The 54316-nt window shown below is 66.0% G+C and carries 56 protein-coding genes and 1 riboswitch (1 of these 57 only partly in view); of the genes, 29 read left to right on the top strand and 27 right to left on the bottom strand.

The genetic code is table 11. The annotated features are described in order from the left end of the window. From IB255_RS05120 to IB255_RS05100, 5 genes are all read left to right on the top strand, one after another. Positions 1-801: the 3' portion of a mandelate racemase/muconate lactonizing enzyme family protein gene (locus IB255_RS05120; RefSeq protein ID WP_081516332.1), read on the top strand. Its footprint begins 417 nt before the window's first position; 801 of the gene's 1218 nt are visible here — the last part of the coding sequence; its start codon lies off the left edge, out of view; it ends in the stop codon at positions 799-801. 76 nt (positions 802-877) lie between these two features. Next, a complete protein-coding gene (locus IB255_RS05115; protein WP_192209840.1) occupies positions 878-2542 on the top strand; it encodes a GMC family oxidoreductase in 1665 nt (554 codons plus the stop codon). Between the two features lie 91 nt (positions 2543-2633). After that, entirely contained in the window at positions 2634-3215 is a 582-nt protein-coding gene (locus tag IB255_RS05110) for a DJ-1/PfpI family protein (RefSeq protein WP_081516330.1), read from the top strand. A 33-nt stretch (positions 3216-3248) separates the two neighbouring features. After that, a complete protein-coding gene (locus IB255_RS05105) occupies positions 3249-3554 on the top strand; it encodes a ribbon-helix-helix domain-containing protein (protein WP_081516329.1) in 306 nt (101 codons plus the stop codon). Positions 3555-3650: 96 nt separating this feature from the next. Next, positions 3651-4151, top strand: a complete 501-nt coding sequence (locus tag IB255_RS05100) for a hypothetical protein (RefSeq protein ID WP_081516328.1) — start codon at positions 3651-3653, stop codon at positions 4149-4151. A gap of 69 nt (positions 4152-4220) precedes the next feature. Here the strand turns inward: IB255_RS05100 and IB255_RS05095 are convergent, their stop codons facing one another. Beyond that, positions 4221-5744 carry a fumarate hydratase gene (locus IB255_RS05095; RefSeq protein ID WP_081516327.1) on the bottom strand — a complete coding sequence of 508 codons (1524 nt, stop codon included), beginning with the start codon at positions 5742-5744 and terminating at the stop codon, positions 4221-4223. 274 nt (positions 5745-6018) lie between these two features. On the opposite strand from IB255_RS05095, the gene IB255_RS05090 reads away from it, so the two are divergent. The 3 genes from IB255_RS05090 to IB255_RS05080 are packed head-to-tail and all read left to right on the top strand — an operon-like array spanning position 6019 to position 8886. Next, complete coding sequence (locus IB255_RS05090) at positions 6019-7146, top strand: sensor domain-containing diguanylate cyclase (RefSeq protein WP_081516326.1); 1128 nt, start codon at positions 6019-6021, stop codon at positions 7144-7146. Beyond that, the gene (locus IB255_RS05085) at positions 7139-8077 is read left to right on the top strand and encodes an iron-sulfur-binding ferredoxin reductase (RefSeq protein ID WP_081516325.1); all 939 of its coding nucleotides are present in this window, start codon (positions 7139-7141) and stop codon (positions 8075-8077) included. The genes IB255_RS05090 and IB255_RS05085 overlap by 8 nt, the downstream gene beginning before the upstream one ends. A 35-nt stretch (positions 8078-8112) precedes the next feature. Continuing rightward, on the top strand, positions 8113-8886 hold the full coding sequence (locus IB255_RS05080) for an enoyl-CoA hydratase-related protein (protein ID WP_081516324.1): 774 nt from the start codon (positions 8113-8115) through the stop codon (positions 8884-8886). A gap of 400 nt (positions 8887-9286) precedes the next feature. Here IB255_RS05080 and pyk read toward each other — a convergent pair whose 3' ends face one another. The 3 genes from pyk to IB255_RS05065 form a co-directional block, all read right to left on the bottom strand. Next, entirely contained in the window at positions 9287-10738 is a 1452-nt protein-coding gene (gene pyk / locus IB255_RS05075; RefSeq protein ID WP_081516323.1) for a pyruvate kinase, read from the bottom strand. Positions 10739-10843: 105 nt separating this feature from the next. Further along, entirely contained in the window at positions 10844-11752 is a 909-nt protein-coding gene (locus tag IB255_RS05070; RefSeq protein WP_081516322.1) for a universal stress protein, read from the bottom strand. A 100-nt stretch (positions 11753-11852) separates the two neighbouring features. Continuing rightward, positions 11853-12677: a tetratricopeptide repeat protein gene (locus IB255_RS05065; RefSeq protein ID WP_081516321.1), complete on the bottom strand. Its 825-nt coding sequence runs from the start codon at positions 12675-12677 to the stop codon at positions 11853-11855. Positions 12678-12776: 99 nt separating this feature from the next. Between IB255_RS05065 and IB255_RS05060 the strand changes: the two genes are divergently transcribed. The 3 genes from IB255_RS05060 to IB255_RS05050 all read left to right on the top strand — a co-directional run bounded on the left by IB255_RS05060 (position 12777) and on the right by IB255_RS05050 (position 14063). Further along, positions 12777-13145 (top strand): lipoprotein, encoded by a 369-nt coding sequence (locus IB255_RS05060; protein WP_045211033.1) that lies wholly within the window; start codon positions 12777-12779, stop codon positions 13143-13145. Positions 13146-13220: 75 nt separating this feature from the next. Beyond that, positions 13221-13643, top strand: coding sequence for a DUF4124 domain-containing protein (locus tag IB255_RS05055; protein WP_081516320.1), 423 nt, complete (start codon positions 13221-13223; stop codon positions 13641-13643). 60 nt (positions 13644-13703) lie between these two features. Next, a complete protein-coding gene (locus IB255_RS05050; protein WP_081516319.1) occupies positions 13704-14063 on the top strand; it encodes a PilZ domain-containing protein in 360 nt (119 codons plus the stop codon). 71 nt (positions 14064-14134) lie between these two features. Here IB255_RS05050 and IB255_RS05045 read toward each other — a convergent pair whose 3' ends face one another. The 7 genes from IB255_RS05045 to IB255_RS05015 form a co-directional block, all read right to left on the bottom strand. Next, complete coding sequence (locus IB255_RS05045) at positions 14135-15463, bottom strand: DUF58 domain-containing protein (protein ID WP_081516318.1); 1329 nt, start codon at positions 15461-15463, stop codon at positions 14135-14137. Beyond that, on the bottom strand, positions 15460-16479 hold the full coding sequence (locus IB255_RS05040; RefSeq protein WP_081516317.1) for an AAA family ATPase: 1020 nt from the start codon (positions 16477-16479) through the stop codon (positions 15460-15462). Before IB255_RS05040 ends, IB255_RS05045 begins: the two co-directional genes overlap by 4 nt. Continuing rightward, positions 16476-17765 (bottom strand): DUF4350 domain-containing protein, encoded by a 1290-nt coding sequence (locus IB255_RS05035; protein ID WP_081516316.1) that lies wholly within the window; start codon positions 17763-17765, stop codon positions 16476-16478. The genes IB255_RS05040 and IB255_RS05035 overlap by 4 nt, the downstream gene beginning before the upstream one ends. Beyond that, complete coding sequence (locus IB255_RS05030; RefSeq protein ID WP_081516315.1) at positions 17762-19357, bottom strand: DUF4129 domain-containing protein; 1596 nt, start codon at positions 19355-19357, stop codon at positions 17762-17764. Before IB255_RS05030 ends, IB255_RS05035 begins: the two co-directional genes overlap by 4 nt. Next, positions 19344-20330, bottom strand: a complete 987-nt coding sequence (locus tag IB255_RS05025) for a stage II sporulation protein M (RefSeq protein WP_081516314.1) — start codon at positions 20328-20330, stop codon at positions 19344-19346. Before IB255_RS05025 ends, IB255_RS05030 begins: the two co-directional genes overlap by 14 nt. Further along, positions 20327-21064 (bottom strand): RDD family protein, encoded by a 738-nt coding sequence (locus tag IB255_RS05020; protein WP_081516313.1) that lies wholly within the window; start codon positions 21062-21064, stop codon positions 20327-20329. Before IB255_RS05020 ends, IB255_RS05025 begins: the two co-directional genes overlap by 4 nt. Before the next feature lie 88 nt (positions 21065-21152). Beyond that, positions 21153-21968, bottom strand: coding sequence for a hypothetical protein (locus IB255_RS05015; RefSeq protein ID WP_151188262.1), 816 nt, complete (start codon positions 21966-21968; stop codon positions 21153-21155). 143 nt (positions 21969-22111) lie between these two features. Between IB255_RS05015 and sbcB the strand changes: the two genes are divergently transcribed. Continuing rightward, complete coding sequence (gene sbcB, locus IB255_RS05010; RefSeq protein WP_081516311.1) at positions 22112-23542, top strand: exodeoxyribonuclease I; 1431 nt, start codon at positions 22112-22114, stop codon at positions 23540-23542. A 69-nt stretch (positions 23543-23611) separates the two neighbouring features. On the opposite strand, the gene mvaT is transcribed toward sbcB, so the two are convergent. Beyond that, on the bottom strand, positions 23612-23986 hold the full coding sequence (gene mvaT, locus IB255_RS05005; RefSeq protein WP_045211008.1) for a histone-like nucleoid-structuring protein MvaT: 375 nt from the start codon (positions 23984-23986) through the stop codon (positions 23612-23614). A gap of 258 nt (positions 23987-24244) precedes the next feature. On the opposite strand from mvaT, the gene purU reads away from it, so the two are divergent. Together purU and IB255_RS04995 are read left to right on the top strand one after the other, a co-directional pair. After that, positions 24245-25096, top strand: a complete 852-nt coding sequence (gene purU, locus IB255_RS05000; protein ID WP_017519713.1) for a formyltetrahydrofolate deformylase — start codon at positions 24245-24247, stop codon at positions 25094-25096. 87 nt (positions 25097-25183) lie between these two features. Next, entirely contained in the window at positions 25184-25369 is a 186-nt protein-coding gene (locus IB255_RS04995) for a hypothetical protein (protein WP_081516310.1), read from the top strand. A gap of 3 nt (positions 25370-25372) precedes the next feature. On the opposite strand, the gene IB255_RS04990 is transcribed toward IB255_RS04995, so the two are convergent. From IB255_RS04990 to upp, 3 genes are all read right to left on the bottom strand, one after another. After that, positions 25373-26371, bottom strand: a complete 999-nt coding sequence (locus tag IB255_RS04990; RefSeq protein WP_081516309.1) for a lysylphosphatidylglycerol synthase transmembrane domain-containing protein — start codon at positions 26369-26371, stop codon at positions 25373-25375. Between the two features lie 161 nt (positions 26372-26532). Next, positions 26533-27834 (bottom strand): uracil-xanthine permease family protein, encoded by a 1302-nt coding sequence (locus tag IB255_RS04985; protein ID WP_081516308.1) that lies wholly within the window; start codon positions 27832-27834, stop codon positions 26533-26535. 3 nt (positions 27835-27837) lie between these two features. Beyond that, complete coding sequence (gene upp, locus IB255_RS04980; protein WP_081516307.1) at positions 27838-28476, bottom strand: uracil phosphoribosyltransferase; 639 nt, start codon at positions 28474-28476, stop codon at positions 27838-27840. Between the two features lie 155 nt (positions 28477-28631). Here upp and IB255_RS04975 point away from each other — a divergent pair, with 155 nt between their 5' ends. From IB255_RS04975 to IB255_RS04965, 3 genes are all read left to right on the top strand, one after another. Beyond that, positions 28632-29189, top strand: coding sequence for a hypoxanthine-guanine phosphoribosyltransferase (locus IB255_RS04975; RefSeq protein WP_017519718.1), 558 nt, complete (start codon positions 28632-28634; stop codon positions 29187-29189). 2 nt (positions 29190-29191) lie between these two features. Then, complete coding sequence (locus IB255_RS04970; RefSeq protein WP_081516306.1) at positions 29192-29668, top strand: WbuC family cupin fold metalloprotein; 477 nt, start codon at positions 29192-29194, stop codon at positions 29666-29668. Between the two features lie 151 nt (positions 29669-29819). Continuing rightward, on the top strand, positions 29820-31244 hold the full coding sequence (locus IB255_RS04965) for an aldehyde dehydrogenase family protein (RefSeq protein WP_192209839.1): 1425 nt from the start codon (positions 29820-29822) through the stop codon (positions 31242-31244). On the opposite strand, the gene IB255_RS04960 is transcribed toward IB255_RS04965, so the two are convergent. Further along, positions 31228-32145 (bottom strand): LysR family transcriptional regulator, encoded by a 918-nt coding sequence (locus IB255_RS04960; RefSeq protein ID WP_081516304.1) that lies wholly within the window; start codon positions 32143-32145, stop codon positions 31228-31230. The genes IB255_RS04965 and IB255_RS04960 overlap by 17 nt on opposite strands. Positions 32146-32365: 220 nt before the next feature. On the opposite strand from IB255_RS04960, the gene IB255_RS04955 reads away from it, so the two are divergent. The 3 genes from IB255_RS04955 to IB255_RS04945 all read left to right on the top strand — a co-directional run bounded on the left by IB255_RS04955 (position 32366) and on the right by IB255_RS04945 (position 33797). Further along, the gene (locus IB255_RS04955) at positions 32366-32776 is read left to right on the top strand and encodes a hypothetical protein (RefSeq protein WP_412548109.1); all 411 of its coding nucleotides are present in this window, start codon (positions 32366-32368) and stop codon (positions 32774-32776) included. Positions 32777-32874: 98 nt separating this feature from the next. Beyond that, the gene (locus IB255_RS04950; protein WP_017519723.1) at positions 32875-33162 is read left to right on the top strand and encodes a PA4642 family protein; all 288 of its coding nucleotides are present in this window, start codon (positions 32875-32877) and stop codon (positions 33160-33162) included. A gap of 233 nt (positions 33163-33395) precedes the next feature. Continuing rightward, the gene (locus tag IB255_RS04945; RefSeq protein WP_081516302.1) at positions 33396-33797 is read left to right on the top strand and encodes a VOC family protein; all 402 of its coding nucleotides are present in this window, start codon (positions 33396-33398) and stop codon (positions 33795-33797) included. A gap of 63 nt (positions 33798-33860) precedes the next feature. Here IB255_RS04945 and mqo read toward each other — a convergent pair whose 3' ends face one another. Then, a complete protein-coding gene (mqo, locus tag IB255_RS04940) occupies positions 33861-35354 on the bottom strand; it encodes a malate dehydrogenase (quinone) (RefSeq protein ID WP_151188254.1) in 1494 nt (497 codons plus the stop codon). An 803-nt stretch (positions 35355-36157) separates the two neighbouring features. Between mqo and IB255_RS04935 the strand changes: the two genes are divergently transcribed. Beyond that, positions 36158-36745, top strand: a complete 588-nt coding sequence (locus IB255_RS04935; RefSeq protein ID WP_081516300.1) for a YajG family lipoprotein — start codon at positions 36158-36160, stop codon at positions 36743-36745. A 62-nt stretch (positions 36746-36807) separates the two neighbouring features. Here the strand turns inward: IB255_RS04935 and IB255_RS04930 are convergent, their stop codons facing one another. Beyond that, a complete protein-coding gene (locus IB255_RS04930; protein ID WP_081516299.1) occupies positions 36808-37014 on the bottom strand; it encodes a hypothetical protein in 207 nt (68 codons plus the stop codon). A 262-nt stretch (positions 37015-37276) separates the two neighbouring features. Here IB255_RS04930 and IB255_RS04925 point away from each other — a divergent pair, with 262 nt between their 5' ends. Continuing rightward, positions 37277-37555 (top strand): hypothetical protein, encoded by a 279-nt coding sequence (locus IB255_RS04925; protein ID WP_081516298.1) that lies wholly within the window; start codon positions 37277-37279, stop codon positions 37553-37555. 41 nt (positions 37556-37596) lie between these two features. Here IB255_RS04925 and IB255_RS04920 read toward each other — a convergent pair whose 3' ends face one another. Then, positions 37597-38757, bottom strand: a complete 1161-nt coding sequence (locus IB255_RS04920) for a 1-acyl-sn-glycerol-3-phosphate acyltransferase (protein ID WP_151188253.1) — start codon at positions 38755-38757, stop codon at positions 37597-37599. A 138-nt stretch (positions 38758-38895) separates the two neighbouring features. On the opposite strand from IB255_RS04920, the gene IB255_RS04915 reads away from it, so the two are divergent. Genes IB255_RS04915 through IB255_RS04905 form a run of 3 tightly spaced genes read left to right on the top strand, consistent with a single transcriptional unit; the run spans position 38896 to position 39978 of the window. Further along, a complete protein-coding gene (locus IB255_RS04915) occupies positions 38896-39078 on the top strand; it encodes a CPXCG motif-containing cysteine-rich protein (protein ID WP_081516296.1) in 183 nt (60 codons plus the stop codon). After that, complete coding sequence (locus tag IB255_RS04910) at positions 39078-39344, top strand: DUF2007 domain-containing protein (RefSeq protein WP_081516295.1); 267 nt, start codon at positions 39078-39080, stop codon at positions 39342-39344. The genes IB255_RS04915 and IB255_RS04910 overlap by 1 nt, the downstream gene beginning before the upstream one ends. 22 nt (positions 39345-39366) lie before the next feature. Continuing rightward, a complete protein-coding gene (locus IB255_RS04905) occupies positions 39367-39978 on the top strand; it encodes an SOS response-associated peptidase (RefSeq protein WP_192209838.1) in 612 nt (203 codons plus the stop codon). A 221-nt stretch (positions 39979-40199) separates the two neighbouring features. Here IB255_RS04905 and IB255_RS04900 read toward each other — a convergent pair whose 3' ends face one another. After that, complete coding sequence (locus IB255_RS04900) at positions 40200-42332, bottom strand: methyl-accepting chemotaxis protein (protein ID WP_151188251.1); 2133 nt, start codon at positions 42330-42332, stop codon at positions 40200-40202. Positions 42333-42761: 429 nt separating this feature from the next. Between IB255_RS04900 and IB255_RS04895 the strand changes: the two genes are divergently transcribed. Then, entirely contained in the window at positions 42762-43583 is an 822-nt protein-coding gene (locus IB255_RS04895; protein ID WP_151188250.1) for a M48 family metallopeptidase, read from the top strand. A gap of 92 nt (positions 43584-43675) precedes the next feature. Then, positions 43676-44659, top strand: a complete 984-nt coding sequence (locus IB255_RS04890) for an NAD-dependent epimerase/dehydratase family protein (RefSeq protein ID WP_081516291.1) — start codon at positions 43676-43678, stop codon at positions 44657-44659. Positions 44660-44776: 117 nt separating this feature from the next. Here the strand turns inward: IB255_RS04890 and IB255_RS04885 are convergent, their stop codons facing one another. From IB255_RS04885 to IB255_RS04860, 6 genes are all read right to left on the bottom strand, one after another. Next, entirely contained in the window at positions 44777-45220 is a 444-nt protein-coding gene (locus tag IB255_RS04885) for a ketosteroid isomerase-related protein (protein ID WP_045210962.1), read from the bottom strand. A 100-nt stretch (positions 45221-45320) separates the two neighbouring features. Next, positions 45321-45902, bottom strand: a complete 582-nt coding sequence (locus tag IB255_RS04880; RefSeq protein ID WP_192209837.1) for a TMEM165/GDT1 family protein — start codon at positions 45900-45902, stop codon at positions 45321-45323. A gap of 6 nt (positions 45903-45908) precedes the next feature. Further along, positions 45909-46112: riboswitch (yybP-ykoY riboswitch) on the bottom strand. Between the two features lie 44 nt (positions 46113-46156). Further along, positions 46157-47614: an amino acid permease gene (locus IB255_RS04875; protein WP_081516289.1), complete on the bottom strand. Its 1458-nt coding sequence runs from the start codon at positions 47612-47614 to the stop codon at positions 46157-46159. A 119-nt stretch (positions 47615-47733) separates the two neighbouring features. Next, positions 47734-48735: a class I SAM-dependent methyltransferase gene (locus IB255_RS04870; protein WP_192209836.1), complete on the bottom strand. Its 1002-nt coding sequence runs from the start codon at positions 48733-48735 to the stop codon at positions 47734-47736. 53 nt (positions 48736-48788) lie between these two features. Beyond that, on the bottom strand, positions 48789-49553 hold the full coding sequence (locus tag IB255_RS04865; RefSeq protein ID WP_081516287.1) for a DUF1835 domain-containing protein: 765 nt from the start codon (positions 49551-49553) through the stop codon (positions 48789-48791). Beyond that, a complete protein-coding gene (locus IB255_RS04860) occupies positions 49550-50515 on the bottom strand; it encodes a 2-hydroxyacid dehydrogenase (protein WP_192209835.1) in 966 nt (321 codons plus the stop codon). The genes IB255_RS04865 and IB255_RS04860 overlap by 4 nt, the downstream gene beginning before the upstream one ends. Before the next feature lie 444 nt (positions 50516-50959). On the opposite strand from IB255_RS04860, the gene IB255_RS04855 reads away from it, so the two are divergent. Together IB255_RS04855 and IB255_RS04850 are read left to right on the top strand one after the other, a co-directional pair. Then, positions 50960-52189 (top strand): DUF1266 domain-containing protein, encoded by a 1230-nt coding sequence (locus IB255_RS04855; RefSeq protein WP_192209834.1) that lies wholly within the window; start codon positions 50960-50962, stop codon positions 52187-52189. Between the two features lie 77 nt (positions 52190-52266). Further along, positions 52267-52896, top strand: coding sequence for a LysE family translocator (locus IB255_RS04850; RefSeq protein WP_151188246.1), 630 nt, complete (start codon positions 52267-52269; stop codon positions 52894-52896). Between the two features lie 63 nt (positions 52897-52959). On the opposite strand, the gene IB255_RS04845 is transcribed toward IB255_RS04850, so the two are convergent. Beyond that, positions 52960-54135, bottom strand: coding sequence for a thiolase family protein (locus IB255_RS04845; protein ID WP_081516283.1), 1176 nt, complete (start codon positions 54133-54135; stop codon positions 52960-52962). Between the last annotated feature and the right edge of the window lie 181 nt (positions 54136-54316).

Below are 54316 nucleotides of genomic sequence, written 5' to 3'. Positions count from 1 at the left end.
TACGACTACTCCGACCCGGACCTGGCGGCCGAGTGCGCCATCGAGAACATGAAGCTCGGCTTCACCGCGCTGAAGTTCGACCCGGCCGGCCCCTACACCGCGTTCTCCGGCCACCAGGTGTCGCTGGAAGTGCTGGATCGCTGCGAGACGTTCTGCCGCAAGATCCGCGAAGCGGTGGGCAACCAATGCGACCTGCTGTTCGGCACCCACGGGCAGATGGTGCCGTCCTCGGCCATCCGCCTGGCGAAGCGCCTGGAGAAGTACGACCCGCTGTGGTTCGAGGAGCCGATCCCGCCGGGCCAGGAAGACGCCATGGGCCAGGTCGCTGCCAAGACCAGCATCCCGATCGCCACCGGCGAGCGCCTGACCACCAAGTACGAGTTCTTCAAGCTGCTGCAGGCCGGCGGCGCGTCGATCCTGCAGATGAACGTCGGCCGCTGCGGCGGCCTGCTCGAAGGCAAGAAGATCGCCTCCATGGCCGAAGCCTTCTATGCCCAGATCGCCCCGCACCTCTACAACGGCCCCATTGGCGCGGCAGCGAGTTTCCAGCTGGCGGCCTGCACGCCGAACTTCCTGATCCAGGAAAGCATCGGCACCTGGGACGGCTTCCACGCGCAGGTGCTGAAGAAGCCGCTGCAGTGGGAAGACGGCTACATCATCCCGTCCAGCGAGCCCGGCCTTGGCGTCGAGCTGAACATGGACGTGGTCCGCGCCCACAGCCCCTACACCGGCGAACGCCTGCACCTGCAGATGGGCCCGGACCCCGTCGACGTGAAAGACAACGCACCGGCCAAAGGCTGATGCCGGACCCGTCCTCGTCCTTTTCTTCAAAGAAAGGAGAGGGCGGGGTTCTACCCAATACCGCGGTACGCATTCCATGAAATACGACTACATCATCGTCGGCGCCGGTTCCGCCGGCTGCATCCTCGCCGCCCGCCTGAGCGAATCGGGCGAACACAGCGTCCTGCTGCTGGAGGCCGGCGGCAAGGACAGCTCGCACTGGTTCAGGATCCCGGTGGGCTTCGCCAAGCTCTACTACAACCCGACCTTCAACTGGATGTACTACAGCCAGCCGCAGAAGCAGCTCGCCAACCGCGAACTCTATGCGCCGCGCGGCAAGGTGCAGGGTGGTTCGGGCTCGATCAACGCGATGATCTACGTGCGCGGCCAGGCCCATGACTTCGATGACTGGGCGGCCAACGGCAACGAAGGCTGGTCGTTCAAGGACGTGCTGCCGTACTTCCGCAAGCTGGAATCGCACCCGCTGGGCAACACCGAGTACCACGGCGCCAACGGTCCTATCCGGATCACGCCCATGAAGGGGCACACCCACCCGATCTGCGACCGCTTCCTCGAAGGCTGCCAGGAGCTGGGTTATCCGCTCAGCGAGGACTTCAACGGCAAGGACTTCGAAGGCGCCGGTCTCTACGACGTCAACACGAAGAATGGCCAGCGCTGTTCCAGCAGCTTCGCCTACCTGCACCCGGCGCAGAATCGCGCCAATCTCACCATCGAGCGCAACGCGCTGGTGGAGCGCGTGCTGTTCGACGAGAGCAAGCGCGCCATCGGCGTGAGCGTGAAGCAGAGCGGCGTGCAGCGGGAATTCCATGCCCAGCGCGAAGTCATCCTCGCCGCCGGCGCGGTGGATTCGCCCAAGTTGCTGCAGCTGTCCGGCGTCGCCGACCGCGAGCTGCTGGACGAGCACAAGATTGCGCAGGTCCACGAGCTGCCGGCAGTGGGCAAGAACCTGCAGGACCACCTCTGCGTCAGTTACTACTACAAGGCCAATATCCGCACCCTGAACGACGACTTCGGCTCGCTGTTCGGCCAGGCCAGGCTGGGCCTTGAATACCTGCTGACCCGCAAGGGCCCGCTGTCGATGAGCGTGAACCAGAGCGGCGGCTTCTTCCGCAGCGACGACGCGCTGGAACACCCGAACCTGCAGCTGTACTTCAATCCGCTGTCTTACCAGATTCCCAAGAGCAACAAGGCCAGCCTGAAACCCGAGCCGTATTCGGGCTTCCTGCTCTGCTTCAACCCGTGCCGGCCGACCAGCCGCGGGGAAATCCGCATCGCCTCGAAGAACCCGGCCGATGCCGCACTGATCGACCCGAACTACCTGAGCACGCAGAAGGACATCGACGAGGCCATCCAGGGCAGCCACCTGATCCGCAAGATCATGAACGCGCCGGCGCTGAAGAAAATCACCGTCGAGGAAGTGCTGCCGGGCCCGGCCACCCAGTCCGACGAGCAGATGCTGCAGTATTTCCGCGAGAACTGCGGCTCGATCTACCACCTGTGCGGCAGCTGCGCCATGGGCAGCGACCCGCAGACCTCGGTGGTGGACAACCGCCTGCGCGTGCATGGCCTCAAGGGCCTGCGCGTGGTCGATGCGTCGATCTTCCCCAACGTCACCTCCGGCAACACCAACGCCGCGGTGATGATGGTGGCGGAGAAGGGCGCCGACCTGATCCTCGAGGACGCCCGTCAGGTCGCCGAGCAGCGCCCGAGCACCAGGCCCGCGCAGCGCGTGGCGGTGTAGTAGCGGCGTATTACCCGCTGCCTGCGCGACTGACTAAGCTCTCCCGCATGCCCGGCCACCATGGCCGGGCCCTGCCGGGAGGATGCCCCAGATGGCCGCGAAGAAGATCCTGATGCTGGTCGGCGACTACGCCGAAGACTACGAAACCATGGTGCCGTTCCAGGCCCTGCTGATGGTCGGGCACACCGTCCATGCCGTCTGCCCGGACAAGAAGGCTGGCCAGAGCATCCGCACCGCCATCCACGATTTCGAAGGCGACCAGACCTACAGCGAGAAGCCCGGTCACAACTTCGCCCTCAATGCCGACTTCGCTGCTGTGCGCGCCGAAGACTACGACGCGCTGCTGATCCCCGGCGGCCGCGCCCCGGAGTACCTGCGCCTGAACGCGAAAGTGATCGAACTGGTGAAAGCCTTCGACGCCGCGAAAAAGCCCATCGCCGCTGTCTGTCACGGTGCCCAGCTGCTGGCCGCTGCCGGTGTGCTCAAGGGCCGCGCCTGCAGCGCCTACCCGGCCTGCGGCCCGGAAGTGACGCTGGCCGGTGGCGAGTACGTGGACATCCCGGTGGACGCGGCCCATGTCGACGGCAATCTGGTCACCGCCCCGGCCTGGCCGGCGCACCCCGCCTGGCTGGCGAAATTCCTCGACGTGCTGGGCACGAAGATCAGCCTGTAAACTGGCCCGACATCGAAGCTGGAGCAGCCGTCCATGTGCGAACTCTACGTAAAGGCCGATCCGATTCTCTATGAGTCGCGCTCGCGCTCGCTGCGCATCCGTGGCGTGGTCACCACGCTGCGCCTGGAGAACCAGTTCTGGGACATCCTGCGCGAGATTGCCGAAGTGGACGGCATGACCACCAACCAGCTTATCACCAAGCTCTACGACGAGGTGATGGACTACCGCGGGGAGGTGGTGAACTTCGCCTCCTTCCTGCGCGTGAGCTGCACGCGCTTCCTCGCCCAGCGCCGCGACAAGGTGACGGAACTGAGCCTGGTAGCGCGCAGCGCGTCCTGATTCGGCCTTTGCTCACGGCGTTTGCCGAATAGTCCGATCCCGGAGGTCGGTGCGGTCTTTCTAGACTGCGCCGTTGCCAGATTCCGGGAGTGTCCCATGCCATCCAGTACCCGCTCGCTTTTCCTCTGCGCCTTGCTGGCGGGAGGCATGGTCGGCCTGTCGATCGCCGAGCCCAGCTCTGCGGAGCGCGAAGCCATCACGGCCTATCAGCAGAATGCCTTCGTCGAGCAACTGCGCGATATCCAGGAGTCCGCCGGCTTTGCCGTGCCCGTCGAAGTGGACTGGGAGAGCATCGCTCTGCCGGGGCAGGCCGCTCACTATGGGGCCGAGGATTATTGGACCAACGTGTACTTCGTGCCGCTGGCCGAGGCGCTGGAGATGCTGACCTCCTACGACCAGGGCAAGCAGGCGGTACAAGGCAAGCTGAAACGTGTCGTGGTGCGCTACGACGCCAGTCGCGCCCCAGCGGACGGCTACCGCGACAAGGTAGCCCTGGACGCGGGAGTGCTCCGCATCAATTTCAAGCCTGCTTCGGCGGCCGAGGAAATCGAGGAGCGCACCGAGGCCATCCAGTCCGCTCTGGAAACCGCCCTCTGACAGCGAGCGGCCAGACATGAAAAAGCCCGGCACTTGGCCGGGCTTTTTCATGGAGCGGTCATGCAGTGATCACTGCACTTCCACTGCCAGGCTCTCGGCGATCTTCTTCTGCCAGATGGCCGGGCCGGTGATGTGCACCGACTCGCCATTGGTGTCGACCGCAACGGTCACCGGCATGTCTTTGACTTCGAACTCGTAGATCGCTTCCATGCCCAGTTCGGCGAAGGCGAGGACCTTGGACTTCTTGATCGCCTGGGCGACCAGGTAGGCGGCGCCGCCCACGGCCATCAGGTAGACGGCCTTGTTGTCCTTGATTGCCTCGATGGCGATCGGGCCGCGCTCGGACTTGCCGATCATGCCCAGCAGGCCAGTGGTCTCGAGGATCTGGCGAGTGAACTTGTCCATCCGGGTCGCGGTGGTCGGGCCGGCCGGGCCAACCACCTCGTCACCGACCGGATCGACCGGGCCGACGTAGTAGATGAAGCGGCCCTTGAGGTCCACCGGCAGCTCTTCGCCCTTGTTCAGCATGTCGACCATGCGCTTGTGCGCAGCGTCGCGGCCGGTGAGCATCTTGCCGTTGAGCAGGATGGTCTCGCCCGGCTTCCAGCTCTGGACTTCTTCCGGGGTGATGCTGTCGAGGTTGACGCGGCGCGCGGACGGGCCGGCTTCCCAGACGATTTCCGGGTACGCGTCCAGGGACGGCGCTTCCAGTTCGGCCGGGCCCGAGCCGTCGAGCACGAAGTGTGCGTGACGGGTGGCGGCGCAGTTGGGGATCATGCAGACCGGCAGCGAGGCAGCGTGGGTCGGGTAGTCCATGATCTTCACGTCGAGCACGGTGGTCAGGCCGCCCAGGCCCTGGGCACCGATGCCCAGCTGGTTGACCTTCTCGAACAGCTCGAGGCGCATTTCCTCGATCTTGTTCTGCGGGCCGCGGGCCTTCAGCTCGTGGATGTCGATCTCGTCCATCAGGACTTCTTTCGCCATCACCGCGGCCTTCTCGGCGGTACCGCCGATGCCGATGCCGAGCATGCCCGGCGGGCACCAGCCGGCGCCCATGGTCGGAACGGTCTTCAGGACCCAGTCGACGATCGAGTCGGACGGGTTGAGCATGGCCATCTTCGACTTGTTCTCGGAGCCGCCGCCCTTGGCTGCGACGTCCACTTCCACGGTGTTGCCGGGGACGATGGAGTAGTGGATCACCGCCGGGGTGTTGTCCTTGGTGTTCTTACGCGCGCCGGCCGGGTCGGCCAGGATGGAGGCGCGCAGGACGTTCTCCGGCAGGTTGTAGGCGCGACGCACGCCTTCGTTGATCATGTCGTCGACGCTCATGGTGGCGCCGGCCCAGCTCACTTCCATGCCGACGCGGACGAACACGGTGACGATACCGGTGTCCTGGCAGATCGGGCGATGACCAGTGGCGCACATGCGCGAGTTGATCAGGATCTGCGCCATCGAGTCCCGGGCAGCCGGCGATTCTTCGCGCAGGTAGGCCTCATGCATGGCCTGGATGAAATCAACCGGGTGGTAGTAGGAGATGAACTGCAGGGCATCGGCGACGCTCTGGATCAGGTCGTCTTGCTTGATCACGGCCATGGAGCACGGTCCTCTTCAGGCAGGAAAGTCAGGCGGGTAAGACAGGCTCTCGCCTGTTACATCGGGGTTTCGCCGACACGGCTGCGGCGAAAAAAGGCGCCATAGTATAGCGCTGCGGCCGCTTGCCGCGCACTTGCCAGTGATCCGACCTTGGTCCCAGATAGCCCGCCGCTGTTCTGAAAGAGATCGCTGACCGCCCACATTCCGATCGGCTAGGCACTGGGGCGCTTTGATAGTAGAGTGAAGGCCAGGTGCCATTACGGGACGGAGCCCCATGAGCACGCTGAAACCACCTCTGAAGCAGCACGCCTTACAAAAACTACTCACCAGGCGATTCGGCATGGCCCTCGGGACCTATGCGCTGGCGCTTCTGTTGTTGTGGTTGGCCGTTTTCGGCGAGTTCTACCGCGCGCCCGTCAGCTTCGCCCTGACCTGCACGCTGCTGGTCGCCGGCAGCCAGCTGGTGTTCGCCTGGCTGTTCTTCAGCGGGCGCAACCAGCGTTTCACCGACCCGAGCATGACCGAGCCGCAGGTGCTGGTGGCGCTGGTCTGGAACACCCTGTTCCTGGCCAACGTCGATACCGCGCGCGGCACGCTGATGGTGCTCTATGTGCTGATCCTGCTGTTCGGCGTGTTCCAGTTGCAGCCAAGGGTATTCGCCCGCTGCGCCGCGCTGGCCTTCATTGCCTTTGCTGGCCTGAACCTCCACGAAGCCTTCCAGCAGCGCCTGCAACTGCCGGCCCAGGCGGTCCTGCAACTGCTGGTGCTGTTCATCGTGCTTACCTGGCTGAGCCTGTTCGCCGGTTACGTGCAGTCGTTGCGCCAGCGCATGCGCCAGCGCCGCTATGCGCTGCAGGCGCACCAGGACACCCTGCGCGGCATGATGCGCCAGCTCGAAGACCTGGTGGCCACCGACGAGCTCACCGGGCTGTTCAACCGCCGGCACTTCATCCGCCTGGCCGGTCGTGCGCTGGAAGAAATGCACCCCGGCCAGCGCCACGGCCTGGCGCTGATCGACCTGGACCACTTCAAGCGCATCAACGATGTCCACGGCCATGCCGCCGGTGACCGCGTGCTGCAGACCTTCGCCGCCGTGGCGCGGGCCTGCCTGCGCGAAGGTGACGTGCTGGCGCGCTACGGCGGCGAAGAGTTCGTCCTGCTGCTGCCCAACGCCGACGCCGATCGCCTGACCACCTGCTGCGAACGCCTGCGGATGGCCTATTCGGCGGCGGAACCGGTGGGCGTGAACATCGAAACCCTGAGCCTGTCGGCGGGGATGACCCTGCTCGACGCCAACGACGATCTCGACGAGGCCTTGCAACGGGCCGACCAGGCGCTCTACCGTGCGAAACGCAGCGGACGCAACCGCTGCGATGCCGCATGGGAGTGGACGCGTGCCTGAGATACAGGCCGGATCGCAACGCTTTTCGGTCAGCCCCGGAGTCTACCTGCTCGATGCCCTGCGCGGCGCCGGCATCGCCGTGCCTTACAGCTGCCGGGCCGGCAGTTGCCACGCTTGCCTGGTGCGCTGCACCCGTGGCGAGGTGCTGGATGCCTTGCCCGAGGCGCTGGATTCCGTGCGCCGCGCGGAGGGCTGGCGACTGTCCTGCCAGTGCCGGGTGATCGAGGACCTCTCGCTGGAAACCTTCGACCCGCAGCGCGATGGCCTGCCCGCCACGGTCACTGAACTGGACTGGCCGGCGCCGGACGTGCTGCGCCTGCGCCTCGCCCCGCAACGCCCGTTGCGCTACAGCGCTGGTCAGCACCTGATCCTCTGGAGCGCCGAAGGCGTCGCGCGGCCCTATTCCCTGGCCAGCGTGCCGGGCCTCGACCCCTGGCTCGAATTCCACATCGACTGCCGCGAACGGGGCGCCTTCGCCGATTTCGCCCGAGGCCTGAAGGTCGGCGATAGCCTGCGCCTGGGCGAGCTGCGGGGCGGCGCGCTGCACTACGACCCGGAATGGCACGAGCGGCCGCTGCTGCTGATGGCTTCGGGCACCGGCCTGGCGCCGCTCTGGGGCGTCCTGCGCGAAGCGCAGCGGCAGCATCACAGCGGGCCGATCCGCGTCATTCACCAGGCTCATGACCACGCCGGCCATTATCTGGCCGAGCCCCTGCAATCCCTGGCTGCCAGCCACCCCGAGCTGGAAGTGACGCTGATGACCACGGCCGAGTCGGCCGAGGTTTTGGCGCAACTCCGGCTTGTTTCGCGGCGAACCCTCGCCTTACTCTGCGGCCATCCCGCCAGCGTCGATGCCTTCGCCCGCCGCCTTTACCTCTGCGGCGTGCCCCGTGGCCAGACGCTGGCCGATCTGTTCCTGCCTCACGCCTGAACCGGTCCCCCCATCAGTAAGAACAAGGAATTGCCATGAGCGAACAGATTCTCGTCGAGCGCGAAGAGGGCCTGCTGACCCTGCGCCTGAACCGTCCGGACAAGATGAACGCGCTGACCCGCAGCATGTATGCCGGTCTTGCCGATGCCCTGGAGGCGGCGCAGGAGGATCGTTCGGTGCGCGTGGTGCTGATCACCGGCAACGCCGAGTGCTTCACCAGCGGCAACGATATCGTCGACTTCCTCCAGGAGCCGCCGAGCGGTCCGGACAGCGCGGTGTTCCGCTTCATGCGCGCGCTGATGGAGTTCACCAAACCGGTGGTCGCCGCCGTCGCCGGCCCGGCCGTGGGCATCGGCACCACGCTGCTGCTGCATTGCGACCAGGTGTTCATCGCCAAGGGTGCCAAGCTGAAGATGCCCTTCGTCAACCTGGGCCTGTGCCCGGAATTCGGTTCCAGCTTCCTGGTGCCGCGTCTGGTCGGCCCGGTGAAGGCCTCCAGCCTGCTACTGCGTGGCGAAGGTTTCACTGGCGAGCAGGCCGTGGCCTACGGCATCGCCAACGAGGCACTGGCAGACGGCGCGGCTGCGCTGGAGCGTGCCTGTGAAGTCTGCAACGCCTTCCAGCAACTGCCGCCTGCCGCTGTTGCGCTGAGCAAGCGCCTGCTGAAAGCGCCCTTCATCGAGGAGCTTCGTCGCGTGGTGGCGGAGGAGGGCCAGCACTTCGTACAGCGCCTGCATTCGCCGGAAGCCCATGAGGCGCTGAGCGCCTTCACCCAGCGCCGCCAGCCGGATTTCTCCAAATTTCTGTAACTCGCGCGTCGTCGGCTCCGGAGTTTGCGGTCTGAGACAGCGCCCCCTGTAGGAGCGCGCCATGCGCGCGATCGCGGGCATGGCCCGCTCCTACAGGGGAATTCGATGTCACCGGTGACGTAGGGGCGGTTGCCCACACAATCTGTGGAACGCGCTGTGGATAAGCTCTGGGGCAACCAAGCTAGCCCACGCCAGCCGTGGCCTGCAGGGGATTGAACGGTATTTGAGCGATACCCGGCAGGTTGCCCACATAAGGTGTGGAAGGTGCTGTGGATAAGCTTGGGGCCAAGGTGCCGAAGCCGCATGGCGCCGGGCTTTCAGCCGATTGGTTGCCCTTTGAGCAACCGCAAAAGGAAAAGGCCGCCCGAGGGCGGCCTTTTCTTTTTCAGCTACAGCAGGATCAGACCAGCAGGTCGCCCACGTGCAGCACCTTCATGGTGTTGGTGCCGCCCTGGGCGGTGTAGCTGTCGCCCTTGGTCAGGATCACCCAGTCACCCTTGGTCACCACGCCACGCTGCAGCAGCGCGTCGACGGCTTCCTGGCTGACACGTTCTGGCGGCAGGGCGGCCGGGTCGAACGGGATGGTCTCCACGCCACGGAACAGCGCCACGCGGGCCTGGGTTTCGCGGTGCGGGGAGTAGGCGAAGATCGGTACCGAGGAGCGGATGCGCGACATGATCAGCGGGGTGTAACCGCTTTCGGTCAGGCAGATGATCGCCTTGATGCCCGGGAAGTGGTTGGCGGTGTACATGGCCGCCAGGGCGATGCTCTCGTCGCAGCGCTCGAAGGTCTGGCCCAGGCGGTGGCTGGACTTCTTGGTGGTCGGGTGCTTCTCGGCGCCGGCGCAGATGCGCGCCATGGCCTTGACCGCTTCCACCGGGTATTCGCCAGCGGCGGATTCGGCCGAGAGCATCACGGCGTCGGTGTAGTCGAGCACGGCGTTGGCCACGTCGGAGACTTCCGCGCGGGTCGGCATCGGGTTCTGGATCATCGACTCCATCATCTGGGTCGCGGTGATCACCGCCTTGTTGTAGCGGCGCGCGTGCAGAATGATCTTCTTCTGGATGCCCACCAGCTCGGCGTCGCCGATTTCCACGCCGAGGTCACCACGGGCAACCATCACGGCGTCGCTGGCGCGGATCAGGCCGTCCAGGGCTTCGTCGTCGGCCACGGCTTCGGCGCGTTCGATCTTGGCCACCAGCCAGGCGGTGCCGCCGGCTTCGGTGAGCAGGCTGCGGGCGTATTCCATGTCCTTGGCGTCACGCGGGAAGGACACGGCGACGTAGTCCAGGTCCATGCTCGCGGCCAGCTTGATATCGGCCTTGTCCTTCTCGGTCAGGGCCGGCGCGGTGAGGCCGCCGCCACGGCGGTTGATGCCCTTGTGGTCGGACAGCGGGCCGCCGATCAGCACTTCGCAGACCAGTTCGTCCGCCTTCACTTCCTTGACCGCCATGACCACGCGGCCGTCGTCCAGCAGCAGTTCGTCACCGATGCCGCAGTCCTTGACCAGGTCCGGGTAGTCGATGCCCACGACCTGCTGGTTGCCTTCGGTACGCGGGTGGCTGGTGGAGAAGCGGAAGGTGTCGCCGACGGCCAGTTCGATGCGCTTGTTGGCAAACTTGGCGATACGGATCTTGGGACCCTGCAGGTCGCCCAGCAGCGCCACGAAGCGACCGTGCTTGGCGGCGATGTCGCGCACCAGCTGGGCGCGCGCGCGGTGTTCGTCGGGAGTGCCGTGGGAGAAGTTCAGACGGGCGACGTCGATCCCGGCGAGGATCAGCTGTTCCAGGACTTCGGGGGAATTGCTGGCTGGGCCGAGGGTGGCGACGATCTTGGTGCGGCGAAGGGACATGCGGGACTCCTAGGGGAAAGCAGCGGTCAGGCCGCCGCCGGAGCAGGTCCGGAGCGGCCAGGGCGCCATCTTACTCTCTTCAGGTGACTCTTTCAGGTAGCTCTCTCAGGTGCGGGGCCGGATCACCAGCAGATCACATTCGACTTCCTCGAAGACCCGCTCGGCGGTCTGGCCGATCAGCGCGTTGTCGAGCTGCCCACGGGCGACGGCGCCCATCAGCAGCAGGTCGATGGCGTGGTCCTTTACGTAGGCCGGGATCACTTCCTCGGCGAAGCCCTGGCCCAGCAACGTGCGCTGGCGATCGATCTGCGGGTAGTGCGCGAGCAGGGCGTCGAAGGCTTCGCGGTGGTGGGCTTCGGTGCGCAGCACGTAGTTATCGTAGTCGGCCAGCAGCTCGGCGTTGAACGCCAGGGTGCGGGGCACGGCCATGTAAGCGTGCAGGTAGTGGGCGTCGAGCTGCAGGCGCTGCTCCAGTTCGCGGGCTACCGTGATCAGCCGATGATCCAGCGTGGCCGGGGTATCGCCGGCGTGCAGCGGGTCGACGGCGGCGCACAGGTTCTTCCCCGACCATTCGCCGTGCTGCACCAGCCACAGCGGCTGCGGGCAATGGCGGATCAGCTGCCAGTCGTTGTTGGTGAGGAACAGGCGCTTGAGCAGGTTGTGGTGATGCGCGGACTTGAGTACCAGATCGGGCGTGGTCTGCTCGCAGTGGAGAACCACCTGGTGGTGCAGGGACTTGCCCCAGCGCACCTGGCAGTGCACGTCGAGACCTGCCTCGCGCAGTGGCGCGGCCAGTTGCTGCAACCAGGCCAGGCGTTCGTCCAGCAGGTTGCGCTGGGCGGCATCGAGGTCACCGCGGTCCAGCAACAGGGCGTTGTCCAGCGCCGGGTTGTACTCGCAGGCCAGCAGTTCCAGGCGTGCGCCGCAGCGCTGGGCGATCCAGCGGGCGCGGGTGAGGGCAGGCTGATCCGTGCGGGTCGGGTCGATGATGACGAGCAGGTGCTGCAGCTTCATGGCGGAGTCCTCGCTTGCTCTGCGCTTATTGCAGAGCAAGCGTAGACACTGCCGCCCGCCGCGCGTCTTGACGTGGCTCAGCGGTGCACGGGCTTTGCCGTCAGCTGCGGGGCGAGGTCTGGTTCAGCGCGCGGTCCAGATGCCGGGCGCCCTTGTCGGCCAGTTCGCCGCTGGGGAATTCGGCGAGCTGGCGGCGCAGGTAGACGATGGCCTTCTCGCGGTCCGGGTGCGGGTTGTCCGGCGCCATGTACATCAGTCCCAACTGGTACAGCGCCTTCTCGCGGATGTCCGCCGGGATGGCCGGATCATTGGCGCCCAGCAGGTAGAGTTGAGCGGCTTCGTCGACGCGGCCCTTGAGCACGGCACGGCGCGACAGCAGGGTCATGTCCGGGTCGAGGGTCGGCTTGTTCAGGTCGAGGTTGTACTGCGGCTGCCAGTCGGCCAGCAATTGCTTGGCGGTCTTCTGCACCGGGTCCTTGGCCCGCTGGCGGATGATCAGCTCGCGGGCATCGGCATGTTCGGCAGCCTTGGTGCCGGGGAATTCGTGATCGATGCGCTGGAAGTAATCCATGGCTTTCTGATCGTCGCGCTGGTCGTTGTAGCGGCTCATGTAGATCAGGCCGATCTGGTACAGCGCGATGGCGCGCACCTCGGGGCCGTAGCGGGTGTTGTCGTAGCCGGTGAGGTAGAGCTGCTCGGCTTCGCTGCTCTTGCCGTCGCGGATGGCCTGGGCGCTGTAGGTGAGGAGGTCGCCTTCCTCTTCCACGGCGGCGGTCATGCGCTTGTTCTTGAGCTGCTTGTATTCGGCCACTTCGCCGGTGGTGATCTGGGCAACGAACAACGGCGTGGTCGGGGCACAGGCGGCGAGCCAGGGCAGCAGCACGGCGAACGGGAGGGCAATTGAAATCGGGTGTGCGAAACGCATGGCAGATCCTTTGCGCTGAGGCGAAGTCCACGTGAGTCTAGTGGCGGGCTACAGTACGGCCAAGACGGGCCGATACACTTCCCAACGGAGGATATGCCCATGCGAACCCTTTTCCTCGCGCTGCTGGCGCTGAGTGTTACCGGCTGCACCAGCTGGTCGATGAACTATCACCTGAACAATGCCTACCGCGCGTACAAGAGTGGTGACTGCCAGCGCGTGCAGCTGGAACTGTCGGAGACCGAGCGCAAGGCGCGCGCGCGGCCGTGGATCCAGCCGGAAATCTCCATGCTGCGCGGCCAGTGCCTGGAGCGTGAGAAGTTCTACGTCGATGCGGCGCAGACCTACCAGTTCATCGTCGCCCGTTACCCCACCAGTGAGTATGCTTACCGGGCCAAGGCGCGACTGGAAACGCTGCGCTTGAATGGCCGTCTGCCCAACGATCTGCGCCTCGACACGCCCACGCCCTGACCGGCGGTCGCGGGCCGACTTGAGTGCAGCCCATAGCTGGCTAATCTCTTGAGTGCATCACGCAAGGAGGTACGAATGCGCGCCCTGTGGCTCTGCGCCTGGTGTTTCCCCCTGCTGGCTTCGGCGGATATCTACCGCTGGACCGACGCTCAGGGAAAGGTGCATTTCAGCGAAACCCCACCGCCAGGGGCGCAACGCGTCGAGGTCAAGCCGCAGGTCATCGAACGGGATGCGGCGACCCGCGAGCGGGAGGAACGCACCCGCCGTTTCTACGACGCGCGTCGAGATGAAAGCGCCGCCGCCCAGAACCAGGCGACGGAGCAGCAGGCCAAGCTGGACCAGCAGTGCGCGAGTTGGCGCCGTGACCTGGAGTCGCTCAGTCATGGCGGGCGGTACTTCACGCAGACCAGCAGTGGTGAACGGACTTACTACAGCGATGCACAGCTCGACGCCGCTCGTCAGGCGCTTAGCGCACGGCTGGCGGAAGGTTGTCGTTAGGACTGGCCCTGCCTGGGCGGCATCGTCATACTGGACGATATTTCATAGCGAAACGCCATTATGCGTCATCAACGACATATCGAGCGCCATCAGCTGCCCTACTACCTGAAGGTGTTCAACAGCATCACCGACAAACCGATGGGTTACCTGGGCAACGTGTCGCTGGATGGGCTGCTCCTGATCAGCCAGCTGCCGATGCTGGTGGGTGGCCGCTTCGAGATGCGCCTGAAGATCCCCGGACATGACGGCAAGCTGCAGCTGATCGAATTCGCCGCTACCTGCCAGTGGTGTCGCGAGGACGTCAATCCGGGCAACTACGATTCGGGCTTCAGCCTGACGGCGCCGCCGATGGAGTACGTCGAGCTGGTCGACGCGCTGCGCCGTTATTTCAGTTTTCGCCGGCAGGTGGAGTCGGTCTGAAGCGCAGGACGCGCTGACCGATCTGCACGGTGTGGGACGCCACGGAGTCGGCGTCCGGTTGTGGCGCACGGTTACAGCGCGCCAGCCTTCTTCCAGCCTAGATAACGGCTGATCAGTTCCGGCCCCAGCTGGCTTGGCCGCGTGTCGAGTACCGGCACGCCATGGGCCGCCAGCTTCTCGTGCAGCCCCGCGCGGGCGTTCAGGTAATCCACCGCGCCGCAGTAGCCCAGGGCTTGCTCGAAACTCTCCACCGGCGCCTGGCGCAGGCGGTCCAGTACTTCCTCGCGCAGGCTCGCGACCAGCACGCGGTGCTGGCGCCCGAGGCGTTTCACCGCGGCCACCAGTTCCTCGTCATCCTCGTCGCGCAGGTTGGTCACTATCACCACCAGCGCGCGCCGGCGCTGGCGCGTGAGTACGGCCTGCACGGCGGCGGGGAAGTCCGCTGGGCGCTGGCTGCTGCGCAGGTCGTAGACGCTGTTGAGCAGGGCGGTGAGCTGGGCGCTGCCCTTGGCCGGTGGCAGATGGCGCGGCTGGTCGCCGGCAAAGGTCATCAGGCCCACCGCGTCGCCCTGGCGTAGCGCGACGTAGGCCAGCAGCAGGCTGGCGTTGAGCGAATGGTCGAAGTGCGAAAGGTCGCCGTCGTGGCTGCGCATGCGCCGGCCACAGTCGAGCAGGAAGAGAATCTGCTGGTCGCGTTCGTCCTGGAACTCGCGGGCGATGGGCGTGCGTTTGCGCGCGGTGGCCTTCCAGTCGATCTGCCGCAGGGTGTCGCCATCGCGGAATTCGCGCAGCTGGTGGAAATCCAGGCCCAGCCCGCGGCGCTGTCCGGCGCGAACTCCGATGCGGTTGAGCCAGTGGTCCACGGCCATCAGCTCGGCGCCGTAGAGGCGGGCAAAGTCCGGGTAGACGCGGGTTTCGTCGTGCTGTTCCAGGTAGCGCCGGCCCTTCCACAGACGCAGCGGGCTGGACAGTTCGATCTCGCAGCGCTGGAAGACGAAATGCCCACGGGACAGCGGACGCACGCGGTAACCCAGTTCGGTCTGTTCGCCGGGGTGCAGCTCCACGGTCTGCGGCAGGTATTCGAAGTCCATGCCGGCGGGCAGGTGGTCGAACACCGTGATGCGTTGTGGCTGTGCGTAGCGATGATGAAATTGCAGGCGTACCTCGCTCCAGCGGCCCAGCGGCAGGTTGCCGCTCAGCTGGCGGCGCAGCTCGGGCGATGGCGTGCGGCGTAGCCAGAGGGCATCGGCCAGCGCCAGCAGGGCCAGCGCGCAGAGCGCACCCCACCAAAGACGACCGAGCAGCGCCGAGCCCGAGTCCAGAGCCTCGGCCGCGCCCAGGGCGACCGCGATCGCCAGCAGGACGCCGAGCAACGCGAGGAGCGCGCGCGATGGCTTCATACGCGCGGCGCCGGTACCTGGTCGAGCAGCTGTTGCAGCACCTGGTCGACCGACAGGCCTTCGATCTCCAGTTCCGGCGACAGGCGCACGCGATGGCGCAGCACGGCCAGGGCACTGCCCTTGACGTCGTCCGGAATCACGAAATCGCCGCTGCGCAGCAGGGCGCGGGCACGGGCGCAACGGACCAGGGCGATGGATGCGCGCGGCCCGGCGCCCAGCGCCAGGCCCGGCCAGTTGCGGGTGGTACGGGCGATGCGCACGGCGTAGTCGAGCACCTGGTCGTCGATGGGCAGGTCGGCGGCGATCTTCTGCAGGGCCAGCACGTCCTTGTCCTTGAGCAGGGCGCGCATCGGTGCCACGTCGAGCATGTCGCTGCGCGCGGAACGGGTGACCTGGCGCACCAGGGTCTGCTCCTCGGCTTCCAGCGGATAGTCGATGCGCAGCTTGAGCATGAAGCGGTCGAGCTCGGCTTCCGGCAGCGGGTAGGTGCCTTCCTGCTCGATGGGGTTCTGCGTCGCCAGCACCATGAACGGCTGCGGCACGGCCAGGGCGCGGCCCTCGAGGGTGACCTGGCGTTCCTGCATCACTTCCAGCAGCGCGGCCTGGGTCTTGGCCGGGGCGCGGTTGATCTCGTCCGCCAGCAGCAGGTGGGTAAACACCGGGCCCTTGCGCAGCTTGAACTGCTCGGTGGCCAGGTCGTACACGGCGTGGCCGGTGACGTCGCTGGGCATCAGGTCGGGAGTGAACTGGATGCGCGCGAAGCCGCCGTCGAAGCAGCGGGCGAGGGCGCGCACCAGCAGGGTCTTGCCCAGGCCGGGGACGCCTTCGATGAGCACGTGGCCACCGGCGAGCAGGGCGGTGAGTACGTCGTCGATCACCTCCTGCTGGCCGATCAGGGCCTTCTGCAGTTCGTGGCGCAGCGCCTGGGCCAGCTGGCTGGCGCGCTGGCGCTGGGCGCCCGGGTTGGGGGCGGTGCCGGCGGTGGTGCCGGGCTGTTCGGGCGTCTGTTCGCTCATAGGGCATTCCTGAGGCTTTGCAGGTGCGCGACCTGGCGGGTGAATTCGGCGACGGCCATGCGCTTTGGCGGATAGGGGCGCATGGCCTGGCTGATGGCGCTGACCGACATGCGCGTCATGCGGCCCAGAGCTTGCCATTGTTCGGCGACCGGCAGGCGGTCGACGCCGGGCTGGCGCTGCCGCGCCCGGCGCATCACGTCACGTTGCAGGCCCTGCAGCAGGGCGAGCTGGCCACGCTGGCGGAGGATGAAATCGGCGCCGGCGCGCAGGTGTTCTTCCAGTTGCCGGCGGCTGCGATCCGGGTTGGGCTGCAGCGGGCCCTGACGCAGGCCGTTGCGCCAGAGCACCAGGACCAGCAGCAGGACGGCGGCCAGCAGTGCCTGCGGGAAGTAGCGCATCAGCAGGGTCATCAGGCTGGTGCCGTCGGCGCGGTAGACCAGCGTGACGGCGCTGTCCTGGGTCAGGTACCAGAGCAGCCAGGCGTTGTCGTAGGCGTCGAGTTCGCCGTTCTGCCAGATCCAGTTGTCGGTGAGCACGGTGATCAGCCCCTGGCCCTGCTGCAGTTGCAGCAGGTGGGTGGAGTCGGCGCTGTTGGCCCAGGCGTAGGCGAGGTTCTTCGAGTCGAACAGGTGGTAGTCGGTGTCGAAGTCGAAGTAGGCCGGGGCCTTCTCGTTCTCCAGGTAGAGCTTGGTCAGGTTCGGGTAAGGGTCCGTTTCCGTCGCCTCGTTGTCGTGGGCGCTGGAGGCCTGGTCCGGATGTTCTTCTTCCACTTCCGGCTTGGCGGCTTCGTCCTGCTTCTGGCTTTCGGACGCCTCTGCGGACTTCTCGTCGGTCGGAGCGGATTTCTCCTCCTCCTTGTCCTTCAGGTCGGAGGTGAGGAATTGTTGCACGCCCAGCTGATCCAGCAGCGCGTCGCCGCTCTTGCCTTCATCTTCGTCCCACAGGCTTTCGGCGGTGACGATGAGGTGGCCGCCGCGATTGGCCCAGTCGAGCAGCCGCGCGTTCTGCGTCGGCGTGACGTTCTCGCGGGTGCCCAGCAGGATCAGGGTCTGGCCTTTGCTCGGCAACTGGTCCAGAACTTCCATGCCGCGCGCGGTGGTGACGTGGATGCCGCGACCGCGCAGGTACATTTCGGCGGCGAGATAGGGGTTGGCGCGGGCCTCGGGAGAGGCGCCGTGCTCGATGGTCTCGGTGTAGGGCTCGAGGTTGCGGTACAGGTAGTAGCCGATGCCGCCGAGCACGAGCAGGACGAGCAGCACCAGCAGGGCGAGGTTGCCGCGCTTCATGCCCGCACCTCGCTGCCGAACAGGTGGCGCCATTCGCCGCACAGCTGCTGCTTGAGTTCAGCCTGTGGTGCGCGGTGACCGTAGGCGAGCGCCTGCCACTGCTGGGTCAAGCTGCGGGCAAAGTTGTCCAGCGGCGGGTCGTTGAGGTCAGCCACGCGGACCAGGACTTCGCCTTCGGTGGTCGACTCGCGCAGCGGCACGCGGAAGTCGTGCAGCAGGCGGCTGAGCAGCGCGCGGTAGAGCAGGCCGAGCGCGGCGCGGGGCTGTTCGTCCCACAGGCGTTCGGCTTCGCTGGCGACGTCGCTGGGCAGGGTTTCCGGCGCGAGGTCCAGCCCGAACAGCACGCTGGGCGCTTCGCGGCGCGGCTTCTGCGGCAGGCCGATGCGCCCGACGAACAGCCGCAGCCATTCGCGGTAGCGCCAGATGACCAGGGCGACGACGGTGAACAGAATGCCCCAGAGCAGCACTTCGATGCCTTGCGCGGCGAACTTGAAGGCCTTCCAGTTACCCAGCGCCTCGAAGAAGCTCTTCAGCCGCTTGGCCTCGTCCGGATCGGTGGGCTTCGGGTCTTTCTTGTCTTCGTGCAGGCGCCAGCTGGTGATCTTCTCGTTGTTCTTGAAGGGCGGCGCGGTGAGGATCTTTTCCGCAGCGCCGCGCGAATCTTCGCTGTTGAGTTTCTGCTGGGTCAGCCGCGCACCCTGCGGGCCGTCGGGATTCTGGTCGGGCAGCGGGCAACTCTGGCTGGCCTTGCTGCCGGTCTCCGAACCGGCAGCCAGCGCGTCGTGGGCCGGCAGCAGGGCGAAGGCGCCGGCGACGACCAGCAGCAGGGCGTAGGCGCTGCCGATCAGGCGCTGGCGCAGACGGCGGAACACCAGTTCGATGTCCCAGGCCTCCAGCTCGGTGCGGCGATTGAGGTAGAGGGTGAAGCCGCAGGCGACGTACACCGGTTCCCAGACGATCAGCAGCAGCGCGTAGATCAGGTTGCTGACATGTTCCAGCCACGCCCAGTCGCCTTGCGCCACGCTGATCAGCGACTGCCATTTCCAGTCGTCCACCCACTGCTGCGGCAGCATCAGGTACATCAGTGCGGAAAGGCCCAGCCACAGCGCCAGTTCGAAATGCATGCCGACAATGGTCAGCCAGGTGGCGCCGCCGGCATTGCGCTGGCCGAGCACGACCAGACGCTGGCTGCGCGCCTGGCCCTTGAGGCCTTCGAGTTGCAGCACCGGCAGGTCGAAGCTGCGCGTCGGGCTCAGCCGGCGCCAGAGCAGGCTGGGCAGCAGTTGCGACTTGAGCAGGCCGGGGAAGGCCCGCAGCGCTTCCTTGAGCGTCGGCGTATCGCCGAACAGCGAGCGCGACAGGATGTACAACGGCAGGCGCTCGAAGGCGGGCTTGAGCCACCAGAAGATCAGCACTGCCCAGCTGGAGTAGTTCCACAGCAGCACGGAAAGCAGCACGAACACCGGCAGGGTGACGATCGCCCAGCTGGCCATCAGCAGGCCAGCGTGACGGCGCGCCAGCAGGATGCCGAGGTCCAGCGCCTCCCAGGCGCTGCGCGGACGGATGGCGACGCTGGCGTCAGTCAGGCGCATGGCGACCCCGTCCGGCCAGGAGGAAATAGCTGCCCACCAGCAGCCACAGGCAAGCGCCGACGATGTACTTCACGGTCGCCGAGAAGTGCGTGACGGAGGACCAGTAGCCCTCGACGAACGCGGCGATCAGCAACATCAGGATCACTCCGCCGATCAGTTGCACGGCGCGGGCGGCGGCCTGGCGCAAGGCTTCAAGGCGGCTCAGGCGGCCGGGAGACAGCAGCGCCCAGCCTAGCTTGAGGCCGGCGGCACCGGCGAAGGTGATCGCAGTCAGTTCGAAGGCTCCGTGGCCGATGACGAAGGACCAGAAGGTCTCGATGTAGCCGATCTGGGTCAGGTGGCCGGCTACCGTGCCGATCACCACGCCGTTGAACAGCAGGAAGAACAGGGTGCCGACGCAGAAGAGCAGGCCACTGGCGAAGGTCTGAAAGGCGATGCCGATGTTGTTCATGATGTAGTGGCCGAACATCTTCCAGTCATCGCCGGCGTCGCGCGTGCTCATCGGCCCAAGGCGCGTGGTGTCCGGCGAGTACATCGACTCCATCTCGGACACCCGCTCCGGTGCCATGACGCTGTAGACCAGGTCGGGGAAGTGATAGACCAGCACACCCATCAGCAACAGGCTGCCGTAGAACAGCAGGCTGGCGATGGCGATGCTCCGCCATTCTTCACGCACCAGACGAGGGAAGCCGGCGACCAGGAAGCCGAGGATGCGTGCGCCCAGGTGGCTGCGGTGGCGGTAGAACTGCTGGTGCCCGCGCATGGCGAGCTGCTGCAACTGGTCGATCAGGTGGCTGCTGTAGCCGCGCTCCTGGGCGAGAGCGAGCTGCTGGCAGATGCGTCGGTAGTCGGTGGCGAATTCCTCGGGCTTCTCGCTCGATTCCTGGCGCTTGCCGGTTTCCAGTTGCTCAAGGCGCTTGGCGAAGCGCTTCCAGCTGCCCTGGTGGCGTTGTTCGAAGAAGGCCTGCTTCATGGGTGGCCCGTCCCGTTGCCCAGCAGGCCGCTGGCAATGCGGTTCAGGCGTGCTTCCGCCTGCTCGGGCGCAATGCCCAGCGGTTGCGCGAGGATGGCGGCCAGCTCTTCGCGGCGCGCCGCCGAAAGCTGTGTGCCACGTTCGGCGAAGCTCATCAGGGCGCGTTGCTCTTCCAGGTTCAGGGGCCAGGGTGCAAGTTCGGGCGTGGTCTGCGGCACCTGCGGGCGGCTCGGCGGCGGATCACGGTAGATCACCAGGGTGCCGGCGGCGAGGTCGCCCAGGCGCTTGAATGCGGAGTTGGACAGGCAGCTGAGCAGCCCGAGCGTGTAGGCGAACGGCAGGATGTCGGCGAAGCGCAGCAGATTGCGCAGCAGCGAGGCGGACCAGCCGATCGGTGTGCCGTCGTCATGCACTACGCGCAGGCCCATCATCTGTTTGCCGGGCGAGCGGCCCTGGTTCAGCACTTCGAAGAGCACCATGTACCACCAGGTCATGATGAAGGTGAGGATCAGTCCCAGCCCGGTGCCCAGTTCGCCGAGGAAGGCCAGTAGCATGAACAGCGCGACCATCAGCAGGACGCGGATGCCCAGGTCGATCAGGTAGGCGAGGGCGCGGGGGACGACACCGGCGGGACGCAGCAGCAGGTCGATGCCTTCCGGGGTCTCCACGTGGTAGCGGGTATCCAGGACGGGCGCGTGGGGAGACGCGTTGGAGGAAGGGGCTGCTGGGCTCAAGGGAAACCGCTGTCGATGATGTAGGTGCCAGATGCTAGCCAGCGCGGTGCGGCGAGGCAACCGCGCTGGCAGGCTCAGGCCGATTTGATCACTTGGCCGGCGGCAGTACGCCGAAGATGGTGCGGTAGAGCACGCCGATGGCGACGATCAGCCACGGCAGCACCCAGATCAGCGCGATGCCGAGGGTCAGGGTGCTGAGCATGAACAGCAGGCCGAACACCAGCAGCAGGCCGAAGACCTTGAACCAGTGCTGGGTAATGGCCTTGCGCGAGACTTCCATCGCCGCCCAGGGCGACAGGCCGCGCTCGACCACCAGCGGGATGGCGAGCATGTAGGCGATGCTCAGGTAGATACCCGGCAGCACGAAGAGGAAGTAGCCGATGAAGATCATGATGGTGCTCAGCAGCACGCAGACCACCACCTGGAAGGTGCGGCCGAAGTGGCTGAAGACTTCGTTGAAGCGCAGCGGCTGATCGGCCGCGCGACGGATGCCGAGCATGTTCACGCCGGCCAGCAGCGGGTAGCAGACGGCGGTGGCGATGAAACTCAGGACGATGGAGCCGATGAAGAACGCGACCAGCGCGCCGACCGCCATGCCGCCGGCGGCTTCGCTGTCGCCGAGCAGGCCCATGCCGGCGATCCCGGCAACGCCGACCACGGTGAGGAACAGGCTGAGCACGTTGACCAGGGCGAAGATCGCCGCATAGAAGACCACGAAGCCGCCGATGATCAGGCCCTTGGCGCCCTTGGTGCGGCGCCAGGATTCGCCCAGCAGGTCGCCAATGCCGAAGTTGTAGCCGCGGGTCAGGGCCTCGACGATGGAGGGTACCGCGCCCTGGGCGGCGCCGGGTTCGAGGTTGCTCAGCGGAGCGCTGTAGGGATTTTGTGCAGCGATGTCTTGCATGAGGAAAGTCCTTTCCAGTGGGTGTGTCCTTGCGACGCCCATCATAAAGGCGGGGGCTGGCTAGGTGCCAGTCAGGCGTTTTGGAAGTGTGGTCGGCCGCACTGTTAGACTGCGACGCACTCGCTTGCAGGCAAGGAAAAACGATGAACGCCAGCATCTTCTGGTACGACTACGAAACCACCGGTATCGACCCGCGCCGCGACCGCCCGTTGCAGGTGGCTGGCATCCGCACGGACGAGGACCTCAACGAGATTGGCGAATCGCTGAACCTCTATTGCCGGCCCAGCGACGACATCCTCCCGCACCCGGCCGCCTGCCTGGTCACCGGCATCACGCCGGATCGGCTGGAAGAGCGCGGTCTGGGCGAGGCCGAATTCATTACCCGCCTGCACGCCGAGCTGGCGCAGCCGGGTACCTGCGTGGCGGGCTACAACAGCCTGCGCTTCGACGATGAGGTGACGCGCTACAGCCTGTACCGCAACTTCTTCGATCCTTACGCCCGTGAGTGGCAGGGCGGCAACAGCCGTTGGGACCTGATCGACATGGTGCGGACCGCCTACGCCCTGCGCCCCGAAGGCATCGTCTGGCCAGAGCAGGACGGCGTCGTCAGCCTCAAGCTGGAGCGCCTCACCGCGGCCAACGGCATCGATCACGGGCAGGCGCACGACGCGCTGTCCGACGTGCGCGCCACCATCGCCCTGGCGCGGCTGGTGCGTGACCGCCAGCCCAAGCTCTACGACTATCTCTATCGCCTGCGCGGCAAGCAGGGCGTGCTGGACCAGGTGCGCGTACTGCAGCCGATGGTGCATATCTCCGGCATGTTCTCCGGGGCGCGGCATTACCTGTCCGTGGTGCTGCCGCTGGGCTGGCATCCGCGCAACCGCAACGCATTGATCGTCTGCGACCTGGCTGCCGATGTTTCGCCCTTGCTGGAGCTGGATGCGGAAACCCTGCGCAAGCGCCTCTACACGCGTCGTGACGAGCTGGCCGAGGGCGAACTGCCGGTGCCGCTGAAGCTGCTGCACATCAACAAATGCCCGGTGGTGGCGCCGCTGTCCGTATTGCGCCCGCAGGATCGTGAGCGCATCGGCCTGGACCTCGAGGCTTGTCTCGCGGCGGGGCGGACGCTGACGGATGCGAAGGCAATCTGGCAGGACAAACTCGCGCCCTTGTATGCCGAGGAAAGTTTCGCCGGCAGTGAAGATCCCGAGCAGCAGTTGTATGACGGATTTATCGGCGACCGTGATCGCCGATTGTGCGAGCAGGTGCGCCAGGCCGACCCTGCGCGGTTGGCGAAAGAACAATGGCCGTTCGATGATGCGCGACTTCCCGAACTGCTCTTCCGTTATCGCGCGCGCAATTTCCCGGAAACTTTGAGTGCCACGGAACAGCAACAATGGCAGGACTTCTGCCGTGCACGCCTGAGTCAGGCCGAGTGGGGCGCGCCGAATACTCTGGATAACTTTGCCGCGGCGATGAGCGAGCAACTGGTCAATGCCACGCCGGCTGGCCGTCTGGTGCTGCAAGAGTGGGACAAGTATGCGCAGGTGCTGCGCGCGCGCTATAGCCTGTAGCGCCGCGCACTTTTCTGCGGGTAATAAAAAACGCCAGCGCAAGGCTGGCGTTTTTCATGTCGGAAAGGCTTAGCCCAGCAGTGTGGCCCAGCCTTCTACGGCCTCGGCGCCCCACTTGGCTTTCCATTCCTTGAGGGTCTTGTGGTTGCCGCCCTTGGTTTCGATCACTTCACCGTTGTGCGGGTTCTTGTACTGCTTGACCTTGCGAGCACGCTTGCTCACGGTGGCTTTTGCGGCACGCGGCGATTTGCTCAGCTTCGCGTCCGGATCGAGCAGGGCAATGACATCACGCAGGGACTTGCCGTAGCTGGCCATGAGCGCGCGAAGTTTCTCTTCGAACTCAAGCTCTTTCTTCAGCTTGTCGTCCTGCTCCAGGGATTTCAGGCGCTCCTGAAGTTCCTTGATGGCTTCTTCGGTAGCGCGGTACTCGTTGATTAGCGACATGTTGGGTACCTTGTTCTGGGTCCAGCGGTGGCGGAAAGTTTGTAGCAGACATAATAGTCAGCGAAGTTGTTCAAGTAAATGCTTGGGAAAAGTTTTGTCGGTAATTGTCGACTTGTTTAACTAGTTCATTCGCCGGTAATTAATCGCAGCACTCGCAATGCATCGAACTGGCTCTCGTCGGCGCATCGTGGCAATGGCTGATCTTTTCCCCTCGAGCCGCTAGAATGGCGGCCTTCGCGATGTATCTGGAGTACACCCATGCGCACTTTCCGACTGGTGATCGCCTGCCCCGACGGGGTCGGCATCGTCGCCAAGGTGAGTAATTTCCTGGCCACTTACAACGGCTGGATCACCGAGGCCAGTCACCATTCCGACAACGACAACGGCTGGTTCTTCATGCGGCATGAGATTCGTGCCGACTCCCTGCCGTTCGATATCGACGGTTTCCGCCAGGCCTTCGCCCCGATTGCCCGCGAGTTCTCCATGGAGTGGCGCATCACCGACTCCTCGGTGAAGAAACGCGTCGTGCTGATGGCCAGCCGCGAATCGCACTGCCTGGCCGACCTGCTGCACCGCTGGCACAGCGGCGAGCTGGATTGCGAGATTCCCTGCGTGATCGCCAACCACGATGACCTGCGCAGCATGGTGGAGTGGCACGGCATTCCGTACTTCCACGTCCCGGTGGACCCGAAGAACAAGCAGCCGGCCTTCGAACAGGTGTCGCGCCTGATCGACGAGCACCAGGCCGACAACGTGGTGCTGGCGCGCTACATGCAGATCCTGCCGCCGGACCTGTGCCAGAAGTACCGCCACCAGGTGATCAACATCCACCACAGCTTCCTGCCGTCTTTCGTTGGTGCCAAGCCGTACCACCAGGCGTCGCTGCGTGGCGTGAAGCTGATCGGTGCGACCTGCCACTACGTGACCGAGGAACTGGACGCCGGCCCGATCATCGAGCAGGACGTGGTGCGCATCAGCCACCGCGACAACATCGAAGACCTGGTGCGCCTGGGCAAGGACGTGGAGAAGCTGGTGCTGGCCCGCGGCCTGCGCTACCACCTCGAAGACCGCGTGCTGGTGCACGACAACAAGACCGTGGTATTCGACTGATCCACCCGGTTTCGTTCTAGACTGGGTACTCCGCACGCTCCCGCCGTCGCCTGACGGCGGGCGCTGCGCTCAACGGAGATGGTCAGCATGAGTGACCCGAAGAACCCAGGCACCGCCACCCCGCCGCCCACCCTGGGCGAAGGCTGTACCAGCCGCTACGATCCCGAAGCCTTGAGCGACGAGGACGGCACCGAGTTTCCCGGCGCCGCTGAACTCTGGGATTCACTCAAACCCAAGGCACCGTCCGAAGACGACAAGCCTTCCGGCGACTGATCCTCAGGCGCTTTCCCGCAGCCCCATCAGCTTGCGCAACAACGGCCGGCCCGCCATCAGGGCGAATACCGGTGCGCCCATCACCAGGTAGAAGTAGTAGGTCACCACGCGCCAGATCAGGATGGCCGCGGCCGCCGTGGATTTGCCCACCAGCGGGGCGAGCAGTGCGGCGCTGGTCAGCTCCGTGCCTCCTGCGCCACCCGGCAGCAGCGTGGCGAGACCCGCGGCCAGCGACAGCAGCTGGATCAGGAAGGCCCAGGCCCAGTGCAGGTCCACGCCCAGCGCCTTGAGGGTGATGTAGAGCACCGAGAAGCGCAGCACCCAGTGGCAGCAGGTGAAGAAGAAGATCAGCAGCAGCCGGCGCTTGGGCTGGCGCAGGCAGCTCACCAGGGTGTCGCGGAAGTGCAGGCATTTGCGCGCCCAGTGCAGGCGTGTGCGCGGTTTCATCCCCAGGCGTTCGAACAGCCGGCCGTTGGCCCTGATCACCCGGCGCTGGAAGCGCGCGAGCAGTACCACGCCGAAGAAGATCCCGCCCAGCAGCACACCGCTGGTGATCAGCGACGTCTCCAGGTTCGGACTGACGCTGTGCGACAGTGCCCACACCAGCACCGCCGCGAGTGCGCAGAGGAAGAACAGCAGGTCGCTCAACTGGTCCACGGCGAAGATCGCGCTGCTGTGCGCCGGGCGCATGCCGTGGCGGGCGAGCAGGGCCATCAGGGTGAGCGGGCCGCCGGTGCCGCCGGGGGTGGCGTAGAAGGCGAACTCCGAGGCCATGATGATGCCCACCGAGCGCACCTTGCCGATCTCGCCGGCGCGGCCATTGAGCAGCACCCGCAGCTTCTGCGCGTTGATCAGCCAGCACAGGCAGATCATGCCGAACATGATCAGCAACTGGTCGAGGGGGAAGGCCAGGACATGCTCGAGCATCTCCCGGCCGCCGATGGCGAGGGGGATCAGCGAGGCGCCGATCAGGCCGAGCAGCAGCCACGCGGCACGGCTCACGGGCGCACCTGCGACGGGGAAAACGGGACGAGCGAGGCGAAGCGGATGGGCAGTGCCTCCTGTCGGAATCGAACTGTCATGCTGAATGGACCGTGTTCGGCATGTGGCGTTCGCCCAACTTTACGTGGGCTTCGGCGCCGCCTTCCGGCGGCGCCGCTGCCTCACTCGGCGGGCTTGTCAGCGGAGGAGTCGCCGGCGCCTTGTTCCAGCGCCTTGTTCTCCCAGCCTTCTTCGCCGGGCAGGATCAGGTTGAGCAAAATGGCGACGATCGCGCACAGGGCGATGCCCTTCAGGCCGAAGTCGTCCGGGCCGGTGCCGGTGCCGATCAGCACGCCGCCGATGCCGAACACCAGGGTGACCGAGACGATGCACAGGTTGCGCGCCTGGGACAGGTCCACCTTGTGGCGGATCAGGGTGTTCATGCCCACCGAGGCGATGGTGCCGAACAGCAGGCAGAGGATGCCGCCCATCACCGGGACCGGGATGCTCTGCAGGATGGCGCCGAACTTGCCGACGAAGGCCAGGCTGATGGCGAACACCGCCGCCCAGGTCATGATCTTTGGGTTGTAGTTCTTGGTCAGCATCACCGCGCCGGTGACTTCGGCATAGGTGGTGTTTGGCGGGCCGCCGAACAGGCCGGCGGCGGAGGTGGCGATGCCGTCGCCCAGCAGGGTGCGGTGCAGGCCTGGGGTCTTCAGGTAGTTCTTGCCGGTCACGCCGCCCACCGCGATGACGCCGCCGATGTGCTCGATGGCCGGGGCCAGCGCCACCGGAACGATGAACAGGATGGCCTGCCAGTTGAATTCCGGCGCAGTGAACTTCGGCAGCTCCAGCCAGGGCGCAGCGACGATCTTCGCCACGTCGACCACGCCGAAGGCGAAGGACAGGCCGTAGCCCACCAGCACGCCGGCGATGATCGGTACCAGGCGCAGCATGCCCTTGCCGAACACGGCGACGATCAGGGTGGTCAGCAGCGCCGGCATGGAGATGAACATGGCGGTCTTGTAGGGGATCAGCTCGGTGCCGTCACCGGACTTGCCCATCGCCATGTTGGCGGCGATCGGCGCCATGGCCAGGCCGATGGAGATGATCACCGGGCCGATGACCACCGGCGGCAGCAGGCGGTCGATGAAGCCGGTGCCCTTGACCTTCACCGCCAGGCCCAGGAAGGTGTAGACGAAGCCCGCCGCCACCACGCCGCCCATGGTCGCCGCCAGGCCGAACTGGCCCTTGGCGAGGATGATCGGGGTGATGAAGGCGAAGCTCGAGGCCAGGAACACCGGCACCTGGCGGCCGGTGACGATCTGGAACATCAGGGTGCCGAAGCCGGCGGTGAACAGCGCGACGTTCGGGTCCAGGCCGGTGATCAGCGGCATCAGTACCAGCGCGCCGAAGGCCACGAAGAGCATCTGTGCGCCAGAAATGATCTGGCGCCACAGCGGTTCGTTGAATTCATCGGCCATCTATCAGGTTTCCTTCTGCTTGGTGCCGAAGATCTTGTCACCGGCGTCGCCCAGGCCCGGCATGATGTACCCGTTCTCGTTCAGGCACTGGTCGATGGAAGCGGTCAGGATGAGCACGTCCGGATGCGCATCGTTGACTGCCTTGATCCCTTCGGGAGCGGCCACCAGCACCATGGCGCGGATGTCCTTGCTGCCGGCTTTCTTGAGCAGGTCGATGGTGGCGACCATCGAGCCGCCGGTGGCCAGCATCGGGTCGATGATCAGCGAGCGGCGCTCAGCGATGTCCGGCGCGAGCTTTTCCAGGTAGGTGTGCGCTTCGAGGGTTTCCTCATTGCGCGCCACGCCCACGGCGCTGACCTTGGCACCCGGAATCAGGCTGAGCACGCCGTCGAGCATGCCGATGCCAGCGCGCAGGATCGGCACCACGGTGATCTTCTTGCCGGCGATCTTCTCGACCTGTACCGGGCCGGCCCAGCCTTCGATCTCGTAGTTTTCCAGGGGCAGGTCCTTGGTCGCCTCGTAGGTCAGCAGGGCGCCCACTTCCTGGGCCAGCTCGCGGAAATTCTTGGTACTGATATCGTGACGGCGCATCAGTCCGATCTTGTGGCGGATCAGGGGATGGCGGATCTCGAGGACGGGCATGGACGGGTTCTCCGGACGGGCTGGCAAAAAAATTGCGGTAGCGTAATGCATCCTAGCTACCTTGGGCCACGATTGTCGGCGACATTCGTCCGCTGACCCTTGCTCCGTGGCACGCCGATAGGTACCTTTGCGCACTTTTTCACGGGAGAACCCCCATGTCCGTCGATCTCGCGCACATCCGCCAAGTCATGGCCGAAGCCGACTGCCTGTACACCAACGCCGAGGTAGAGGCCGCCATCGCCCGTGTGGCCGAGGCCATCAACGGCTCGCTGGCCGACACCAACCCGGTGGTGTTCTGCGTGATGAACGGTGGCCTGATCTTCTCCGGCAAGCTGCTTCCGCTGCTGAATTTCCCGCTGGAAGCCTCCTACCTGCATGCGACCCGTTACCGCAACGAGACCACCGGCGGCGAGCTGTTCTGGAAGGCCAAGCCGGAAATCTCCTTCATCGACCGCGAAGTGCTGATCATCGACGACATCCTCGACGAAGGGCACACCCTCTCGGCGATCATGGACTTCTGCAAGCATGCCGGCGCCAAGCGCGTGCACACCGCCGTGCTGATCGACAAGGACCACGACCGCAAGGCCCGTCCGGACCTGAAGGCCGACTACGTGGGCCTGTCCTGCATCGACCGTTACATCTTCGGCTACGGCATGGACTACAAGGGTTACTGGCGCAACGCCGCCGGCATCTTCGCCGTCAAAGGCCTCTGACGATGGGCGGGCCGCGTTTTCTCGACAGTGCGCTGTTCGACGAGGTCGCGGCCCGTGCCGCCGCCAGCCCCCGGCGCCGGCAGAACCACAACTTCCATGAGCAGACCGAGCCCTGCCATCGCCTGCTCAATGCGCTGCAACCCGACAGCTACATCCCGCCGCATTGCCACCGTCACCCGGACAAGGCCGAAAGCCTGCTGGTCGTGAAAGGCGCGCTGGGCCTGCTGATCTTTTCCGATAACGGCGAGTTGCTGACCACCCGCGTGCTGCGTGCCGGTGGCGACTGCGTCGGTGTGGACCTGCCGCCGGGCACCTTCCACGCCATCGTGGCGCTGGAGCCGGACAGCATCATGTTCGAAGCCAAGGCCGGCCCCTTCGTGCCGCTGGGCGAGGACGAGCGCGGGCAATGGGCACCGCGCGAGGGTGGGGCGGGCGCTGCCGAGTACCTGGACTGGATGCGTTCGCAGTTCCCAGCCTGATTCGAGAGCGCGCCCGATGGGCGCGATTCGCGGGAATGGCCCGCGCCTACACATCGAATCCTGTCGATGCATGCATGGGCTGACTCGCATTTTTGGCGATGCATGGCACACCTATCCTGCGACCCTCACCAGACAACCGTCCGAGGTTCGCATGTCCCGTCTCCTTTATATCGATGGCCAATGGCAGCCCGCCGACAGCGGTGCCGTCCTGCGCCCGATCGCTCCCGCTACCCGTGAAGCGCTGCCGGAAGTCGCCTGCGCCGCTGTGTCCGACGTGGAGCGCGCCGTCGCTGCCGCCAAGCGCGCCTTCACTGACTGGAAGCTGACCAGCGCCGCCCAGCGCGCGGGCTACCTGCGCGCCTTCGCCGAACAGCTCGAAGCCCGCAGCGAAGCGCTGATCGCCCTGCAGATGCAGGCCAGCGGCAAGCCGCGCCTGGAAGCGGAAATCGATATCGGCGACGCCATCGCCACCTTCGCCTACTACGCCGAACTGGCCGACCAGCTGGACGCCCGACAGAACGCCGAAGTGGCCCTGCCGGACGCCGGCTACCGCTCGCAGACCCGCTTCGAGCCCATCGGCGTGGTCGGCCTGATCGTGCCGTGGAACTTCCCCTTGGTGACCAGCGCCTGGAAAGTCGCGCCGGCCCTGGCAGCGGGCTGCACCGTGGTGCTCAAGCCCTCGGAGATCACTCCGCTGATCGAACTGGTGCTGGGCGAGATCGCCGACGCCATCGGCCTGCCGGCCGGCGTGCTGAACCTGGTGCCGGGCCTGGCCGATGCCGGCGCAGCGCTGTGCAGCCATCCGGGCATCGCCAAGCTGTCCTTCACCGGCAGCAACGTCGTCGGCCGCAAGGTCATGGAAGCCGCCGCCGCGCGCACCCTGCCGGTGGGCCTGGAGCTGGGCGGCAAGTCGCCGATCCTGGTGTTCGAGGACTGCGACCTGGACGAGGCCGTGCAGTGGATCATCGCCGGCGTCTACTGGAACGCCGGGCAGATGTGCTCCGCCACCTCGCGCCTGCTGGTGCAGGAATCCATCGCCGAGCCGCTGCTGGCGAAGCTGAAGGTCGCGGTGGAAGGCCTGCGTGTCGGTGACTCGCTGCTCGGCGAGACCGACATGGGCCCGATGACCAGCCAAGCGCAGTACCGCAAGGTGCTCGACTACTTCGCGGTGGCTCGCGACGAAGGCCTGGCTTGCCTGACCGGCGGCGAAGCAGCCGAGGGCTGGTTCATCCAGCCGACCGTGTACACCGACGTACCGGCTGACAGCCGCCTGTGGCGCGAGGAAATCTTCGGCCCGGTGCTGTGCGTGCGCACCTTCAGTGATGAAGCGGACGCCCTGGGGCAGGCCAACGACAGCGATTTCGCCCTGGCCGCCACCGTGTGCAGCGCCGATCTCGAGCGCGCCCAGCGCGTCGCCGAGCATCTGGAGGCTGGCAACGTCTGGCTGAACTCGCCGCAAGTGGTATTCCCGCAGACTTCCTGGGGCGGCGGCAAGCGCAGCGGCATCGGCCGCGAGCTGGGGCCGTGGGGCCTGTCGGCGTTCTTCGACATCAAGCACATCACCGCGCCGCGCTGATCGGCGTCACCCCGTGCTCCAGGCGCAGGTCCTCGACCAGTGCCTGGAGCGCTTCGTTGTGCCCCGGCTCGTCACGCACCACCAGGCTGTGGGTGATGCCATAGCCGAGGCGGTCTGGCAGTAGCGCGCGCATCTCGCCCTGTTCCACCCAGCGCTCGGCGTAGTGCGTGGGCAGGTAGCCCAGATGCGTGCCGGCGCGTACGGCGTGGAGTACCGCCTCCATGTGCTGAGCGAAGGCCGTGCTGCGTTGCGGGTCGGCGGGCAACTGTACGTCGGCCACCGCATAGCCGTGCTGGATCCAGTCGCAGCTTTCCAGCTCTGCGGCGTCCTTCACTGACTTGTCGAACAACGGATGCTCGCGCCCGCAGAACACGGCTACCCGCTCGTGGTACAGCGGCTCGTAGCGCAGGTTCGGCAGGCGCCGGCTGAAGCAGGCGATGGCCAGATGCAGGCGGCCGTTGAGCACCAGACGCTCCAGTTCGCTGGAGGATTCGATGAGGAAATGCAGGCGCACGTCCTGATCGCGGCGGTTGAAGCGCGTCAGCGTCTGGTGGATGCGTGCCTCGGGCAGGGTGGCGATGTTGTCGGCCAGGCCCAGGTGCAGCTCGCCGACCAGGCGTCCGGCGAGGGACTGCACCTGATCGCGGAAGTCGCCCAGCGCGGCGAACAGGCTCTGCGCATAGTCCAGTACCCGCTCGCCTTTCTCGGTCAGGCGGAAGCCGCTCTTGCCGCGTTCGCACAGGCGATAGCCCAGGCGCGTCTCCAGGCTGGCGATGTGCGTGCTGATGGTCGACTGGCCCATGCCCAGTTCGCCCTGCGCGGCGGAGAACCCGCCGCAGCGCACCACGCAGGCGAAGATGCGCAGCAGGCGCAGGTCGAGGTCGGAGACGTTGTGCAGCATCGCGGATGGGCCTGTGTCGATGTGAGATATGCCTGACTTCGAAGGTTATCAATGTATCGGCAGGCTTGCCATGTGCGCCTGTCGTGGCGCTTCGGGCGCATGCTAGAGTGCTCGGCCCTGTCCCGCGGAGGTGATGATGTCCGTTCGCATGCCGGGCGCCGTGCTGGCGCTGTTGTTCTGCCTTCCTCTCGGCTTTGCTGCCACCACTGTTGCCGCGCCAATGCACAGCCAGTTCCTGCCGCCGGATGACGCCAACCTGCGCCAGGGCGAGCCGGAGCAGCAGCAACTGCTGCAGGTCACCGAATACAGCGTGGTGCTGGGCAACCAGCGCCAGTCCAACCAGCAGCCGATCCCGATCACCACGCCGTCGCTGCTGCGCCTCAAGGGCAAGCCGCTGAACAAGGGCGCGCAGATCAGCCAGGTGGTCATCAGCTTCGACGCCGAGGGCAAGAGCCTGAAGAAGCCGGCCTACGACGAGAAGACCCGCGTGCTCAGCCTGTACTACCCGCAGGCGGCTTATCCACAGCTGCTCGACCTGTTGCGCAACGGCACCGTCTACGTGCAGTTCCTCACCTACGGCAACGGCCATATCTGGGCCGACCTACATACCGGCGCGGTGCGTGCGCGTTGAGCCGCGCACGGCGCAGGGTTAAACTGCCCGACCCGTGGTGCCCGGCCTGAGCCGTTGCCGGCCGCGATCCCCGAGACAGCCGTAGAGAGAAGCGAGCGATGCGTAAAGACAAGAAGCAGGTGATTGGCGAAGAGATCAACGACGACGCCATCAAGCTGTTCCTCGACGTGGAACCGGCCGACGACACCCCGGCGTCCCTGCACAAGCTGGTCAAGGCCTACCGTGGCCTGCGCATCGACGACTTCGAGCGCTTCGTCGGCTTCTTCGTCGAAGCCGGTTACGACCTGTCCGCCAAGGACGCCCAGGGCCAGGACTTCATCGCCCTGATCCAGGACCAGCGCCAGGCCGAGCCGTACATCGAAGTGATCAAGGCCGCTCGCGGCTGATCGCTGCGAACCGCTGAAAAGCCCGCCTTGTGCGGGCTTTTTTATGCGCGAGTTCAGCGGGAAAACTCGAAGTAGGATGGCGTGGAGCGTAGCGATACCCATCACTTCCGAGCTGCGGACCGCATGGGTATCGCTGCGCTCCACCCATCCTACGAACAGACTCGCCGGACATCTCCGCGAATCCCCGCCTAGACTTTCCCTCAGAACGATAACGACAAGGCGAGGACGAAGCCGTGCAAGTACAGCCCTATCTGTTTTTCCATGGTCGCGCCGATGAGGCCATTGCCTTCTACCAACGCGCGGTGGGCGCCCAGCTCGGAGGCCTGATGCGCTTCGAGGAGGCGCCGGGACCGTCGCCGGTGCCCGATGGCTGGCTGGACAAGGTGATGCACGCCAGCCTGCAGATCGGCGAGACGGAAGTCTTCCTGTCCGATGGTCGCGGCGAGCACAACGCGGCTTTCAATGGCTTTTCCCTGCACCTGACGCTGCGCAGCGTGGTGGCGGCGGAGCAGGCATTCGCCGCCCTGGCGGAGGAGGGGCGGGTGGAGATGCCGCTGGAGAAGACCTTCTGGGCGCAGCGCTTCGGCATGCTCACCGACCGGTTCGGTGTCGGCTGGATGGTCAGCTGCCGCTGAACCGCGCTGACCACGGACACGAAAAAGCCCGCCGGATGGCGGGCTTTTTCATGAGTGCGGCACTCAGGACGCGGCGACGATCTGCAGACGGTCGGCGGTCATCTGGTTGACTTCGCGGTACACCGCGGCGTCGGTTTCCAGCTGCTTCTCGCGGGCCGGGAAGATTTCCTTGAGCTTCGCGGTCCACTCGGCCGACTTGTAGCGCTCGGGGAAGCAGCGCTCCAGCAGGCCCAGCATGATCGAGACGGTGACCGATGCACCCGGCGAGGCGCCGAGGAGGGCGGCGATGCTGCCGTCCTGGGCCGCCACCAGTTCGGTACCGAACTGCAGGATGCCGCCTTTCTTCGGGTCCTTCTTGATGATCTGCACGCGCTGGCCAGCGGTTTCGAGGCGCCAGTCGGCCGGGTTCAGTTCCGGGTAGAACTTGCGCAGGGCTTCGATACGCTGGTCCATGGACTGCATGACTTCCTTCACCAGGTAGCGGGTGAGGTCCATGTTGTCGCGGGCCACGGCGAGCATCGGCAGCAGGTTGCTGGTGCGCACCGAGAGCGGCAGGTCGAGGAACGAACCGTGGCGCAGGAACTTGGTGGAGAAGCCGGCGTACGGGCCGAACAGCAGGGAGGTCTTGCCCTCGACCACGCGGGTGTCCAGGTGCGGCACGGACATCGGCGGGGCGCCCACTTCAGCCTGGCTGTAGACCTTGGCCTGGTGGTGCTTGACCACTTCCGGGTTGTCACAACGCAGCCACTGGCCGCTCACCGGGAAGCCGCCGAAGCCTTTGCTTTCCGGGATGCCGGACATCTGCAGCAGCGGCAGCGCGCCGCCGCCGGCGCCGAGGAAGACGAACTTCGCCTTGACCTTGCGGGCATCGCCGGTCTGGGTGTTCTTGATGTCCACCAGCCAGCCGTCGCCGGAGCGCTCGAGACCCACGACCTTCTGGAAGTAGCGGACTTCGCTGCCTTCGCGGCTGGAGAGGTAGCTCAGCAGCTGGTTGGTCAGGGCGCCGAAGTTGACGTCGGTGCCGCTTTCCACGCGGGTCATCGCGACCTGCTCGTCGGCCGGGCGGCCGGGAATGGTCAGCGGGGCCCAGTCGGCGATCTTGGCGCGGTCCTCGGTGTATTCCATCGAGGAGAAGGCATGGTGCTGGGCAAGCATCTCATGGCGCTTCTTCAGGAACGGAATGTCCTTGCCACGCACGAAGCTCATGTGCGGAACGGGGTTGATGAAGTTGCGCGGTGCGCCGAAGGCGTCCTTCCCGGTCAGGTAGGCCCAGAACTGCTTGGACACCTCGAACTGGGCGTTGATGTTCACCGCCTTCTTGATGTCGATCGAGCCGTCAGCCGCCTGCGGGGTGTAGTTCAGCTCGCAGAGGCCGGCGTGACCGGTACCGGCGTTGTTCCACGGGTTGGAACTCTCGATGGCTCCGGATTCCTGCAGTTCGACGATCTCGAGCTTGACGCCCGGATCGACTTCCTTGAGCAGGACAGCCAGGGTTGCGCTCATGATGCCGGCGCCGACCAGCAGCACGTCCATCGATTCGATTTCGTTCTGCGCCATTAACGCGTCTCCAAAACTATCAGCAGCCAGTTGTGACAGGGGCCTTGCGCTCGTTGCGCGAAAGCCGCATGTCCGAATTCTTCTCAGGTCGCAAAGGACCTTTCGCGGAATGTCTCGGGCCGGGATCGGAGGAGGGGAAATGCGCACCTTCTCGGCAATCCACGGACAGACGAATTCATCCGCAAGTGCATCCGAAAGTGGCGCTTATGCGCGGCTTCCGGTGCCGAAAAAGCGATTCAGTGCTGCGGGGTCAGACGTCAATGGTGCTACCAACGCAAAACTCTTCATTGCTCGCCACACTCTCGTGAAGTAGTGAAAAACCTTCGATCACGCTCTTTTGGAGGCGTGAAGCTCAAAGGGGATCGTCGTCGCGGGCCGGTCCGGTCTCCGTGCGGAGGGGGCGGCTGCATCCTTGCCAAGTTCTGCGCAACGAACGTACAAAGCGCGACGGCCAGTGACCGAGGCGAGTGGCGACTCTCTTTGAGGGGTGGCAGAGGCGAGACACGGTGTGTCGGCATCGTGCGGGGCCCGACCAGGAGGCGTCCTTATAATCGGGGGGCGATTATAACGGCGAAACACAAAAAAAAGCTCTGCACCTTAGACTTTTTTCCTAGTGTCTACCCCTTGATTGACCATTTGTGCTCCCTCCCGGTGCGTCTTGCCTGCAGGTGGGTCAAGGCGGCCTATCGACGCGCGGCCAGGGAACCCTGAGAACGGGTTCCGCGTCCAATGGCCAAGCGCTATCTGACCGCGCTGCCCGCCGGTATACTGCCGGCCATCGCTTACCCCATGGAGAGATGAGCATGCTGCCTCGCCTGTTGCTCGGCTTTATCGCTGCCGCCAGCCTGACCTTGACCGGCTGCGCCCTCAGCCCGCAACAACTCAACCCGACGCCCGAGTTCAAGGGCCCGGTCGCCGCCGTTGGCCAGGGCCAGCCGGTGGTGGTGAAAGTCGTCGACGGTCGCCCGAGCACCGCGCTGGGTACCCGTGGTGGCCTGTATTCGGAAACCAGCCAGCTGACCGTGCGCAGCGAAGACGTGATCCCCAAGCTGCAGTTGCAGGCTGAAACCGCCGTGCGCCTGCTGGGCTTCACCCCGTCGGCCAACGCCTACAATGCGCCGCAACTGACCCTGACCCTGGCCGAGCTGAAGTACCAGTCGCCCAAGGAAGGCATGTACGTCACCGAGGCCGACATCGGCGCCACCTTCCGCGCCGACGTGCAGAGCGGCACCCGTCGCTACAGCGGCCGCTACGGCGCCTCGACCAACCAGCGTTTCGGCATGGCGCCCAACCAGGCGACCAATACCAAGCTGGTGAGCGACGTGCTCAGCGACGCGCTGACCCGCGTGTTCAAGGACCCGACCATCGGCCAGACGCTGAACCAGCGCTGATCGATCGGACATGAAAAAGCCCGCCGAATGGCGGGCTTTTTCATGGGCGCAGATCGGGGCGATCAGGCGGCCTGGCGGTACGGGTCGACCTCGAACGAACGCATGCGCTCGTCGGTTTCCGGCAGGTCCAGGTGTTCGTGGCCGCAGGCCTGGGTGTAGACGAGCCAGTGGTCGTCCTGGACGTTGAACGAGAGTTCGACGACCACGGCTTCGATTTCTTCCAGGTGTTCGATCAGGTAGGCGTTTTCGTGGGGGACGATGTCGAGCATGGCGAATCTCCTTGGCGAAAGACCGGGTTTGCAGAATTCGTTGAAGCCAGCAACGTGCCAGGACGCGGGAGAGGTCTTAGACCCTTTCTCGATAACTCTTACGCTCGTCGTAAATAAGCGTTGCGTGCTGGCTGCGATGGCGGCCCAGCGGATAAAATGCGCGTCGATTGTTTCTCATCCATGACGGGCCAAGCCCGTTCGTCCAGACTGACCCCGCTTTGCTTCGAAGTCGTTGGCGTGCAGTTCTGAAGCGGAGGTTGTGATGTCGCTGCAGGCGCTCTGGAGTCTTTTCCAGGCCCATCCCGGTCGTATCGTGAATGACCTGGCCTTGTTCTTCGCCCTGGCCGGAGGCTGGCTGTTGCTGGCGACCCGCCGCCGCGAACGCCTCGCCCTGGCGCGCCTGGCCGCCGAGAGCGAAATCGCGCCGGTGCCGCTGGACAGCGTCGAGCCGACCGCGCGGATGAACCGCTTCTTCTACCGTTTCGGTTTCGCCTGCATGGCCCTGGCCGTGACGGTGAGCTGGTACAGCACCCGGCTCTGAGTCATCAGTGAATTGAAAAAGGCGCCCGAGGGCGCCTTTTTTCATGCCTGCTGCTTGAGCCGGTACTGGTTCAGCACCGGGTTGGCGTACTGCAGGATCAGGTGGCCGCGCTGCTCCGCGGGGCATTCGCCCAGGCGGCGCTCCCATTCGGTGCGCGCACGCTGCAGTTCCTCGGCCTTGAACAGGGTCTCGGCGCGCGGCACGTTCAGCGCGGCGTCGCGCAGGTCGGAGGCCTCGTAGGCGAGGTAGTGCACCGGGAACAACCGGTAGTTGCCGAGAATCTGCCGGTCCAGCTCGGCGGCGAGCTGCTTGGCGTCGGCGAAGTCGCCGGTGATCTCCTCGCCGAAGTTGATGTGCACCCGGCCCTTGTAGCCGGTGATGCCCTGCACGATGCTGCGGTCGTCCTCGCCCGGCGCCTTCGTGTACTCGCCGGTGGTCGCGCGGGTGAACAGCTCGCGGGCCTTGGCGGCATCGCAGGGGTCGTATTCGTAGCTGATGGACACCGGGATCAGGTGCAGCTGGCGAACTACCTCGGCAAATGGCTCGTCCTTGCGGCTCATGTGGAACATCTTGAGGATCGCCGAATCGGTGCGGTCGTCACCATCCTTGGCGCGGCCCTCGGCCTGGGCGATCCAGATCGACTGGCCGTCCTGGCAGATCGAGTGATTGATGTAGGCCGAGAGGTTCTGGTACGCCGCCAGTTTCTCGCGCCGACCGCTGATCGAGCGGTGCACGATGAAGCTCTTGTTCAGGCGCATCAGGTCGCTGACGAAGGACTTCTGCAGCAGGTTGTCGCCGATGGCGATGCGCGGCGTCGGCAGCTTGGCGTGGTAGATCGCGTAGTTGCAGAAGGCCGGGTCGACCACGATATCGCGGTGGTTGGCGATGAACAGGTAGGCACGGCCGGATTGCAGGCGCTCGACGCCGGAATAGGTGACGCCGTCGGTGGCGTGCTCGATGGTCCGGTCGACGTAGGGCTCGACTTTGTGCTGCAGCTCGCTGACGCTGCGGATGCCGGTGACTTCGCGGGCCAGCCGATGGGCTATAAGAGGTCTGAGCAGCCAGCCGAACGGACCGGACAGACGCGGGAAACGGTAACGCGCCAGCGCGCCGAGGAAGGCGTCATCGCTCAGCAGGCGCTGCAGGACAGCCGGGACTTCGGCGTCGTTGTACGGTCGGATGGCTTCGAACTCGCCCATCATGCTCTCTATGAATTCTCGGGGTATCACGGGACAGGCCGCGAAATAGACGGCCCGGATGGGTATGCCGCCGACTCACCGGCCAGGCGGGCACCCAAAAAGACCGCGCGATTATAAACGGAAGTCACGGGGGAACCAGCGATGCTCGAAAGTCAGGACTATTCCTGTCCCTATTGCGGTGAGCCGGCCGAGGCCGTGCTTGACCTCTCCGGGGGCGACCAGAGCTACTATGAAGATTGTCCGGTGTGTTGCCGGCCGATCCTGTTCCAGCTCCACACCGACGGCGTGGACTGGACCCTGGAAGTCCAGCGCGAGGACGATTGATGCAGCGAATCTACGAACCCGCCGACCTGATCGAAGCCGAGCTGCTGGGCGGCATGCTGGCCAACGAGGGCATTTCGTCGCACCTGGGCGGACGCCATCTGGTCGGCGGCATCGGCGAGCTGCCGGGCCTGGGCCTGCTGCACCTGTGGGTGGAGGATGACGTGGCCGAGCAGGCGCGCGAACTGATCGCCGCGTACAATGCCGCGCAACCCTTGCCGGGCTGCGCCGACGATCACGAGGGCGGTCCCGGCGTCCTGCTTTGCTGACCTTCTCCCCCGACGAGTCCCAATGACCAGCCGCTACGCCCTGTTCCGCTGGAACCGCGAGCTTGCCGAAAACGCCGGCTTCCCTGCCGACCTGCAGCCGCAGTGGAACGTCGCGCCCGGCGCCCGCGTGCTCATGCTGCGCGAGGAGAACGGCGCGCGCCATGCCGACCTCGCGCGCTGGGGACTGACGCCGGCCTGGCTGAAGGACCTGTCGCGAACCCCCGCCCATGCCCGTACGGAAACCATCGTTGAGCAGCCGATGTTCCGCGATGCCTTCGCCCAGCGTCGCTGCCTGCTGCCGGCCAATGGCTTCTATGAGTGGCTCGGCGTGCGCAAGCGGCCGCACTGGGTTTCCGGAGGCGGGTTGATCTGTTTTGCGGGGGTGTGGGAGGCGTATCCGGTGGAAGGCCACACCTATTACAGCGTGGCGATGCTCACCCAGGCGGCGGGCGATATGCGCCGGCCGCTGATTCTCGATGTGCAGGAGCAGGCGCAATGGCTGTCGAACGAGACGCCCGCCGCGCGCTTGCTGGAACTGCTGCAGTTGCCTCAGGCGCGGCTGCGCGTGCAGGCGCTGGCGAACTTCGTCAATGATCCGGCCTGCAATGGGCCGGAGTGCCTCACCCCCGCCTGACGACGCACCCCAAGGATCAAGAGCCCCTCACCCTAACCCTCTCCCGCAAGCGGGAGAGGGGACCGTTCGGTGCAGGATGAAACCATGGCATCAGCCGGCACGATCTGCCCCCTCTCCCTCAGGAGCGGGGCGCGCAGCCAGGGCTGGGGTGAGGGGGCGCACTGGCACGGCCTTTCAGATGAAGACAGTTGCTCCGATGCGATCAGTGCGCAGGGCTGGATCTACACCTTGAACTGATTCACCAGCCGGCGCTGCTGCTCGGCCAGCTTGGTCAGCTCGGCGCTGGCCTGGGAGGCCTCGTCGGCGCCGCCGGCCACCTGGTTGGCGACCATGCCGATGTTGCTGACGTTGCGGTTGATGTCCTCGGCTACCGCGCTCTGCTCCTCGGCGGCGCTGGCGATCTGGGTGTTCATGTCGTTGATCACCGACACCGCCTGGGTGATCGACTCCAGCGCCTGGGCCGCCTCGCCGGCGTGGCGCACGCTGTCCTCGGTCTTGTCCTGGCTCTGCTGCATCACGTGCACCACTTCGCGGGTGCCGTTCTGCAGCTGCTGGATCATCGACTGGATTTCCTCGGTGGCCTGCTGGGTCTTCTGCGCCAGGTTGCGCACCTCGTCGGCGACCACCGCGAAGCCGCGGCCCTGTTCACCGGCGCGGGCAGCCTCGATGGCGGCGTTAAGCGCCAGCAGGTTGGTCTGTTCGGCGATACCGCGGATGGCCACCAGGATCGCGTTGATGTTCTCGCTGTCGCGGGCCAGCGACTGCACCACGCCCACGGCGCGGCCGATCTCGCTGGCCAGCGCCTGGATCGCCGTGGAGCTGCTCTCGACGATGCGCTTGCCGTGGTGCGCGGCCTGGTCGGCATGGTTGGCCGCTTCGGCTGCATGGGTGGCGTTGCGCGCCACGTCCTGGGCGGTGGCGGTCATCTCGTGGACGGCGGTGGCCACCAGCTCGATCTCCGCCAGCTGCTTCTGCACGCCCTGGTTGGTGCGGATGGCGATGTCAGCGGTGTGCTCGGAGGAGTCGCTGACGTGCTGCACCGAGGTCACCACCTGGCCGATCATGCCCTGCAGCTTGCCCAGGAAGGTGTTGAAGCCCTTGGCGATGGAGCCCAGTTCGTCGGCGCGGTCGCTGGTCAGGCGGCGGGTCAGGTCGCCTTCACCCTGGGCGATATCGTCGAGCATGCCGACCAACTGGCGCAGCGGGCGGGCGATGCCATGGCCGACCAGCCAGATCACGGCCAGGCCGATAGCGGCGATCAGCAGGCCGACCAGGGTCATGCCCAGGGTGTCGCTGTCGCGTTGGGATTTCAGGTCGCTCTGCAGCTGGTTCAGGTCGCCCAGCACGGCTTCCTGCGGCAGTTGCAGCATCAGGGTCCAGCGCGCGCCGGAGTCGGCGATGGTGAAGGGCAGGAACAGCTCGATATGGCCGTGTTCCTTGTCCACCGAGGTCAGCGGCTGGTCGAGGGTGAGCTTGGCCAGGTTGGCCACTTCGCTGGCGTCCAGCACGCTGCTGGCGGGTTCGCCGAGCTTGGCCGGGTCCTTGGTGTAGGCGACCAGGCGGCCGTTGGTGGAGATCAGCGCCATCTCGCCGGCGCCGTCATAGAGCTGGCTGTCGGCGGTCTTGAGCAGGTCCTGGATGAAGTCCAGCGACAGGTCCACGCCGACGGTGCCCTTGAACTGGCCCTTGACCATGATCGGCGCGTTGAACGAGGACATCAGCACCATCTTGCCGGCCATCTCGTAGGGCGCCGGGTCGATGATGCAGGGCTGGTGCTTCTCTTTCGGACACAGGTAGTACTCGCCTTCGCGCACGCCGGTAGGCTGCATTTTCTGGCTTTCCAGGGTGTCGCCCATGGCTTCCACGGTCAGGCCGCCGTCCTTGCGGTACCACCAGGGCATGAAGCGGCCGCTGGCGTCGTAGCCGGGCAGGCCGGAGTACTGGCTGTCGTTGCCGGCGAAGGCGTTGGGTTCCCAGCCGGCGAAGGCGTCGAGCAGCTTGGGGTTCTGCGCCACGGTCTGGCGCAGCAGGTTGGACATGCCGGCGCGGCCTATGCCCAGCAGCGGCTGGCCGTTGGCGTCGGTTTCGTCGAGCAGGGCGTTGGTGTTGGCGAGGTCGCGGGCAACGGTGAGCGGGTATTCCAGTTCGCGCTGGATTTGCGCGACCTGGCCGCGCGCGATCGCCACCAGGCGATCGTTGATCACCTGCTCGAGCAGTGCCTGGGTACGCTCCTGCACCAGCGCCTGGGTCCGCGAGCCGGCGAACAGCGCGTAAAGCACCAGCGCCGCGACCACTGCCAGAACGCTGGCACCTGCCAACGCCACCACGGAAAACTGGATCGACTTGAATTTCATACGGGTACCCGGAATGCGCCAGAGGTCTGCGTGTCTATCTGTATCGGCAGGTCCGGGGATTTTCCTTAGGCGGCCGTTGTAATGGGTTGTAACGCGGCTGTTCGCCGCCTGTCGCAGGATTGTCGGCGCTGACCGGGAGGTCTAGCATGTGATGTCAAAATGAAATTATCTGGCCGTGGCGAGCGCCTCGACATCCTGGTTTCCAGGGTGAAATCAGACGCTGGCCGCGGCTAGCTCGCGGGTGTGGATCGCAGGCGCGATGCCGCGCACCGCGTACGCCACGACAGGCGCCCCCGGCACCTTCCGATGCGTCGGTGCGGTTTCCTAAGTCACTGCTGCGCCGGCTGTTTCCTGCCAGTTGCCGGGCATCGGGGGTGGGCCTACCATGCGCGCTGTCCGTGGGAGATTGCATTGTTTCGGGAGAGCAACATGCCCAGAGTTTTTCGTGTCGCAGGCCTGGCCGCAGCCCTGCTGCTCACCGCTTGCCAGCAGGTGAACACCACCAGCAGCGGTGTCGTCGGCGTCGATCGCAAGCAGAACATGTTCAGCATGCTGTCCAGCGCCCAGGTCGACCAGATGTATGCGCAGTCCTACCAGCAGACCCTCGGTGAGGCCTCCAAGGCCGGCAAGCTGGATGCCAGCAGCAATGACGCCAAGCGCGTGAAGGCCATCGCCGCGCGGTTGATCCCGCAGACCGGCGCCTTCCGTTCCGACGCGCCGTCCTGGCAGTGGGAAGTCAACGTGATCAAGAGCGACGAGCTCAACGCCAACTGCGGTCCGGGCGGCAAGATCATCGTCTACACCGGGCTGATCGATCAGCTCAAGCTCACCGACGACGAGCTGGCCGCGGTGATGGGCCACGAGATCGCCCACGCCCTGCGTGAGCACGGCCGTGAAGCCATGTCCCGCGCCTATGCGGAGCAGATGGGGCTGGGCATTGGCGGCGCGCTGCTGGGGCTGGGTCAGAGCAGCGTGGACATGGCCCACCAGGTGGTCGAATACAGCCTGACGTTGCCCAATAGCCGGCAGAATGAGAACGAAGCTGACCTGATCGGCCTGGAATTGGCGGCGCGAGCCGGTTATAACCCCAACGCCGCGATGACCCTGTGGCAGAAGATGGGGCAGGCGTCGAACGGTGAAGCTCCGCCGGAAATCCTCAGCACGCACCCGGCGGACAGTACGCGGATGGCCAACCTGCAGGCCGCCATCCCGAAGGTCATGCCGCTCTACGAGCAGGCCAAGACCCGCTGAACAGTGTTTTTGCAGCAGGGGTTCGTGATTCTCTCGAACGGCCAGGAGCGGCGTAAGGTTGCGCCGCTTTATCCAGTGAACAGGGAGCACCCGTGAAAATCGCTGTACTCGGAGCCACCGGGCTCCTGGGCCACCACGCCGCCCGCGCGATCAAGGCGGCCGGCCACCAGCTGGTGCTGATCCACCGACCCTCGTCGCAGATCCAGCGCCTGGCCTACCTCGAGCCTGAGTGCCGGGTAGCCGAACTCTTCGATCACCAGGGCATGGCCCGCGCGCTCAGCGGGCTCGACGCGGTGATCTTCAGCGCCGGTTACTACCCGGTGCGCCCGCGTCGCTGGCAGGAGGAAGTGGCCAGCGCACTGGACCTGACCAATCATTTCTACGCCGCCTGCCTGCAGGCGAAAGTACCGCGTATCCTCTACGTCGGTTCGGCCTTCGCCATGCCTTCGCACCCTCAGGGGCTGCCGGGCCATGAGGGGCTGTTCTACGAAGGCCTGCCCACCGGCAAGAGCGCCTACGTGATGTGCAAGTGGGCGCTGGACGAACAGGCCCGCGAACAGGCCCGTGGCGGCCTGCCGGTGGTGATCGGGATTCCCGGCATGGTGCTGGGCGAGCTCGACATCGGCCCGACCACCGGGCGCCTGATCACCGCCATCGGCCGCGACGAGATGCTGCACTACGTGCCGGGCCGGCGGAACGTCATCGATGCCTCCGAGGCCGGGCGTGGTCTGCTCAAGGCGCTCGAGCGAGGCCGGGTGGGGGAGCGTTACCTGCTCACCGGGCACAATATCGAGATGGGCGAGCTGACCAGCACCATCGCCAAGCTGCTGGGCAAGCCGGCGCCGACCCCGATGCCGCTGCACCGCGCCCGCGCGCTGGCGACCCTGGGCCGCTGGCGCTACCGCCTGACCGGCAAGATGCCGCTGCTGGACGACACCGCCATCGAGGTGATGGCCGGCGGGCAGTTCCTCGACGGCCGCAAGGCCCGCGAGGAGCTGGGCTTCGAGTCGCATGTGCCGCTGGAAGACACGCTGGAGCGGGCCATTTCCTGGTTCCACGCCAACGACTACCTCTGACTTCGGCTGTCTTTGTAGGAGCGAGCTGTTACGGAGCTCCCCGCGAGAGCCGTATGTGCCGCGTAGAGCGTGGAAGTGAATGAAAAAAGCCCGGCTCATGGCCGGGCTTTTTCATTGTCAGGGCAGCGCCTTCTCCGCAAAGGGCCGGTTGGGCAGCCCCATCTGCGCGCGGAAGCTTTCCATGTCGAACAACGTGCACAGCTCCTGCACCTGGTTCTGGCTGTTGAAGGTCCAGAAGCCCATGGCCGAGATACTGACGATGCGGTCGCTGGCCGGGTAGCCCAGCACCGGGCGGGCGATGCTGCCCATCAGGGTGCTCCAGGTGAAGACCTTGTTGCCCTCGCGGATGCATTCCTCCACGGCCACTTCCAGGTCCTCCATGCCACTGCGGATCTCCTCCACCAACGCCCGGTAGCCGGCGTTGTCCAGCGGCTGGGCGGTGAAGGCGCTCTTGTAGATGAAGTCCGGGCTGTGCAGCTGCTCCACCAGCGCCAGGTGTCCCTTGTTCCAGGCAAGGTCGATGTGGTGGCGGGCGACTTTCTTCAGGTCTTTTTCCGGCATGGCGACATCCTTTGTCGTGGGAGGCTTCAGGCGCCACTGTGTATCGCGGGCGATACACAGGCATTGGCCGGCGCGCCAGCCTCCCGACGAAAGCGGCCGGTCAGAACACTCCGGAGAGCTTGAGCGCGTGGTACACGGCAGCCAGGCCGAGGATGGCGAAGGCGGCGGCGGCCAGGCGGCGGATCAGGTTCAGCGGCAGGCGCTCGGCGGCGAAGTTGCCCGCCAGGACCACCGGTACGTTGGCGATCAGCATGCCCAGCGTGGTGCCGATGACCACCAGCCAGAAGTGCGGGTACTGCGCGGCCAGCATCACGGTGGCGACCTGGGTCTTGTCGCCCATCTCGGCGAGGAAGAAGGCGATCAGGGTGGTGAGGAACGGACCGAATTTCTTCAGCGAACCTTCTTCGTCGTCATCCAGCTTGTCCGGAACCAGGGTCCAGCCAGCGACCGCCAGGAAGCACACGGCCAGCACCCAGCTCAGCGTGCTTTCCGAGAAGAACGAGGCGACCCAGCTACCGACGGCACCGGCGGCGAAGTGGTTGGCCAGGGTGGCGGCGATGATCCCGGCGATGATCGGCCAGGGCTTGCGGAAGCGCGCGGCGAGGACGAGCGCGAGCAATTGCGTCTTGTCGCCGATTTCCGCGAGGGCAACGATCAGGGTGGGGACGAAGAGGGATTCCATCAGACTTCCTAAGGGGGCGGGTCGACTAATCACCATGACACGCGCCACCTGCCCGCCCCGGGTCAGGTTGCTCGTGTCATAGGTCTTGTCAAACCCCGGCCTGAACGCTGCAGGCCTGGATCGTACGCGCCATGGTCTGTGGACCAAGTGTGTTGACGCGTACCGGGCGAGCAGGGCGCTCGCGGGAGACTACTCCCCTAGGACGGGGCGCATTCTGCCCAAGTCCCGGGACTTGGGCAAGCCTGCGCGTCGGATCAGTCGCGTGTGGGGCGGATGTCCATGTCTTCGTAGCGGATGAAGCGGGTGCCGTTCTTGAAGCGGTAGCCCAGCCAGATCGCCAGGAACAGCGGGATGGTGATGTAGGTGGCGACCAGCCCGGCCCAGTCCACGTGCTCGCCGACGAAGGCCTGGTAGTTCTGCCCCAGGGTGATGATCAGGCACAGGGTGAAGGCGAACAGCGGGCCGAGGGGAAACCACTTGGCGCGGTAGGGCAGGTCGTTGAGGTTGCCGCCCTGCAGGACGAAGCCCTTGCGGAAGCGGTAGTGCGACACGGCGATGCCCAGCCAGACGATGAAGCCGCACATGCCCGAGGCGTTGAGCAGCCAGGTGTAGACGGTCTTGTCGCCGATGAAGCTGGTGAGGAAGCACAGTGCGCCGATCAGCGTGGTGGCGTAGAGGGCGTAGCGCGGCACGCCGCTCGCGGACACCTGGGTGAACAGGCGCGGTGCCTTGCCCTGGGTGGCCATGGTGTAGAGCATCCGGGTCGAGGCGTACATGCCCGAGTTGCCCGCCGAAAGGATCGCCGAGAGGATCACCGCGTTCATCACGCCCGCCGCGGCGGCGAGGCCCGCGCGCTCGAACAGCAGGGTGAAGGGCGAGGTGCTGATGTCGCTGCTGTCGGTCTTGAGCAGGTTCGGATCGGTGTAGGGGATCAGCATGCCGATGACGAAGATCGACAGGATGTAGAACATCAGGATTCGCCAGAACACCTGGCGAATGGCGATGGGAATGGACTTCTGCGGGTTCTCCGACTCGCCCGCGGCGACGCCGATCAGCTCGGTGCCCTGGAAGGAGAAGCCGGCGATCATCGCCACCCCGATCATCGCCTGCAGGCCGCCGACGAAGGGTGCGTCACCGCTGGTGAAGTTGCTGAAACCGGGGCTGTCGATGCCATGCATGATGCCGATGATGCTGGCCAGGCCGATGCCGATGAAGATCACCACGGCCACCACCTTGATCAGCGCGAACCAGAACTCGCTCTCGCCGAAGCCCTTCACCGAGAAGAAGTTGAGCATGAACATGATGGCCAGGAAGCCGGCGCTCCAGTACATGCCCGAGACCTCCGGGAACCAGAACTTCATCACCAGCTGCGCCGCCACCAGCTCGGCGGCGATGGTCACCGCCCAGTTGTACCAGTAGTTCCAGCCCATGGCGAAACCGAAGCCATCGTCGATGAAACGGCTGCCATAAGTGCAGAACGAGCCGGAATCAGGAATGTAAGCCGCCAGCTCGCCGAGGCTGGTCATGAGGAAGAACACCATCAGGCCGATCAGCGCGTAGGCCAGCAGCGCACCGCCGGGGCCGGCAGTGGCGATGGTGCTGCCGGAGGCGACGAACAGGCCGGTGCCGATGGAGCCGCCGATGGCGATCATGTTCAGGTGGCGCGGCTTGAGGGAGCGCTTCAGATGATGCGGCTTCTCCTTCGGCCCCATGGCGAAAGTCAGTTCGACGTCATCTCTAATTCTTCGGTTCACGGGTGTCCTCGATAGTTCAGGGCGAGCGGCGATGCGCCGATCCAGCGGGCTCGGTGGAGTGTAGTGCGAGCCTTGGATCAGCGCCGGGCGCTGTAGATACGGAAGCCGTCGGCCTCGGCCAGGGTGCGGCAGGGGCCCAGGTGCTGTTCGATCAGCGGCGGGTATTTCAGGAAGCTGTTGGCCACCAGGCGCAGCTCGCCGCCCGACGCCAGGTGGCGTGCCGACTGGCGCAGCAGGTGTTCGGTGGCGGCGTAGCTGGTGTGCACGCCCTGGTGGAAGGGCGGGTTGCTGACGATGGCAGCAAGGCCTTCCGGTGCGGCGTCGATGCCGTCGCCGGCGATCACTTCACCCTCCAGGCCATTGGCGGCCAGGGTCAGGCGGCTGCTCTCGACGGCGAAGGCGTCGACGTCCAGCAGGGTCAGGCGGCTCTGTGGATAACGTCGCTTGAGCGTGGCGCCGAGCACCCCGGCGCCGCAGCCGAAGTCCAGCACGTGGCCGGCTGGCAGCTTGTCCAGGTGTTCCAGCAGCAGCGCGCTGCCGCGGTCCAGGCGACCATGGCTGAACACGCCTGGCAGGGTGATGACCTGCAGCGGGCCATCGGCCAGTGGCAGTTCGTAGCGTTGCGCGAGGGCATGCAGGTCCGGCGCGGTCGGCGCGCCGTCGATGTGCGTGTGCCACAGCTGGCAGTGGCGGGCGCTGTCCAGCTTGCTGGCGCGGCCGAACTCACCGAGCTGCTTGCTGGCGCGTTCGACGCCGGCGCGTTTCTCGCCGACCAGGTACAGCTCGCCGTCCGGCACGCAGCTGGCCAGCGCGGCGAGCAGGTAGTCGGTCAGCTCGCGGGACTTGGGCAGGAACAGCACGGCCGCGTCGAACTGGCCGGCAGGCGGTGTGGCGCCGAAATGGCAACGGCCGGCGTAGCGGCTTTCGAGTTGCCGGGCTTCGCCGGCATGCCAGCTCCAGCCCTGGGCCTGCGGCAGCTCGCCGAGCAGGCCGTCGGCAGGCAGGCCGGCGAGCAGCACGCGGCCCTGGAAGCGCTCGATCTGGCGCAGCAGCACTTCACTGGTGGGGGCGTTGGACATGCGGCCTCCTGGCGAAAAAGGGCGCGAGTTTAGCAGGGCTGCCGCGGCCGAGCCTAGGCGAGCCGCACCTCGGCGTTCTTCCAGAAGTCGTCGCCGCGCAGTTCCAGCGCCCCGGCCGCGACTTGTTCGCGCAGGCGCCAGGCGGCCAGCAGGTCGCTGACGAACAGGCCGTCGACGTAGGCCATGGTCGGGCCGATCAGCGACTGCACCGGGCGCCAGGACTCGCTCGCGCTGTCCAGCAGGATGCGGTCGATGTGGGCGTAGCCGGTGCCGCTCAGTTGGCCATCCAGCCACAGGCGCAGCTCGGCGTTTTCCGCCAGGGCGCGCTGCCAGTCCGCCGCCAGGACTTGGCGCTCGGCGGCGTCCAGTTCGTGGCTGGCGGCCAGGGCGTTGGCCAGTTCGACGGGTTTCAGCATGGCAATGGCGTGGCGGTCCTCGCTGCGGCACTGGCCGCTGCCGGCGCCGACACTGCGCAGGATGATGTTCGCTGGCAGCAAAGCGCAGACGCGGCGCAGCAGGAGTTGCTCGCTGGCGCTGTCGCCGTGCCAGAGGGTGACGGAGGCGACGTCCGGGCTGTGCAGCCAGTTCACCTCGGTGGCCATCTCGCTGGCGATTTCCCGCTCGCGCAGGACTTCGCCGCCCAGCGCATGCCAGAACGCAGCGCGCTGCTGGCAGGGCGGGTTATCCACATCGCTCAGTGGGCCGACCGCCAGGTCGTCCGGCATCACGCGGATTTTCTTTTCGGTCAGCACGCCTGCCTCGACGGCCCGATGCAGGGCTTCGGCGGCGCCGTCGCCGCAGACCAGATGCAGGCTCATGGCGCCACCACCCGGCGCGGCTCGCCAGTGAAGAAGCCGGCGGCGTTCTCGCTCAACTGGCCGACGATGCGCTGTCGGGCCTCGCGGCTGCCCCAGGCGCTGTGCGGGGTGAGGATGAAGCGCGGGATGTCGCCGGCCAGCAGAGGGTTGCCGTCCCGCGGGGGCTCGACGCTGAGCACGTCGAAGGCCGCGCCGCCGAGATGGCCACGGCGCAGGGTGTCGGCCAGCGCCTGCTCGTCGACCAGCCCGCCGCGGGCGGTGTTGATCAGGTAGGCGCCGGGCTTCATCAGGTCCAGCTCGCGCTGGCCGATCAGGTTGCGCGTGGCGTCGGTCAGCGGGCAGTGCAGGGTGAGGGCGTCGACCTGCGGCAGCAGGTCGTCCAGCGCCAGGCGATCGGCGCGCGCCGGGCGTCCGGGCAGGGCGCCGAGCAGCACGCGCATGCCGAAGGCTTCGGCCAGTTTCGCCACCGCGCCGCCCAGTTCGCCGTGGCCAAGCAGGCCGAGGGTCTTGCCTTCCAGTTCGACGATGGGGAAGTCCAGCAGGCAGAACTGCGGCGCCTTCTGCCAGCGCCCCTCGCGGATCGCCGCCTGGTAGTCCGGCAGGCGCGTGGCCAGGGCGAGCAGCAGCATCAGGGTGTGCTGGGCCACCGATGGGGTGCCGTAGCCCTGGCAGTTGCTCACGGTCACGCCGTGCTGGCGGGCGGCTTCGAGGTCGACGTTGTTGGTGCCGGTGGCGGCCACCAGGATCAGCTTGAGTTCCGGGCACTGCCCGAACACCTCGGCGCCGATGCGCACCTTGTTGCTGATCGCTACCTGCGCGCCCTGCAGTCGCTCGGCCACCTGCTGCGTGTCGCTGCGCCCGTGCAGGACCAGTTCGCCGAACGGCGCGCGCAGCGGCGCGAGGTCGAGGTCACCGAGGTCGAGGGAGGCGTGGTCGAGGAAGACGGCGCGAGGAGGATTCATGAGCGATGACACCTTGATCGGAAGGGCGGGGTGAAGGGGATTCTCGGCGCAACCTCGCCGGCTAACAACCCAGGCTGCCCGCGTCGCGAGGGGCGGAGCGAACTGCACTGAGGTTAGACGTTTGAGTGAAAAGTCTGACAGACGATTCAGTTTCTCCTCATCTGCGGCGAGGCGTTGCCTTCGTAGATTGAGCCCATCTAAACCTCGAGGTGACTCGCGATGATGGGTTGGCTGATCTCCGGTCTGACTGCCTTTGGCATCACGACCGCTGGTGTCTGGAGCGCACGGGTCTGGTCCCGTGTTGGTTCTTCCGCGTCCTTTCCCCGGACCCGGCGCCGCAAGCCGGTGCGCGGCAGTGGCCCAGAACCGCTGCTCTGCTTCGGCGCCCTGATGGACGCTTGCGAAGGGCCGGCGGGAACAGCTCTGATACGCGAGCGCGGCGAAATGGCCGAGCGCCTGCAGGCTGACCTGGCGGAATACTGGGGCATCCGCGATGGCCAATCGGCGCGCGATACGCTGCAGGGCATGCTGCTGGAAGCGCACAGCCTGCCGCTGGACGAGGATTTTCGCCGTCTGCAACGCAACGAACCGAGCGCCTTTGACGGCGAGCAGCGTTTGCGCTGGCAGCGTGCAAAGCAGGCCTGGGGCAAGGCCGGCCTGGCCCTGCCGAAAGACCTTTCCATGGCGGCCCACGACTACGAGTGCATCGCCTGGCTGGCGCGGCGCTGCCATGCCTGCGGCTATCTCGCCGAGGACGAGGCCTGGCTTTGCCTGGCCTGGGTCGCAGAAGCCGCCGTGCGCCAGTTCGGCGACTGGCAGGCCTATGCCGCTTCCTATGTGCTGGTGCGGGCCACGCTGCAACGCGACGGCCAACAGGGCCCGCTGGCCATCCGTGCCTACAAGGAACTGATGGAGGGCGCAGGGCAATGGCGGCTCAACCCGCTGGCGGGCATTCGCGTAGACGACGTGGTCCTGCAGATCGAGCACGAGATTCCGCTGTACACCCGCCAGCCTCGCCAGTCCCTGCTGTCCTTCGGCTCGCTGATTGCACTGAGCGCCGGCGTTCGTTCCGATCGACTGGCGATTGCCCCCGAGGAGTCCGAACTGCATCGCCTGTGGCTGACGCAGCACTGGCGCGCCGAAGGCAAGGGGCAAGTGAAGGAGCGTCTGCACTGGCTGCTGGAGACTGGCAGCCGGGCACGCTTCGATGCCCTGCTGGAGCGCAGCGTTGGCCGCCTGAACGTTGCCGCTGGCGAGCCCGGCCAGGAGCGCTTCGAGCAGGCGCGACGGGCTCTGCTCAAGGCCGGACATGACCCTGCGCTGGTGGACGGCTGTCGCACGGTGCTGGCCTACGACCTGGAGCGGGCCGCCTTCGGCGCGCGCCTGGCCTTCGCCGCCGGCCTGCTGGACGAGGCGAGTCTGTGGAATGCCCTGCGTCACATGGCGCAGCGGGCTCGCTCGGCATTCGCCGACTGGGAGCAGTACCTGGTCTCGGTGGTGGTTGGCCATGCGCTGGCCAATCAGGATCGGGATGCCGGCCGGCAGTTGCTGCGTAGTGGCATGGTGTTGCTCGATGGCATCAGCCCGTTTGCCGAGCACTTGTCGCCCTGGCAGTCGTGTCCGCTGGACAAGCTGCCGGTATTGCACGGGGTATCCTCTGCGGCCGCACGCTGAGGCCGTTCCGGCACTTGTCGGAGCCCCGTCGAGTCGTATAGAAGTGGGAGCTTTCTCGGCGGCTGTTCGGAGGCGCGATGTACTGGGCGGAATTTCTCACGGTGGCGTTCATTCACCTGCTGGCGGTGGCCAGCCCCGGTCCGGACTTCGCCGTGGTGGTGCGCGAGAGCGTGACCCACGGCCGTCGCGCCGGCACTTGGACGGCGCTGGGCGTGGGCAGCGCGATCTTCCTGCACGTCACCTACTCGCTGCTGGGCATCGGCCTGATCGTGTCGCAGTCCATCGTGCTGTTCAACGCCCTGAAATGGCTGGCGGCGGCGTACCTGCTGTACATCGGCTTCAAGGCGCTGCGGGCGCGCCCGGCTGACCCGTCGGCGGTAGAAGCAGTTGCCGCGCCGGTCGCTCGCAGCGCACGCGGAGCCTATGTCGCCGGCTTCGTTACCAATGGCCTGAACCCCAAGGCCACGTTGTTCTTCCTCTCGCTGTTCACCGTGGTGATCAACCCGCACACGCCGCTGCTGGTGCAGGCCGGTTATGGCGTGTACCTGGCCTGCGCGACCGCCGCCTGGTTCTGCCTGGTGGCGCTGCTGTTCAGCCAGCAACGGGTGCGCGCCGGTTTTGCCCGCATGGGCCACTGGTTCGATCGGATGATGGGCGTGGTGCTGGTGGGGCTGGGGATCAAGCTGGCGTTTACCGAACTGCGCTGAGCCGCGGCCGGAGCGAAATGAAAAGGGGCGCCGAGGCGCCCCTTTTTCATGCCGGTTCGAGGGTCAGACCAGCTCGATCGCCACCGCAGTGGCTTCGCCGCCGCCGATGCACAGCGAGGCCACGCCACGCTTGCCGCCCTTCTTCTGCAGGGCGTTGATCAGGGTGACGATGATGCGCGAGCCGGTGGAGCCGACCGGGTGACCCTGGGCGCAGGCGCCGCCGTAGACGTTGACCTTGGCGTGGTCCAGGCCGTGTTCGCGCATGGCGAGCATGGTGACCATGGCGAAGGCTTCGTTGATCTCGAACAGGTCGACGTCGTCCTTGCTCCAGCCGGCCTTCTTGAACAGGTTGGTCATGGCGCCGATCGGGGCCAGGGTGAACTCGGCCGGGTCCTGGCTCTGGGTGGCGTGGGCGACGATCTTCGCCAGTGGCTTCAGGCCACGGCGCGCGGCTTCTTCAGCGGTCATCAGGACCAGCGCGGAGGCGCCGTCGGAGATGGAGCTGGCGTTGGCCGCAGTGATGGTGCCGTCCTTGCGGAAGGCCGGGCGCAGGCCGGGAATCTTGTCCAGGTTGGCGGTGAGCGGCTGCTCGTCGTCCTTCACCACGGTCTCGCCCTTGCGGGTAGTGACGGTGACCGGGACGATTTCCGAATCCAGCGAGCCGTCCTTGATGGCGGCCTGGGCGCGCTGCAGGGATTCGATGGCGTAGGCGTCCATCTCTTCGCGGGTGACGTTGTACTTGTCGGCGGTTTCCTGGGCGAAGGAGCCCATCAGGCGGCCGGTGCGGGCGTCTTCCAGGCCGTCGAGGAACATGTGGTCCTTGATCTCGCCGTGGCCCATGCGCAGGCCGGTGCGGGCCTTCTCGATGACGTAGGGGGCGTTGGACATGCTTTCCATGCCGCCAGCGACCATCACGCTGTTGGTGCCGGCCTTGAGCAGGTCGTGGGCCAGCATCACGGCTTTCATGCCCGAGCCGCAGAGCTTGTTGATGGTGGTGCAGCCGGTGGCGGCGGGCAGGCCGGCGTTCAGCGCTGCCTGGCGGGCCGGGCCCTGTTTCAGACCGGCGGGCAGTACGTTGCCCATGATCACTTCCTGCACGTCCTCGGGCTGGATGCCGGCACGGGAAATGGCTTCGCGGATGGCGATGGCGCCCAGGTCGACGGCGGAAACGCCGGCCAGGCTGCCCTGGAAGCCGCCCATGGGAGTACGGGCGCCGCTGACGATGACGATCTCGGACATGACTAACCTCTTCTTCGCTCTTGTTGTGATGCGCTATCTGGGTACCGGGCGTGAACGACCGGGCGTCAGGATTCTACCGCGTGACCGGATGTGGCCATAGAGTCATCGGCAAATCACTCTTTTGACTGATGAATGGACACACGGGGCGCTCTAGAGTCGGTCTCATCCTGATGAGATCCAG

The sequence above is a fragment of the Pseudomonas sp. PDM22 genome (genome assembly GCF_014851965.1).
Taxonomy (GTDB): domain Bacteria; phylum Pseudomonadota; class Gammaproteobacteria; order Pseudomonadales; family Pseudomonadaceae; genus Pseudomonas.
Note: the sequence above shows the minus strand (reverse complement) of the source record. Positions and strands in the feature narration are given on the sequence as shown.

What these genes read in the sequence shown, in the direction of transcription:
- IB255_RS05115 (WP_192209840.1), top strand. Translation starts at nt 878, where the DNA reads ATGAAATACGACTACATCATCGTCGGCGCCGGTTCCGCCGGCTGCATC.
- IB255_RS05110 (WP_081516330.1), top strand. Translation starts at nt 2,634, where the DNA reads ATGGCCGCGAAGAAGATCCTGATGCTGGTCGGCGACTACGCCGAAGAC.
- IB255_RS05105 (WP_081516329.1), top strand. Translation starts at nt 3,249, where the DNA reads ATGTGCGAACTCTACGTAAAGGCCGATCCGATTCTCTATGAGTCGCGC.
- IB255_RS05100 (WP_081516328.1), top strand. Translation starts at nt 3,651, where the DNA reads ATGCCATCCAGTACCCGCTCGCTTTTCCTCTGCGCCTTGCTGGCGGGA.
- IB255_RS05095 (WP_081516327.1), bottom strand. Translation starts at nt 5,744, where the DNA reads ATGGCCGTGATCAAGCAAGACGACCTGATCCAGAGCGTCGCCGATGCC.
- IB255_RS05090 (WP_081516326.1), top strand. Translation starts at nt 6,019, where the DNA reads ATGAGCACGCTGAAACCACCTCTGAAGCAGCACGCCTTACAAAAACTA.
- IB255_RS05080 (WP_081516324.1), top strand. Translation starts at nt 8,113, where the DNA reads ATGAGCGAACAGATTCTCGTCGAGCGCGAAGAGGGCCTGCTGACCCTG.
- pyk (WP_081516323.1), bottom strand. Translation starts at nt 10,738, where the DNA reads ATGTCCCTTCGCCGCACCAAGATCGTCGCCACCCTCGGCCCAGCCAGC.
- IB255_RS05070 (WP_081516322.1), bottom strand. Translation starts at nt 11,752, where the DNA reads ATGAAGCTGCAGCACCTGCTCGTCATCATCGACCCGACCCGCACGGAT.
- IB255_RS05065 (WP_081516321.1), bottom strand. Translation starts at nt 12,677, where the DNA reads ATGCGTTTCGCACACCCGATTTCAATTGCCCTCCCGTTCGCCGTGCTG.
- IB255_RS05060 (WP_045211033.1), top strand. Translation starts at nt 12,777, where the DNA reads ATGCGAACCCTTTTCCTCGCGCTGCTGGCGCTGAGTGTTACCGGCTGC.
- IB255_RS05055 (WP_081516320.1), top strand. Translation starts at nt 13,221, where the DNA reads ATGCGCGCCCTGTGGCTCTGCGCCTGGTGTTTCCCCCTGCTGGCTTCG.
- IB255_RS05050 (WP_081516319.1), top strand. Translation starts at nt 13,704, where the DNA reads ATGCGTCATCAACGACATATCGAGCGCCATCAGCTGCCCTACTACCTG.
- IB255_RS05045 (WP_081516318.1), bottom strand. Translation starts at nt 15,463, where the DNA reads ATGAAGCCATCGCGCGCGCTCCTCGCGTTGCTCGGCGTCCTGCTGGCG.
- IB255_RS05040 (WP_081516317.1), bottom strand. Translation starts at nt 16,479, where the DNA reads ATGAGCGAACAGACGCCCGAACAGCCCGGCACCACCGCCGGCACCGCC.
- IB255_RS05035 (WP_081516316.1), bottom strand. Translation starts at nt 17,765, where the DNA reads ATGAAGCGCGGCAACCTCGCCCTGCTGGTGCTGCTCGTCCTGCTCGTG.
- IB255_RS05030 (WP_081516315.1), bottom strand. Translation starts at nt 19,357, where the DNA reads ATGCGCCTGACTGACGCCAGCGTCGCCATCCGTCCGCGCAGCGCCTGG.
- IB255_RS05025 (WP_081516314.1), bottom strand. Translation starts at nt 20,330, where the DNA reads ATGAAGCAGGCCTTCTTCGAACAACGCCACCAGGGCAGCTGGAAGCGC.
- IB255_RS05015 (WP_151188262.1), bottom strand. Translation starts at nt 21,968, where the DNA reads ATGCAAGACATCGCTGCACAAAATCCCTACAGCGCTCCGCTGAGCAAC.
- sbcB (WP_081516311.1), top strand. Translation starts at nt 22,112, where the DNA reads ATGAACGCCAGCATCTTCTGGTACGACTACGAAACCACCGGTATCGAC.
- mvaT (WP_045211008.1), bottom strand. Translation starts at nt 23,986, where the DNA reads ATGTCGCTAATCAACGAGTACCGCGCTACCGAAGAAGCCATCAAGGAA.
- purU (WP_017519713.1), top strand. Translation starts at nt 24,245, where the DNA reads ATGCGCACTTTCCGACTGGTGATCGCCTGCCCCGACGGGGTCGGCATC.
- IB255_RS04995 (WP_081516310.1), top strand. Translation starts at nt 25,184, where the DNA reads ATGAGTGACCCGAAGAACCCAGGCACCGCCACCCCGCCGCCCACCCTG.
- IB255_RS04985 (WP_081516308.1), bottom strand. Translation starts at nt 27,834, where the DNA reads ATGGCCGATGAATTCAACGAACCGCTGTGGCGCCAGATCATTTCTGGC.
- upp (WP_081516307.1), bottom strand. Translation starts at nt 28,476, where the DNA reads ATGCCCGTCCTCGAGATCCGCCATCCCCTGATCCGCCACAAGATCGGA.
- IB255_RS04975 (WP_017519718.1), top strand. Translation starts at nt 28,632, where the DNA reads ATGTCCGTCGATCTCGCGCACATCCGCCAAGTCATGGCCGAAGCCGAC.
- IB255_RS04970 (WP_081516306.1), top strand. Translation starts at nt 29,192, where the DNA reads ATGGGCGGGCCGCGTTTTCTCGACAGTGCGCTGTTCGACGAGGTCGCG.
- IB255_RS04965 (WP_192209839.1), top strand. Translation starts at nt 29,820, where the DNA reads ATGTCCCGTCTCCTTTATATCGATGGCCAATGGCAGCCCGCCGACAGC.
- IB255_RS04960 (WP_081516304.1), bottom strand. Translation starts at nt 32,145, where the DNA reads ATGCTGCACAACGTCTCCGACCTCGACCTGCGCCTGCTGCGCATCTTC.
- IB255_RS04955 (WP_412548109.1), top strand. Translation starts at nt 32,366, where the DNA reads ATGCACAGCCAGTTCCTGCCGCCGGATGACGCCAACCTGCGCCAGGGC.
- IB255_RS04950 (WP_017519723.1), top strand. Translation starts at nt 32,875, where the DNA reads ATGCGTAAAGACAAGAAGCAGGTGATTGGCGAAGAGATCAACGACGAC.
- mqo (WP_151188254.1), bottom strand. Translation starts at nt 35,354, where the DNA reads ATGGCGCAGAACGAAATCGAATCGATGGACGTGCTGCTGGTCGGCGCC.
- IB255_RS04935 (WP_081516300.1), top strand. Translation starts at nt 36,158, where the DNA reads ATGCTGCCTCGCCTGTTGCTCGGCTTTATCGCTGCCGCCAGCCTGACC.
- IB255_RS04930 (WP_081516299.1), bottom strand. Translation starts at nt 37,014, where the DNA reads ATGCTCGACATCGTCCCCCACGAAAACGCCTACCTGATCGAACACCTG.
- IB255_RS04925 (WP_081516298.1), top strand. Translation starts at nt 37,277, where the DNA reads ATGTCGCTGCAGGCGCTCTGGAGTCTTTTCCAGGCCCATCCCGGTCGT.
- IB255_RS04920 (WP_151188253.1), bottom strand. Translation starts at nt 38,757, where the DNA reads ATGATGGGCGAGTTCGAAGCCATCCGACCGTACAACGACGCCGAAGTC.
- IB255_RS04915 (WP_081516296.1), top strand. Translation starts at nt 38,896, where the DNA reads ATGCTCGAAAGTCAGGACTATTCCTGTCCCTATTGCGGTGAGCCGGCC.
- IB255_RS04910 (WP_081516295.1), top strand. Translation starts at nt 39,078, where the DNA reads ATGCAGCGAATCTACGAACCCGCCGACCTGATCGAAGCCGAGCTGCTG.
- IB255_RS04905 (WP_192209838.1), top strand. Translation starts at nt 39,367, where the DNA reads ATGACCAGCCGCTACGCCCTGTTCCGCTGGAACCGCGAGCTTGCCGAA.
- IB255_RS04900 (WP_151188251.1), bottom strand. Translation starts at nt 42,332, where the DNA reads ATGAAATTCAAGTCGATCCAGTTTTCCGTGGTGGCGTTGGCAGGTGCC.
- IB255_RS04895 (WP_151188250.1), top strand. Translation starts at nt 42,762, where the DNA reads ATGCCCAGAGTTTTTCGTGTCGCAGGCCTGGCCGCAGCCCTGCTGCTC.
- IB255_RS04885 (WP_045210962.1), bottom strand. Translation starts at nt 45,220, where the DNA reads ATGCCGGAAAAAGACCTGAAGAAAGTCGCCCGCCACCACATCGACCTT.
- IB255_RS04880 (WP_192209837.1), bottom strand. Translation starts at nt 45,902, where the DNA reads ATGGAATCCCTCTTCGTCCCCACCCTGATCGTTGCCCTCGCGGAAATC.
- IB255_RS04875 (WP_081516289.1), bottom strand. Translation starts at nt 47,614, where the DNA reads ATGGGGCCGAAGGAGAAGCCGCATCATCTGAAGCGCTCCCTCAAGCCG.
- IB255_RS04870 (WP_192209836.1), bottom strand. Translation starts at nt 48,735, where the DNA reads ATGTCCAACGCCCCCACCAGTGAAGTGCTGCTGCGCCAGATCGAGCGC.
- IB255_RS04865 (WP_081516287.1), bottom strand. Translation starts at nt 49,553, where the DNA reads ATGAGCCTGCATCTGGTCTGCGGCGACGGCGCCGCCGAAGCCCTGCAT.
- IB255_RS04860 (WP_192209835.1), bottom strand. Translation starts at nt 50,515, where the DNA reads ATGAATCCTCCTCGCGCCGTCTTCCTCGACCACGCCTCCCTCGACCTC.
- IB255_RS04855 (WP_192209834.1), top strand. Translation starts at nt 50,960, where the DNA reads ATGGCCGAGCGCCTGCAGGCTGACCTGGCGGAATACTGGGGCATCCGC.
- IB255_RS04850 (WP_151188246.1), top strand. Translation starts at nt 52,267, where the DNA reads ATGTACTGGGCGGAATTTCTCACGGTGGCGTTCATTCACCTGCTGGCG.
- IB255_RS04845 (WP_081516283.1), bottom strand. Translation starts at nt 54,135, where the DNA reads ATGTCCGAGATCGTCATCGTCAGCGGCGCCCGTACTCCCATGGGCGGC.